This window comes from Pseudoalteromonas sp. MSK9-3, assembly GCF_003590335.1.
Taxonomy (GTDB): domain Bacteria; phylum Pseudomonadota; class Gammaproteobacteria; order Enterobacterales; family Alteromonadaceae; genus Pseudoalteromonas.
The window spans coordinates 1-57,671 of record NZ_MIET01000013.1 but is presented as its reverse complement, the minus strand read 5'-3'; the positions used below and the strand labels follow the sequence as shown (position 1 = coordinate 57,671).

The 57,671-nt window shown below is 40.9% G+C and carries 54 protein-coding genes and 1 tRNA gene (1 of these 55 running past the window's edge); 7 read left to right on the top strand and 48 right to left on the bottom strand.

Annotation, left to right across the window (positions count from 1 at the left end):
* From BGP78_RS05925 to BGP78_RS05815, 23 genes are all read right to left on the bottom strand, one after another.
* Nucleotides 1–462: the beginning of a LegC family aminotransferase gene (locus tag BGP78_RS05925; protein ID WP_119860542.1), read on the bottom strand. It extends 687 nt beyond the left edge of the window; 462 of the gene's 1,149 nt are visible here — the first part of the coding sequence; it begins with the start codon at nucleotides 460–462; its stop codon lies off the left edge, out of view.
* Nucleotides 463–470: 8 nt separating this feature from the next.
* Nucleotides 471–1,664 (bottom strand): polysaccharide biosynthesis protein, encoded by a 1,194-nt coding sequence (locus BGP78_RS05920; protein ID WP_119860541.1) that lies wholly within the window; start codon nucleotides 1,662–1,664, stop codon nucleotides 471–473.
* A gap of 27 nt (nucleotides 1,665–1,691) precedes the next feature.
* The gene (locus BGP78_RS05915) at nucleotides 1,692–3,815 is read right to left on the bottom strand and encodes a 6-hydroxymethylpterin diphosphokinase MptE-like protein (RefSeq protein ID WP_119860540.1); all 2,124 of its coding nucleotides are present in this window, start codon (nucleotides 3,813–3,815) and stop codon (nucleotides 1,692–1,694) included.
* Nucleotides 3,796–4,104, bottom strand: coding sequence for a hypothetical protein (locus BGP78_RS05910; protein ID WP_119860539.1), 309 nt, complete (start codon nucleotides 4,102–4,104; stop codon nucleotides 3,796–3,798). Before BGP78_RS05910 ends, BGP78_RS05915 begins: the two co-directional genes overlap by 20 nt.
* Nucleotides 4,094–4,522 carry a flagellar export chaperone FliS gene (gene fliS / locus BGP78_RS05905; RefSeq protein WP_010362170.1) on the bottom strand — a complete coding sequence of 143 codons (429 nt, stop codon included), beginning with the start codon at nucleotides 4,520–4,522 and terminating at the stop codon, nucleotides 4,094–4,096. The genes BGP78_RS05910 and fliS overlap by 11 nt, the downstream gene beginning before the upstream one ends.
* 9 nt (nucleotides 4,523–4,531) lie before the next feature.
* A complete protein-coding gene (fliD, locus tag BGP78_RS05900) occupies nucleotides 4,532–5,959 on the bottom strand; it encodes a flagellar filament capping protein FliD (protein ID WP_119860538.1) in 1,428 nt (475 codons plus the stop codon).
* Between the two features lie 26 nt (nucleotides 5,960–5,985).
* Nucleotides 5,986–6,387, bottom strand: coding sequence for a flagellar protein FlaG (locus BGP78_RS05895; protein WP_119860537.1), 402 nt, complete (start codon nucleotides 6,385–6,387; stop codon nucleotides 5,986–5,988).
* An 83-nt stretch (nucleotides 6,388–6,470) separates the two neighbouring features.
* Entirely contained in the window at nucleotides 6,471–7,430 is a 960-nt protein-coding gene (locus tag BGP78_RS05890) for a flagellin (RefSeq protein WP_119860536.1), read from the bottom strand.
* A gap of 158 nt (nucleotides 7,431–7,588) precedes the next feature.
* Nucleotides 7,589–8,551: a flagellin gene (locus BGP78_RS05885; protein ID WP_119860535.1), complete on the bottom strand. Its 963-nt coding sequence runs from the start codon at nucleotides 8,549–8,551 to the stop codon at nucleotides 7,589–7,591.
* 420 nt (nucleotides 8,552–8,971) lie between these two features.
* On the bottom strand, nucleotides 8,972–9,931 hold the full coding sequence (locus BGP78_RS05880) for a flagellin (RefSeq protein ID WP_119860534.1): 960 nt from the start codon (nucleotides 9,929–9,931) through the stop codon (nucleotides 8,972–8,974).
* Nucleotides 9,932–10,251: 320 nt separating this feature from the next.
* Nucleotides 10,252–11,463 (bottom strand): flagellar hook-associated protein FlgL, encoded by a 1,212-nt coding sequence (gene flgL, locus BGP78_RS05875; RefSeq protein ID WP_119860533.1) that lies wholly within the window; start codon nucleotides 11,461–11,463, stop codon nucleotides 10,252–10,254.
* Between the two features lie 2 nt (nucleotides 11,464–11,465).
* Nucleotides 11,466–13,481: a flagellar hook-associated protein FlgK gene (gene flgK, locus BGP78_RS05870; RefSeq protein WP_119860532.1), complete on the bottom strand. Its 2,016-nt coding sequence runs from the start codon at nucleotides 13,479–13,481 to the stop codon at nucleotides 11,466–11,468.
* A gap of 1 nt (nucleotide 13,482) precedes the next feature.
* Nucleotides 13,483–14,451: a flagellar assembly peptidoglycan hydrolase FlgJ gene (gene flgJ, locus BGP78_RS05865; RefSeq protein WP_119860531.1), complete on the bottom strand. Its 969-nt coding sequence runs from the start codon at nucleotides 14,449–14,451 to the stop codon at nucleotides 13,483–13,485.
* A gap of 102 nt (nucleotides 14,452–14,553) precedes the next feature.
* The gene (locus BGP78_RS05860; protein ID WP_119860530.1) at nucleotides 14,554–15,648 is read right to left on the bottom strand and encodes a flagellar basal body P-ring protein FlgI; all 1,095 of its coding nucleotides are present in this window, start codon (nucleotides 15,646–15,648) and stop codon (nucleotides 14,554–14,556) included.
* Between the two features lie 12 nt (nucleotides 15,649–15,660).
* Nucleotides 15,661–16,344: a flagellar basal body L-ring protein FlgH gene (flgH, locus tag BGP78_RS05855; protein ID WP_119860529.1), complete on the bottom strand. Its 684-nt coding sequence runs from the start codon at nucleotides 16,342–16,344 to the stop codon at nucleotides 15,661–15,663.
* A gap of 15 nt (nucleotides 16,345–16,359) precedes the next feature.
* Nucleotides 16,360–17,148, bottom strand: a complete 789-nt coding sequence (gene flgG, locus BGP78_RS05850; RefSeq protein WP_119860528.1) for a flagellar basal-body rod protein FlgG — start codon at nucleotides 17,146–17,148, stop codon at nucleotides 16,360–16,362.
* Between the two features lie 18 nt (nucleotides 17,149–17,166).
* On the bottom strand, nucleotides 17,167–17,931 hold the full coding sequence (locus BGP78_RS05845) for a flagellar basal body rod protein FlgF (RefSeq protein WP_010362182.1): 765 nt from the start codon (nucleotides 17,929–17,931) through the stop codon (nucleotides 17,167–17,169).
* A 160-nt stretch (nucleotides 17,932–18,091) separates the two neighbouring features.
* On the bottom strand, nucleotides 18,092–19,459 hold the full coding sequence (gene flgE / locus BGP78_RS05840) for a flagellar hook protein FlgE (RefSeq protein WP_119860527.1): 1,368 nt from the start codon (nucleotides 19,457–19,459) through the stop codon (nucleotides 18,092–18,094).
* Between the two features lie 43 nt (nucleotides 19,460–19,502).
* Nucleotides 19,503–20,177, bottom strand: a complete 675-nt coding sequence (locus BGP78_RS05835; protein ID WP_119860526.1) for a flagellar hook assembly protein FlgD — start codon at nucleotides 20,175–20,177, stop codon at nucleotides 19,503–19,505.
* Nucleotides 20,178–20,192: 15 nt separating this feature from the next.
* Complete coding sequence (gene flgC, locus BGP78_RS05830) at nucleotides 20,193–20,627, bottom strand: flagellar basal body rod protein FlgC (RefSeq protein ID WP_119860525.1); 435 nt, start codon at nucleotides 20,625–20,627, stop codon at nucleotides 20,193–20,195.
* A 2-nt stretch (nucleotides 20,628–20,629) separates the two neighbouring features.
* Nucleotides 20,630–21,040: a flagellar basal body rod protein FlgB gene (gene flgB, locus BGP78_RS05825; protein ID WP_119860524.1), complete on the bottom strand. Its 411-nt coding sequence runs from the start codon at nucleotides 21,038–21,040 to the stop codon at nucleotides 20,630–20,632.
* 83 nt (nucleotides 21,041–21,123) lie between these two features.
* Nucleotides 21,124–21,957 (bottom strand): protein-glutamate O-methyltransferase CheR, encoded by an 834-nt coding sequence (locus tag BGP78_RS05820; protein WP_010362187.1) that lies wholly within the window; start codon nucleotides 21,955–21,957, stop codon nucleotides 21,124–21,126.
* Nucleotides 21,958–21,974: 17 nt separating this feature from the next.
* A complete protein-coding gene (locus BGP78_RS05815; protein ID WP_119860523.1) occupies nucleotides 21,975–22,907 on the bottom strand; it encodes a chemotaxis protein CheV in 933 nt (310 codons plus the stop codon).
* Between the two features lie 140 nt (nucleotides 22,908–23,047).
* Between BGP78_RS05815 and flgA the strand changes: the two genes are divergently transcribed.
* The 3 genes from flgA to flgN all read left to right on the top strand — a co-directional run bounded on the left by flgA (nucleotide 23,048) and on the right by flgN (nucleotide 24,573).
* Nucleotides 23,048–23,755 carry a flagellar basal body P-ring formation chaperone FlgA gene (gene flgA, locus BGP78_RS05810; RefSeq protein ID WP_119860522.1) on the top strand — a complete coding sequence of 236 codons (708 nt, stop codon included), beginning with the start codon at nucleotides 23,048–23,050 and terminating at the stop codon, nucleotides 23,753–23,755.
* Between the two features lie 73 nt (nucleotides 23,756–23,828).
* Nucleotides 23,829–24,152 (top strand): flagellar biosynthesis anti-sigma factor FlgM, encoded by a 324-nt coding sequence (flgM, locus tag BGP78_RS05805; RefSeq protein ID WP_119860554.1) that lies wholly within the window; start codon nucleotides 23,829–23,831, stop codon nucleotides 24,150–24,152.
* Complete coding sequence (gene flgN / locus BGP78_RS05800) at nucleotides 24,145–24,573, top strand: flagellar export chaperone FlgN (protein ID WP_119860521.1); 429 nt, start codon at nucleotides 24,145–24,147, stop codon at nucleotides 24,571–24,573. Before flgM ends, flgN begins: the two co-directional genes overlap by 8 nt.
* 62 nt (nucleotides 24,574–24,635) lie before the next feature.
* On the opposite strand, the gene BGP78_RS05795 is transcribed toward flgN, so the two are convergent.
* Nucleotides 24,636–25,034: an LPP20 family lipoprotein gene (locus BGP78_RS05795; protein ID WP_119860553.1), complete on the bottom strand. Its 399-nt coding sequence runs from the start codon at nucleotides 25,032–25,034 to the stop codon at nucleotides 24,636–24,638.
* Nucleotides 25,035–25,230: 196 nt separating this feature from the next.
* Here BGP78_RS05795 and BGP78_RS05790 point away from each other — a divergent pair, with 196 nt between their 5' ends.
* Together BGP78_RS05790 and BGP78_RS05785 are read left to right on the top strand one after the other, a co-directional pair.
* Nucleotides 25,231–26,421, top strand: a complete 1,191-nt coding sequence (locus BGP78_RS05790; protein WP_119860520.1) for a flagellar assembly protein T N-terminal domain-containing protein — start codon at nucleotides 25,231–25,233, stop codon at nucleotides 26,419–26,421.
* A gap of 118 nt (nucleotides 26,422–26,539) precedes the next feature.
* Nucleotides 26,540–27,271 (top strand): glutathione peroxidase, encoded by a 732-nt coding sequence (locus BGP78_RS05785; protein WP_119860519.1) that lies wholly within the window; start codon nucleotides 26,540–26,542, stop codon nucleotides 27,269–27,271.
* Nucleotides 27,272–27,277: 6 nt separating this feature from the next.
* Here BGP78_RS05785 and BGP78_RS05780 read toward each other — a convergent pair.
* The 18 genes from BGP78_RS05780 to rppH all read right to left on the bottom strand — a co-directional run bounded on the left by BGP78_RS05780 (nucleotide 27,278) and on the right by rppH (nucleotide 44,826).
* Nucleotides 27,278–27,352 (bottom strand) — tRNA-Arg (locus tag BGP78_RS05780).
* 104 nt (nucleotides 27,353–27,456) lie between these two features.
* Nucleotides 27,457–27,942, bottom strand: coding sequence for a hypothetical protein (locus BGP78_RS05775; protein WP_119860518.1), 486 nt, complete (start codon nucleotides 27,940–27,942; stop codon nucleotides 27,457–27,459).
* Nucleotides 27,917–30,058, bottom strand: a complete 2,142-nt coding sequence (locus BGP78_RS05770) for a TonB-dependent siderophore receptor (RefSeq protein WP_182912230.1) — start codon at nucleotides 30,056–30,058, stop codon at nucleotides 27,917–27,919. The genes BGP78_RS05775 and BGP78_RS05770 overlap by 26 nt, the downstream gene beginning before the upstream one ends.
* A 95-nt stretch (nucleotides 30,059–30,153) precedes the next feature.
* A complete protein-coding gene (locus tag BGP78_RS05765) occupies nucleotides 30,154–30,795 on the bottom strand; it encodes a FlgO family outer membrane protein (RefSeq protein WP_119860516.1) in 642 nt (213 codons plus the stop codon).
* A gap of 10 nt (nucleotides 30,796–30,805) precedes the next feature.
* Entirely contained in the window at nucleotides 30,806–31,477 is a 672-nt protein-coding gene (locus BGP78_RS05760) for a FlgO family outer membrane protein (protein ID WP_119860515.1), read from the bottom strand.
* An 11-nt stretch (nucleotides 31,478–31,488) separates the two neighbouring features.
* Nucleotides 31,489–32,085 carry a FlgO family outer membrane protein gene (locus BGP78_RS05755; RefSeq protein WP_010362198.1) on the bottom strand — a complete coding sequence of 199 codons (597 nt, stop codon included), beginning with the start codon at nucleotides 32,083–32,085 and terminating at the stop codon, nucleotides 31,489–31,491.
* A 59-nt stretch (nucleotides 32,086–32,144) separates the two neighbouring features.
* Entirely contained in the window at nucleotides 32,145–32,909 is a 765-nt protein-coding gene (locus BGP78_RS05750) for an SPOR domain-containing protein (RefSeq protein WP_182912229.1), read from the bottom strand.
* A gap of 15 nt (nucleotides 32,910–32,924) precedes the next feature.
* A complete protein-coding gene (locus BGP78_RS05745; RefSeq protein ID WP_119860513.1) occupies nucleotides 32,925–35,858 on the bottom strand; it encodes a hypothetical protein in 2,934 nt (977 codons plus the stop codon).
* A 30-nt stretch (nucleotides 35,859–35,888) separates the two neighbouring features.
* Nucleotides 35,889–36,686: a molecular chaperone gene (locus BGP78_RS05740; RefSeq protein ID WP_119860512.1), complete on the bottom strand. Its 798-nt coding sequence runs from the start codon at nucleotides 36,684–36,686 to the stop codon at nucleotides 35,889–35,891.
* A gap of 10 nt (nucleotides 36,687–36,696) precedes the next feature.
* Nucleotides 36,697–37,143: a DUF4402 domain-containing protein gene (locus tag BGP78_RS05735; protein ID WP_119860511.1), complete on the bottom strand. Its 447-nt coding sequence runs from the start codon at nucleotides 37,141–37,143 to the stop codon at nucleotides 36,697–36,699.
* 36 nt (nucleotides 37,144–37,179) lie between these two features.
* Nucleotides 37,180–37,779: a DUF4402 domain-containing protein gene (locus BGP78_RS05730; RefSeq protein WP_119860510.1), complete on the bottom strand. Its 600-nt coding sequence runs from the start codon at nucleotides 37,777–37,779 to the stop codon at nucleotides 37,180–37,182.
* A 161-nt stretch (nucleotides 37,780–37,940) separates the two neighbouring features.
* Nucleotides 37,941–38,525 carry a hypothetical protein gene (locus BGP78_RS05725; protein WP_119860509.1) on the bottom strand — a complete coding sequence of 195 codons (585 nt, stop codon included), beginning with the start codon at nucleotides 38,523–38,525 and terminating at the stop codon, nucleotides 37,941–37,943.
* A 57-nt stretch (nucleotides 38,526–38,582) separates the two neighbouring features.
* Nucleotides 38,583–39,461: a UTP--glucose-1-phosphate uridylyltransferase GalU gene (gene galU, locus BGP78_RS05720; RefSeq protein WP_119860508.1), complete on the bottom strand. Its 879-nt coding sequence runs from the start codon at nucleotides 39,459–39,461 to the stop codon at nucleotides 38,583–38,585.
* Between the two features lie 8 nt (nucleotides 39,462–39,469).
* Complete coding sequence (locus tag BGP78_RS05715; RefSeq protein ID WP_119860507.1) at nucleotides 39,470–40,303, bottom strand: thymidylate synthase; 834 nt, start codon at nucleotides 40,301–40,303, stop codon at nucleotides 39,470–39,472.
* Between the two features lie 12 nt (nucleotides 40,304–40,315).
* Entirely contained in the window at nucleotides 40,316–41,122 is an 807-nt protein-coding gene (lgt, locus tag BGP78_RS05710; RefSeq protein WP_119860506.1) for a prolipoprotein diacylglyceryl transferase, read from the bottom strand.
* Between the two features lie 9 nt (nucleotides 41,123–41,131).
* Complete coding sequence (locus tag BGP78_RS05705) at nucleotides 41,132–41,941, bottom strand: sulfite exporter TauE/SafE family protein (RefSeq protein ID WP_119860505.1); 810 nt, start codon at nucleotides 41,939–41,941, stop codon at nucleotides 41,132–41,134.
* A gap of 69 nt (nucleotides 41,942–42,010) precedes the next feature.
* The gene (gene ptsP, locus BGP78_RS05700; RefSeq protein WP_119860504.1) at nucleotides 42,011–44,281 is read right to left on the bottom strand and encodes a phosphoenolpyruvate--protein phosphotransferase; all 2,271 of its coding nucleotides are present in this window, start codon (nucleotides 44,279–44,281) and stop codon (nucleotides 42,011–42,013) included.
* A 20-nt stretch (nucleotides 44,282–44,301) separates the two neighbouring features.
* A complete protein-coding gene (rppH, locus tag BGP78_RS05695; protein ID WP_119860503.1) occupies nucleotides 44,302–44,826 on the bottom strand; it encodes an RNA pyrophosphohydrolase in 525 nt (174 codons plus the stop codon).
* 1,067 nt (nucleotides 44,827–45,893) lie between these two features.
* Here rppH and mutH point away from each other — a divergent pair.
* On the top strand, nucleotides 45,894–46,568 hold the full coding sequence (gene mutH, locus BGP78_RS05690) for a DNA mismatch repair endonuclease MutH (protein ID WP_119860552.1): 675 nt from the start codon (nucleotides 45,894–45,896) through the stop codon (nucleotides 46,566–46,568).
* 86 nt (nucleotides 46,569–46,654) lie between these two features.
* Here the strand turns inward: mutH and eno are convergent, their stop codons facing one another.
* From eno to rlmD, 5 genes are all read right to left on the bottom strand, one after another.
* Nucleotides 46,655–47,947 (bottom strand): phosphopyruvate hydratase, encoded by a 1,293-nt coding sequence (gene eno / locus BGP78_RS05685; RefSeq protein ID WP_119860502.1) that lies wholly within the window; start codon nucleotides 47,945–47,947, stop codon nucleotides 46,655–46,657.
* Nucleotides 47,948–48,106: 159 nt separating this feature from the next.
* Nucleotides 48,107–49,741 (bottom strand): CTP synthase, encoded by a 1,635-nt coding sequence (locus BGP78_RS05680; protein WP_119860501.1) that lies wholly within the window; start codon nucleotides 49,739–49,741, stop codon nucleotides 48,107–48,109.
* A 116-nt stretch (nucleotides 49,742–49,857) separates the two neighbouring features.
* On the bottom strand, nucleotides 49,858–50,661 hold the full coding sequence (mazG, locus tag BGP78_RS05675) for a nucleoside triphosphate pyrophosphohydrolase (protein ID WP_119860500.1): 804 nt from the start codon (nucleotides 50,659–50,661) through the stop codon (nucleotides 49,858–49,860).
* A 21-nt stretch (nucleotides 50,662–50,682) separates the two neighbouring features.
* Complete coding sequence (gene relA / locus BGP78_RS05670; RefSeq protein WP_119860499.1) at nucleotides 50,683–52,839, bottom strand: GTP diphosphokinase; 2,157 nt, start codon at nucleotides 52,837–52,839, stop codon at nucleotides 50,683–50,685.
* Between the two features lie 5 nt (nucleotides 52,840–52,844).
* The gene (rlmD, locus tag BGP78_RS05665) at nucleotides 52,845–54,158 is read right to left on the bottom strand and encodes a 23S rRNA (uracil(1939)-C(5))-methyltransferase RlmD (protein WP_119860498.1); all 1,314 of its coding nucleotides are present in this window, start codon (nucleotides 54,156–54,158) and stop codon (nucleotides 52,845–52,847) included.
* Nucleotides 54,159–54,240: 82 nt separating this feature from the next.
* Between rlmD and barA the strand changes: the two genes are divergently transcribed.
* Nucleotides 54,241–57,018, top strand: coding sequence for a two-component sensor histidine kinase BarA (gene barA, locus BGP78_RS05660; RefSeq protein ID WP_119860497.1), 2,778 nt, complete (start codon nucleotides 54,241–54,243; stop codon nucleotides 57,016–57,018).
* An 84-nt stretch (nucleotides 57,019–57,102) separates the two neighbouring features.
* Here barA and BGP78_RS05655 read toward each other — a convergent pair.
* The coding region (locus tag BGP78_RS05655; protein ID WP_119860496.1) for an IS3 family transposase at nucleotides 57,103–57,671 on the bottom strand (569 nt) is incomplete at its 5' end.

Here is a 57,671-nt window from a genome sequence, read left to right as displayed (position 1 = left end):
GATCTTTTTCTTCTCGATTTTATGAATGCATTCTCCATCTTCGTTTACAAAAGCATATTCAAGTAAGAAATTTTCTAGAGAAACAGGGCATAAACTTAGCGATTGCAACGAAACATCAACAAAAATTGGGGTTGCGCCAATGTAACTAAGGGCATTACAAGTCGCCACAAATGTAAGAGACTGAGTAATTACAAACTGGTCTCGCTTCACACCTGCAACCAGTAATGCAACATGAAGTGCTGATGTTCCAGAGTTAGTCGTTACGGCATAGTTCGATTGAGTAAAAGTACAGATCTCGCTTTCAAATTGAGTTACATTAGCGCCTACAGTCGATACATATGTACTATCGAGGCAATCTATAAGCATTTGGCTTTCAGTTGAACTAAAGTTTGGTTCATGCAGAGGGATAAATTCTTTCGTGTCAAAGTAACCTTGGATGAACTGGCTTATCTTATTGAGCACAATGACTCCTACATTTTATTATCCAATGAATTATACTTTTCTATGTGGGTAAAGTTCGGGAGTATAGGGGCTATAGCATTTTCAATCGCTGACTTTGACCAAACACCTGAACGCTGTAGACGTTTAATTTCATCAATTATGCTTATTATCTCGGCTTTATTGTCAACATTTTTGCTAGGCTTGATTATTCCTATCTCCTTGAAAGCACTCAAGTCAAGCGTATCATGCCCAGAAAAAAACTCTTCCTCAGGCTTTTCACCACTAGTATCACTTTGGGAGAAGTAACATGGCCATAAGCCCGAGGCGATCAATTTTCTGGCTTCACTGCGAGCCTCACCTTCTGAGTCACACCTATATGGAGTAAAGCCATGTGACTGTATCACTGTTTCAGCTACATCAACAAAGCTTTGCAACACTATTTCTGAATTACTTTTTGGAAAATAAATATCTTTATTCTCTCCAAGTAAGCAAGATATTAAGCATAATAACCCCGCTTCCTCCTGCGTAATAAAATACCTTAATATATCTGTTGGTGCAGTTATAACCTGACGCTTTTCAATTCTTGTCTGAAAACTTTCTAATAAAGAGCCATTCGAAAAAGCAACATTAGCAAAACGAGCTGTTGAAATATCTAGCTCTGTACTATATCCATATAATACTTTTTCCATTAATAGCTTTGAAGCACCCATAAAATTAGCTGGGTTAGTCGCTTTATCTGTAGAAACGGAAAAATACTTTTTCACTCCAGAAGAGACAGCTTGTTGTAGCGTTTTTTCTGTAGCTAGAACATTTGTCTCCAACATCCTCATTAAAGTAAATTGGTCCCTTTCACTTCGGACATGTTTCAATGCTGACAGATTTAATACGTAATCATACTGTCCATTTTGAGAATAAAACGCATCATATGTACTAGAGCATATATCGAGTGAAAAAGTCTTGAATTCACCAGAAATATACCCAAGTTCACAACGTAAATCCCTAACCAGTTCGGCTAAGCCATTTTCATTAATATCGACTGCATGTAAGCATAACGGGCTTCGCCTGAATATTTCTTTTGTCACCGCTTGACCTATTGAACCACCAGCACCTATCACTAAAAAACGAGCATTAGAAACTAATGTATTCAATATATCATTATGTTGTGAAACATCCTCATGAAACAGCGGACGGGTTCTACCTATCATTTTTAAAACATCAAGCATGTTATTTAATTCAACTTTAATTTATTTCTAAATTTGACTTGGATTTAAATAATCACAGAATTTTCGGTAATTAGAACCAAAATCAGCCTGTATACTATTAATATAATTAATCCAAAGGTTATTGAGCTGCTCATAACGTTGCAAGGTAAAATCATCGTCCTCATAGCTGTATAACAGCGTAATAATCGGGCAGTGGAAATATAATAACGACCCTTTTAAAATATGAAATAGATGACTCGCGACGGTGCCTCTCAATGAATATATATATTGCTCTTGCCTTTTTAAATTAGACGCAGCTTCAGCTCGGCTATTTACGCTTTCATGACATATGCTCTTTAAATGTTCACATACGTCATTGAAAATACCCACCCCAACAAACTCATCATTGATATTTAAAGATAAAGGACAATAAAAGTCTCTTTTAATTGACTCTACAACAGTGTCTATCTCGATTGTCGAGGGGATTGGTAATAACTCCTGTGCACTTACCGGAACTGCACCTTTAAGCTTGGCTCCATTACCCACATTGTAGAAAGTAATATTCGGATAGGTTGAGATTAAGCTTTCAATTTGTCTATGTGATAATTTATATAAATCATTAGTATAAACAAAGCCAGTTAAATTACCCTCTAAAGTATTTTCTGTTACTCCTGGGCTGTGGTAACCAGGTTCGTCTGGTGAGTTTCTATAGAAACTAAATTTACTATGGTGTTTTCCAGAAACACAGTTACCGTTGTCTACCCCAAACAAATAAATATGTTTAAAGCCTAAATAACTAAATATACTACATGCCGTGTTAGAAACGAGTGGATTGCTGAACGAAGGTAATGGTAGCGTTATTTGCTGATTTTGAAATGCTAAGATTCTCAGTAAATCAGTGCCAGATTCATTTCCCTTCAAAGCTAATCCCGACCACTTATAGAGCTTTGTTGTATCAGGGTATACCACATTCACACTGAGTAAGTTTGTTTTTAAGTACTCTTCTTTAGGTAACACATCTTCGACAATTTTATAGTTTGACAAAGGCCTTTCAACGAGCACATGAAAATCACTTTTAATACCTAATTTAACTAATGATGCTAAAGCTGAACCAGCTGCAACTATAATTGCTTTTCCTTGCTGTTGTTTGATGAAATCACTTGCTTCATCCAAAGAAGGACCATTACCTATGATAAAAACAGGCACATCTTGAAATTTGAAATTTTTTTTGTCTACGTCTTTTAAAAAGCTAACTTGACTTTCAGCGTGATGAATAGAGTGAGCTAGTCCAGTTATTGCATCATTATAAAACCCATGTCCAGTTTGAAATTTAAAGTAATCTTCAAACCAAATTTTTACGATGTCATTTAAACTAGAGTTCGGAATGTGCTGATAACAAAAAGAACGCACAAGCGCTTGAGAACCTATAGATTCAGTAATAACCTCGAGATCAGCAATAAGGGTACTTTCAGAAACACCTAAGAGAAAGTATAAGTTACTACCTTCTTCATCAATACGCTCAATAATACTCGCCCAGTCAGTACAAAATAAACTAGCAAAAAACACTTCAAAGTCAGGCTCAATCAAGAATGTATAATCAAATTGGCATCGTTCCATAAGCATTGTTACATGATAGCCAAGGCCTAACCCAAAAATCATCGCTGTAGGGAACGTATCAGGCAGACTTTTTAACTTGGGTTGCTTTGCCTCTTTATTCTCACGCATTATTGCGCCAAGGTCTACCATGTAATTGGTATGGATCCTATCGTCACTTTTCCTTTTTGGATAACTACTATAATCAGTAACTGTGAAATATGCGTTATTAATATGCTCCGTAACTTGCTTTTGAGCTTGTTCAATAGGGTCATCTCCGTATAAAGGTATTGTCATACCCTTTGGTACAAAGTTCCCATGACCGCTTTGTGTCACATGTAGGCAAAAATCATCTCGTAACTCGAACTCTTCAATCGCTTTGCCTAGGTCAGGATAATATTTATTTATACATACGATATTATGTTCAAAACGAGCGTTCGCTTCCTCTGAAAAAGCAGCTTCTCTTTTTTGATGCGCGATTGTGTGAGATATGCTTTCATCTAACTGATTAATTTGGGTTTGTAACGGCTGATTGTGTTTGTTTTTATTCATATAGAGATCACAGGTTTCTGTAGACATCAAGCTTCTTTTTATTACCGACATGCTTCACTAATTTATTATAAGTTAGTTTTTGCTCTGTCTCTACGCAGCTTATTAAATTTGAATAGCGTGTATAAATTTCATTTAATCTATCCACCTCATCTTGATTCAACGTGAAGTCTGGGGATTCAAAAACTGACCGTAATGTTCGTTCAATAAGTTGACAGGTATCTACAATATTCGTTATTTCTTTGGGCTCAGGACTATTATTAAGCACCTCACTGACTTCATCAATAAGGTTGCCTATTTGCTGGATTTTATCCAGCATTGGCATCACTACCATTATCCCCAAGTGTCTTCTCGCGGATCGAGTATGGGATAGCGTCCCAAGCTGATTTAATCTCCTTCAAAAGCATCGATACTTCCTCAACAATTGACGAGTCATTTTTTAAACTTGCATCTAATAATCTATCAATCATGTACGAATACAGTGAATACAAGTTCTCAGTAACCTCTCCACCAACTTCAAAATCAAGACAACCCCTTAAAGCTTCGATAATAGCTGAAGCTTTTGAAATATGTTCAGCTTTTGCCTCTAGGTTTTTCTTATCAATTGCCACCTTTGCAAACACCATTTTTTCAATTGCGCCAGACATCAGCATTTGAATAATTTCATACCTATCAGCACCCGCAACGCGAGTCTTCAAAGCTTCTTTTTGATAATTTTTTACTTTTGCATTATACATTATAACACCTTAATTATTTGACTTGGTAAAGCCTGGTAAATTAGCAAGTTGCGCGCCTAAATAAGACTGAGTTTGCTGCATATTAGCAAGTAAGACATCTAATCCAGAATATTTTTGCCTAAGCCCAGCTTCAAAAGACTCCATTCGAAACTCATGGTTTTCAACATCGTCTTCTAGCTCACTCAACTGACCATTCAAAGAAGTTTCCCTTTGTTTGATAAGACCCGATGAGTCTATATAGTTACCCAACAAAGTTTCTAAATCTTTCGCAACCCCATTATCCCCTGCAAATGCCTTGCCAATATCATCAAAATTCTCATCCATTGCCTCATCTAAACTTCTTACCAATGATGATTTTTCTAAATATCCATCTTTCTTAACACCCAAGCCTATATCAAAAATAGAGCCAAAAGGACCGGCGTCAGTTAACGTTTTACCCAGTGTATTGATAAGTTGGTCACTTAAACTCCTCATAGATGAATCACCATTGAGTGGTTTACCTATCCTAGTTTGAAAACCTATATTTCCAATTAAGTTGTTATAATTTGTTACTAACTCGTCAATCAGCGTGGAGACTGATTCTTTATCATAATCAATATTTAATTTTGCTGTTTCTGGAGAACCGGCATCATCATCCTCACTGACTTTTAATGCCTTGATTGTCATATCTTGAACTGCATCTTTAAAAGTATTCGTAGCGCTATTTACCGTTAAACCATCCACTGTAATTATTGCATCTTGAGCCACGTCATCTGCAGCGATTGTCATGCCCCCACTGGGGTTCGTTGATGCATCATAGGTCTCAATAGCATCTAGCTCAGCTGTATCGCTGGTAATAACTAAATCATTACCTGTACCACTCACACTCGAGGTAAGTACAAGCTTCGACCCTATAGCGGGATCACCCGTATTAACAATGTTAGCTGTAACCCCAAAGTTGTTGTCTGCAGAATTAATCGCATCTCTCAATTCTGCAAGTGTTGCACCTGCACTAAGTGTTAAATCAAACGTATTGTCAGTTCCTGCACCAAAGGTTAATGTCCCTCCCGACGCTGTAACTACGTCATCGACAGACGAAAATGCGTTATCCGCACTGACTGCTCGACTCCCTTGAGCTAATTGTGTTACTGCGATATCGAAGCTGCCCACTGAAATATCGGATGTGGGTGTTACGCTAATTAAATCACCGCTAGTCGGCTGCGTAATCGTTGCCGCCCTTTTACCAAAATTATCTGGGTCAGCTAACTTTTCAATCGTATCATTCAATTGTGAGATAGCCGACTTAACTTCACCTATTGCAGATAGCTCTACTTTAAGTGACTCTTCTTTTTTTGCAAATGCCGCAACTTTCGGACCACTTTCAGCGTTAACTGACGCTGTAATGATACTTTCTAAGTCTAGGCCTGAGCCGATACCGGCAGAAGTTATAAGTGGCATGTTGTATCTCCAAAATTCATTGTGCTCTATGCGATACTGTCGAGTAAAACACCTTTGCTTGTTAATTTATCGGCCAGTTCATCCAAAGCCTTAGCAACTTCACGAAATTCTTCTGAAGGAATCTCTCGAATCACTTCATCATTTCCTTTATCAACCACCCGAATAAACGGTGGGTCACCATTTTCATCAAACTCAAATGACAAGTTTGTCGTTACTGGAATAACCTTATCTAGCTTCTCTAAGTTCTTCTTTACATCATCAATCAAAAATTGACTATCCACTGGCGTATCTAGCGATTGTTCTTCTTTATCACTCGATGCCTTGCTACTTTCTTCTATTTGTCGCTTTATACCGTTAGAAAGTTGTTCCGTTATGACACTTCCAGTCAAAACATTGGCGATAACATTTGAAGGGTCAATATCTTTCATAATAGATCTCCTTAAACACTACTTAATTATAGTATACGCCAAGTCCAGAAGCGTAGCATCTGAAATTGGCGTAATACAACAGATTAGCCCAATAACGATAAGGCTACCTGAGGTCTTTGATTTGCTTGACTTAAAATCGAACTACTAGCCTGTTGTAAGATCTGCATTTTCGTTAAGTTTGCAGTTTCTTGAGCAAAGTCTGTATCGCTAATACGAGATCGCGCAGCTGTCAGGTTTTCTGCTACATTTGCTTGGTTACGTATAGTTGATTGGAATCGGTTTTGAATTGCACCTAACTCAGCACGTTTTTTATCTACCACTGCTATCATAGAATCCATACCAGCCAACACAGCTTGTGCGTTTGCCTGAGATGATACACTGATAGAACCTGCTTGGAATGTACCTGAGAACGTATAGCTATTCGCGACGCCTGACACTGAGCTCACGCCATCAGCCAGCGTTTGTAAAGATTTACCACCGATGCCCTGAGCAATACCAGCAATGCCTGACAAGGTAAACCCACCATTGGCAGAAACATCATTGGCTGTACCGTCAACATTTTTCATACTAAATGCAATAGTTTGTACTGCGTCAGCACCTACTTGGAAGTTAGCATCATAAGAACCATCTAGTAAGTTTTGACCACCGAAAGTAGTATCTTGTGCTACTCGGTTGACTTCTGATGACAATGACTGGATTTCTTCTTGGATCGCAAGCCTATCTTCATCGGTATTTGAACCATTTGAAGCTTGTTGCGCTAGTGTCCGGATACGCTGAAACATTTGTGTTGTTTCATCCAAAGCACCTTCTGCTGTTTGCGCCAAAGAAATACCATCGTTCGCATTTCGTATCCCTTGGTTCAAACCATTTATTTGACCAGTTAGACGGTTAGATACTTGCATACCTGCCGCGTCATCTCTAGCACTGTTAATACGCATACCGGAAGATAACCGTTTAAACGATGTATCCAACGAGTCTGCTGAATTACTCAATTGTCTTTGTGCGTTCAAAGAACTCACATTAGTGTTTACATATAAAGCCATAATAGCCTCCGCTTCATCTTAGATAAGGTAACTAGCGGGATACCCCTACCCTGCTAGATACCGAATTAGAGTCCTAGATTTATAGTTCTCTAATTCTGCTATCGGCGTATGAAGCGAAAGCTTTAGCTAAATTTGTAAATATATTAAAATTTTATTTATTACCCTTGTAATAAGCTTAATGCAGCCTGCGGTCTTTGATTAGCTTGACCCAATATTGTCTGGCTAGCTTGTTGTAAAATTTGGTTTTTTGTAAGCATAGCTGTTTCCAGCGCAAAATCTGCATCTTTAATCCGCGATTTTGCAGATGCTAAATTTTCTGAGATATTTGCCTGGTTTCTAATCGTTGATTGGAATCGGTTTTGAACCGCACCTAATTCGGCTCGCTTTTTATCAACCACGGCTATCATTGCATCCATGCCAGCAAAAACAGCTTGCGCATTTGCTTGTGAAGACACACTGATCGTGCCAGCCTGAAATGTCCCAGAAAAAGTATATGCGTTAGCAACGCCTGATATTGCACTCACACCACTGGCCAATGTTTGTAGGTTTGATCCACCCACTGCAGCAGCTATTCCTGCAATTCCTGACAATGTAAATCCATTGTTCGCCTGAAGACTATTTGCTGTTCCACCAACATCTTGCATACTAAAGCCAATAGTTTGAACAGCATCAGCACCTACTTGAAAGTTCGCAGCATAAGTACCATCCAGCAAATTCTGACCACCAAATGTAGTATCACTTGCAACTCGATTCACCTCACTTGCAAGCTGCTGGATCTCTTCTTGAATTGCCAGTCTATCTTCATCTGTATTCGAACCATTAGCGGCTTGTTGCGATAATGTACGAATTCGCTGGAACATAGATGTCATTTCATCCATTGCCCCCTCAGCGGTTTGCGCCAAAGAAATGCCATCATTGGCATTACGATTACCTTGTCCTAAACCTAGTATTTGCGACTGAAGACGGTCTGTAATTTGCAGGCCAGCGGCATCATCAGCGGCACTGTTAATACGTAAACCCGATGATAAACGTTTAAATGAAGTATCTAATTCATTACCTGAATTGGTTAATTGACGCTGGGCATTTAATGCACTGACGTTAGTATTTACAAATAAAGCCATAACTCATTCTCTCTATTTCAAGTCAAAGCTGAATTACCTCAGCTTTAATTTACTAAATACAAGATGGCAATTTTTATCGTCAAAGCTATTTGCCGAAGGGGCAAAAAACTGCCATTTGCATGGTATTTAACTTACTTAGAATGAGTAATGCAAAAGGTAGGCCAAATAATAATAGTTCATTTATTATTTGTACATTTCATGAAAAAAGGGGCTAACAGCCCCTTTTTGAAGTTTGAGAGTGAGTGTCAATAAATTAGCATAAACATTGGCATAGTTCATGCTTATAAATACTTGTTCATTGAATTGATGAACAGTTTGGATTAAAGCTCCTCCGCTTTGCTATCCAATCCGGTGTCCGTGTTAATACCCCATCAAACACGGACACCCACTTCCTAAAATCATAATAACTTAATTTAAACCTTATCCTAATAAACTTAGCGCTGCTTGTGGACGTTGATTTGCTTGGCTTAAGATCGTTTGGCTTGCCTGTTGTAAAATTTGCATTTTAGTTAAGCTTGCAGTTTCCTGAGCGAAATCGGTGTCTTTAATCCGTGATTTTGCAGCCGATAAGTTTTCTGAAATATTAGCTTGGTTACGAATAGTTGATTGGAAACGATTCTGAACTGCACCCAACTCAGCACGCTTTTTGTCTACTACCGCAATCATTGCGTCCATACCCGCTAATACCGCTTGTGCATTCGCTTGTGAAGAAACACTAATCGAACCAGCTTGGAAAGTACCTGAGAATGTATAAGTATTAGCAGCACCAGATACGGCACTTACACCGTCAGCAAGCGTTTGTAAAGATTTTCCACCAATACCTTGAGCGATACCTGCGATACCTGATAGTGTAAACCCGCCATTAGCCTGCAAGTCGTTCGCAGTACCATCAACATTCTTCATACTAAAACCGATGGTCTGTACTGCATCTGACCCGACTTGGAAACTCGCTTCATAAGAACCATCTAGCAAGTTTTGACCACCAAATGTGGTATCTTGTGCAACTCGGTTTACCTCTGCAGATAAAGACTGAATCTCTTCCTGAATTGCTAATCTGTCTTCATCTGTATTTGAACCATTTGAAGCCTGTTGTGCAAGCGTTCTCACACGTTGAAACATCGATGTTACTTCATCCATTGCACCTTCAGCAGTTTGAGCAAGTGAAATACCGTCGTTTGCATTTCGGTTACCTTGGTTCAAACCATTAATCTGAGAGGTTAAACGGTCTGAAATTTGTAGACCGGCCGCATCGTCAGCTGCGCTGTTAATACGAAAGCCTGAAGATAAACGCTTGAATGATACATCAAGTGAATTACCTGAGTTGTTTAACTGTCTTTGTGCGTTCAATGAACTTACGTTAGTATTTACATAAAGTGCCATGATATTTCTCCCGATGTAAACTTTGTGTTTACTCTCAAACTTATAACTTTAAGCCTTCGATGTTTTTTATCTCTCCAGCTTGGTTACTTAAGTTATCGGAAGAGCCTAAAAATCCTTTAACGTTTTTTTTAAAAAAAATTTAAGTGACTAATTAATCTAGGGAAAAAGGCAATATAATCATTTAAGAAGAATATAATAATTAAGAGCTAAAGCTGGCTCACATTAAAATAAACATTAATATTTTCAGGCTGTTAGAGGGGATTCCTCACAGAAAAAGGGCTTTAAGAACATCCTGCTTAAGCCCTAACTCAGTAAGTGTTTTATCGAATATATTCTAATAAAGATAAGTTCGTTAAACGGCCAAACGTTGCCTGTGAAGCTTGTAATGCCGTTTCATGCTTGGTCAATTCAGTTATAGCTTCAGCCATATCCAATTCAACCAAGGTCGCTTTCGCTGCTTTATTGTTAATATCCAAATCAGCATTTGCGTCGACAATACGTTGCGCTGTATTAGACCGGCCACCCAAACCAGATTGGGTTTGAGATACCAAGTTTTTAGCATTTGTCAGGCCAACTAATGAATCTGCTAACACTTGCTCATAATCATCTTGACTTATAGACGGGTCAGTTAAAGCGGCCTCCAATTTATGCAAAGTGTTTAACACATTCTCTTTTTCTGGCTTTGCTAGGTCAAAAGTCAAACTGGCAGCACCGTTTGCTCTAACTTCCATCCCGTCAATGTTTGCGACCCCGTCAGAATACGTACCTGACTTAAGTGCCACCCCACCTTGTAAAACATCATAGGTAGTTGCCGATGTAAAGTTGACAGTTATTGTATTCGCATTTGCTGGCGCAGAAGGACTGGCGTCATATTGCGCTTTATGGAAGTTATCAAATTGACCTTGCTCCTTTACATATACACTTGATGTTGCAGGAGTCAGACTTGCCCTATCAACGTCCAAGCGCTTTGCTACATTTTCAAAAACATCAAAGCCATTATCACTTGATTTAATTTCAACCCCTTCGGCCACCTTTATCTTGTGCTGGCCTTGGTCACCATTATATTTATATTCATTACTGGTACTATCAAAAGAATAGGTCTGTGTATTATCTTGATAACCCGAAAAAATATAACGCCCATCTTCTGTTTTGGCATTCATCAAATCAAGTACGGTTTCTTTAATTGCTGAAATCTCTTCAGCAATACCCGCTCGATCTATATCTGCTAGCGCTCCGCTACCGGCACTAATGGTTAAAACATGAGATCGCGTAATTGACTCTTTAATATTCGTTAACACGCTTTCTTGCGTTTTCAAACGACTATCAAGCATGGTTAAGCTTTTAGAATATTGTTCATTTGTTTGAATTCTATCAGAATAGAGCAAAGCACGTGCTGTCGCAGAGGGATCATCTGATGCCGTTAATACCCGTTTTTGAGTATTCACTTGCTGCTGTGCCTTATTTACTTCTTGCTGATTGTTCAAGATAGAGTTCAAGTTTGTCTTGTGCATTAAGTTATTTGATAGGCGCATAATTACCTCGTTGCACTTAATAATGTATCAAAAATCGTTCTAGCCGTTGTAATAATTTGTGCAGATGCTGAATAAGACTGCTGAAAGCGTAATAAATTTGCCGCTTCTTCGTCTAAATTCACACCCGACATAGACTCAAACCATGCTTCTGACTGAGCGGCTAATGCCTCAAAAGCAGTGCCATTAGTCTTTGCTTGATTAGCCACCACTCCAACATCGGTGACGAGCCCCGCGTATGCCTCATTGAATGTTTGTAAATTATCAGCGGTAGTCGTGGTTATTACATTTTCACGAACTAGCTCACTAGACTGTAATTTACTTAATTCTAATCCATTACGGTTATCGTCAAATCCCCCAGAATTAAACTCAAGCTTAAACTTATCACCGGGTTGGGGCGTCCCTTCTATATTAAAATCATATCCATAGGTATCAAATGGAGCCCCTGCTAGAGATAGCATATTCTCTGTTGGTGATGCAGCAACAAATGTCACGCTGTTTACACCATCACTAATTGTGTATTCATTAGCATTTACAGTCTTTTCTATCGTCATATCACCATTTGTCAAACTCGGCGTTGGAGCTGCTGTAAAGTTACTCCCAGCGCCCGTATTAGAGACAATACCCACAGAAATATTTGCAGTGCTGATATTGTCTGCATCAGTTGTTGTTCGTATCGGCGAAGCCAGCGCCAAATGTTCAGGTCTGTCAGTGGCCAATTCGATATTACCTGCTGCAGTGGCATTTAACTTTACCAAAAAGCTATCATCTTGAGATGCAGTGCCTGTAATTGATATTTCTAAGCCAAATGTATCTGGATCAGTAAAAACGATATTACTGGGGCCAGGTAAAGCAATAGTACCTGCTGAAGGTGTGCCAATTTCATTACCTTTACTATCAACTGGAACTACCGTGACTGCAGTGCCTGCTCCCATCGTTACTTTAAAGTCAGTAGCCGGTATTTCACTGCCTTTTCCTGCTTCGAGTGTTGCTGTTACTACTGCTGAGCTACCAGCGTTATTCGTACTATATGGAAAACCTGTCACAGAGGGGATCGTGAACAAATCCCCTCCTAAATTACCATCTAAGTCCATGCCTTTTTTGTTTTGCTCATTAAATGCATCAGCCAATGCAATACCAATTTGCCCTAATTGATTTTGAGCTGGGTGTAATATTTCATCCCTAAACGCTAACAACCCACCGATTTTACCTTTTAACGTGCTAGAGTTAACGTCTAAAGCAACAGCTTGACCATCTCGGACATCTAATTTCAACTCTCTTACATTAGGATCAGGGTCTCCTGCCAACGAAAACGCATTAAATGTTCCGTTTTCCATTACAAGCGCTTGACCTGAGCCAAGGAATACTAACTTCTCACCATTGGGACCATCTAATGTCTCTAAATCCACCAGCTCAGCAAGGTCACTAATTGCTTGGTCACGCTCATTAAGTACGGAGCTAGAGGCCTTTGTGCCTGTTGGGGTGTTTAACGACGTTACTTGACCATTTAAATCACTGATCTTTTGTATTAAATTATTCGCTTCATCGGCAAATAAATCGAGTTGCTGATTAACAATATTACCTTGGTCAAACACAATGCCTGATAAGCGGTCCATCTGCTCAGTTAAGTTTTCAGCATCTGTTAAAAATAAACTGCGCGTAACCCTAGATGAAGGCTGGTTCATCGCTTCTTGTAAGTTGTTAAACAGTGAATTAATACTTTTATTCAAACTATTTGAATCTTCAGCAAATAAGGTATCTACACGAGAAGCCTCAGTGACAAATTGCTCATAATAGGTTTTATTCGAAATATCCCTATTAAGTTGCTTTTGCGCAAACTCATTTATCAAGCGTACCGTTTCGCCACGACCAACCTGATTGCCCACCATAGTTGTATGCTCCGTGCGTTCACGGACATACCCTTTGGTATTAAGGTTTGAAATATTTTTACCTGTGGTTTGCAATAGCTCACTGCTGGCTCTGATCCCACTGGTACCAATATTCATTAAATTGAACGACATCTTAATTTACTCCTTGGCGAACCAACGACGTGAGTATTTCTTTCAAATCACTTCGTTGAAGTACATTCTTTATTTTTTGTGCGTACTGTGGGTCGGTTGCATAACCAGCGTCTTGTAATGCATCTAAAAATTGCTCTGGTTGCGCTACTTTTTGTAGTGCTTCTTGATAACGAGGGTTACCCTGTAAAAAGTTGACATAATCATTCATGCTGTCTTTTATTGTGTCGTATGCACGAAAGTTTGCCTGTTTTTTTACTGGCATGCCTTCTTCAAATTCTAAAGTCATTTTTTTGGCACTTTCACCCTGCCATGCTTTACTTGATTTAATATTGAAAAGGTTATTGCTGCTTGAACCATCGGCTTTAACGATAATATGTTTACCCCACCCCGTTTCTAGTGCTGCCTGTGCAACCATAACGGCTGGGTTTAGCCCTATTTTTTGTGCTGCGGTCTTAGCATGTTCCCACATCGATGAAACAAACGATTCAGGATCTTTAAAGGTATTTTTCTGACTTTCAATGGCTTCAGGCTTGGTCACCGCAACATTAGCTGCTATGTCATTTAATTGCCCGGTAGCACGTTTATCACTTTCAATATTGGCTCCGGTTCGAATTATCGACGCAGGCGTATAACCCGTCGCATTGGGAGATAACTGCTGAACAATTAAGTCTGCAAGTCCCAAGCTACCTTTACTAGATAAGTCCATAGAAAGCTGTTGATCATGCATTTCTTCAAAAAACTTCACACCACTTGAATTGAAAGGGCTATTTTTATCTTCCATCGCTTCATTCGCTTTACGCATGCTTTTCATCAACATCTGCGTAAAAATTGATTCAAACTGTTGCGCGGCTTTTTTTAGCGCTGCATCAGAGGCATTTGGATCGCCACCGCTTTTCAACGCATCTTTTCTCAAGCTATTTAAATCGCTTAAATCAAAAAAGTTTTGTTTGTCTAACGGGTTTGTATTCATCGGCTTACTGACACTTAACTTATAATACTAATAATTAAGCAATATTCGAGCCAAAAAAAACCCTAACGAATTAGGGCTAACTTACTGATTAATAAAAACACTCTAAATGACGACTAATTGACCATTGATTGCACCCGCTTCTTTCAGCGCTTCTAATATCGCCATCAAGTCACCCGGCGCAGCACCCACTTCATTGATAGCGCGGACTAAATCATCAAGGCTAATGCCTGGGTCAAATACAAATGCACGAGAGTCATCGGTGTCTACATCGATAATACTTTGACGGGTTACAACCGTTTCACCTTCAGCTAAAGGCTCTGGCTGATTAACATTTTGTTGTTCTGCTATTGTAACGGTTAGACCACCATGTGTAATTGCCGCTGGTTGAAGCTTCACATTTTTACCTATTACTATGGTGCCAGTACGTGAATTCACGATTATTTTTGCACTGGTATCTGCGGGAGTAAACTCAAGGTTTTCTAATGTAGACAAATAAGACACGCGCTGTGATGGATCTCGTGGCGCAATCACTCTCACCGATGCGGCATCCATTGGCTTCGCACTATTAGGGCCAACTAAATTATTAATGGTATCTGCTAAGCGTTTTGCCGTTGTGAAATCTGGGCTATTTAAATTAAAAGTAATGAAGTCACCTTGGGTAAAAGGACTTTTTACTTCACGCTCAACAGTCCCACCATTTGGTACGCGGCCGACGGTCGGCGTATTGATCACCACCCGGCTACCATCTAACCCTTCAGCACCAAGGCCACCTACAATCATACTACCTTGTGCAATTGCATACACATTGCCATCAACCCCTTTTAGAAAAGTTTGCAGTAATGTCCCACCTCTTAAACTTCCTGCACTTCCTATCGAAGAAACAGTCACATCAATCGTTTGACCGGGCTTGGTAAAAGGCGGTAGGTCCGCGTGCACAGCCACTGCCGCAACATTCTTTATTTTCGGTTTTAACGACGCAGGTAAAGTGATCCCAAAACCACTTAGCATCGCTTTAAAACTTTGCTCTGTAAATCGGCTTGATTCACCTGTGCCAGGTAAGCCAACAACTAAGCCATAACCTACCAATTGGTTTGAGCGAACGCCCTGCACCATACTGATATCTTTAATTCGTTCAGCTTTAGCTAATGGAACAAAACCAACTAAGGCAACACTTAACAAGAGGTGAAATAATTTCATAATTTTCAAACCCTAAAATGGGAGCAAAGTACTCATAAAGAATGATGTTAACCATCCAGGGCTTTGTGCTTCTTGCCCTTGACCTTTGCCTGAATACTGAATACGTGCATTAGCAATGCGGTTAGACTCCACCGTGTTATCCGCTGCAACATCAGCCGCACGAACTAAGCCTTCAAGACGAATAAACTCTTCACCCGTGTTTAAAGTTAACCACTTTTCACCTCGGATCACTAAGTTACCATTAGGTAGAACCCGCATCACATTTACGGAAATATTGCCAAATAAACTATTTGACTGGTTCGCTTTACTATCGCCTTTGAAAGATGAGTCTGCTCCCATTCCGAATTGAATGTTGTCACCGCCAATATTCACAGGCGTGCCATTAAAGCCTAATACAGGGTCAAGACTTACGTCAGTTTCTTTATCTGTTTCACTGTTAGCTGCTTTTGATGCTTGTGTTGACTCACGCAGCACCACCGTAATAATGTCACCGGTACGTAATGCTTTTTTATCTGCATATAAATCATTAGCCCGATTAGGGTTAAATAACGACCCAGTTGACACTACCTGTTCTAAATCTTCTTCAGGATACATAGGCGCATAGTAGGGGTCATCTTGCACCACGGTACTATTTTGTGTTGATACGCATCCAGATAGCGTAACCACTGTTACTACAGCCATACATAAAGTACGCATACAACCTCCTAAAGCTTATAACTGTTGATTGATGTAGCTCAGCATCTCATCAACTGAAGAGATCACTTTTGAGTTCATTTCATAAACACGTTGGGTTTCAATTAGATTAACCAGCTCTTCTGTCACGTTGACGTTAGAGGTTTCTAGTGCTCCCTGTACAATAGAGCCTAAACCATCAGCCCCAGGGTTACCTTGCACAGGTGCACCACTAACAGCCGTTTCTGTGTACAAGTTTTGGCCCATGGGCTCTAAACCCGATGGATTAATAAAATCACTGATCACCAGTTGACCAATAACCGTGTTTTGCGCTTGACCTCCAACTCGCACCGACACTTCGCCATCTTGAGAGATGGTGATCGATTTTGCGTCATCAGGTACGTTCATTTCAGGTTGAACAGGGAAACCTGCTCCAGAGGTCACAACTCGGCCATTCTCGTCAGTTGTAAATTGACCATTGCGGCTATATCCAATGGTGCCATCTGGCATTTGAATTTCAAAAAAGCCAGGCCCTTGGATCATCCAATCTAAAGAGTTCTCAGTACTTAGCATATTACCTTGAGAAAAGTTCTTTTGGTTGGCAACCACTTTTGCGCCGGCGCCTAACATTAAACCAGAAGGTAGTTCAGTATCTTGTGACGAACGGCCCCCAGGTTGGTTAATATTTTGATAGAGCAAGTCTTCAAAAATTGCCCGACTTTTCTTGTAACCCACCGTACTAGCATTCGCGAGGTTATTCGAAATTACCGATATATCAGTTTGCTGGGCATCTAGGCCGGTTTTACTGATCCATAACGCTGGATTCATAACATATACCTCACTTCGTTAGACTATACGCAGCAGCGATACATGACGTTCGTCAATTTCTTCTGCTGTTTTCATTAGTTTCATTTGCATTTCAAACTGGCGTTGGTGGTTGATCATATCAACCATTTCATGCACTGGATTGACGTTTGACATTTCAAGCGTGCCACTCATTACTTTTGCAGTCGGCGACACATCACAAAAGCCACATAAACCGTCATCAAGACTACCTTCTTTTGGCCTAAACAAACCATCGTTGCCTTTTTCAAGTTTACTGTTGTCTGCTTCAATGATTTTTAAGCGGTCTACCACCTCTAAGAAATTGGCTGGCGCACCTTGAGGCCGCACTTGAATTGACCCATCATCACTAAATGTGACCTTCTCTACCGGTATGGGTAGAATAATCGGGCCTCCTTCGCCAACAACTTGTCGCCCATGGCTAGTGACTAATGCACCGTCAGCTGTAATGTTTAAAGTACCGACCTTGGTATAAGCCTCGTTGCCACTTTTGTCCATAACGCTTATCCAAGACTTGTCTGACACCGCAATGTCTAAATCTCGGCCGGTTTCAACAATCGCGCCACTGGTCATATTGGTACCTGGTCGCTCTTGCATAGCAAAAACGCGGGTCGGTAACCCTTCACCAAATGCCTGCATAGACCGTGCTTGTGCAAAGTCGGACTTAAATCCGGTCGTATTTGCATTGGCTAAATTGTTAGCTTTAATAGCAACACCACGCAGGTTTTGTTTCGCACCAGACATAGCGATATAGAGCATTTTATCCATTGCATTGACCTAAAAATTCATAATATGTATAGCAATGCAATTAAAGTGCCAACTAAAAATTGACAGGTTATTCCAATAACCCTAGGACTTTTTAGGTGAGGAAATGTGAAGAGTGACAAAAAAGGCCGCAATGGCGGCCTCATGTATAACTGTAATCGGATTATCGAATTTGTAGGATTGCTTGCTGCAAGGTTGAATTCACTTCTAGCGCTCTTGAGTTGGCCTGAAAGTTCCGCTGAGCACTGATCAAATCAACGAGTTCATTCGTTAAGTTGACATTAGATTGCTCTAAAGCTGATGAATTAATCGACCCTAATGTACCAGAAGCTGGTTCACCTGCAATCGGCTCACCTGATGTTAAGCTCTTCTTCCATGAAGTGTTTCCAACCTGTTGTAAGCCCTGCGAGTTTGAAAAACGTACCATCGCAACTTGGCCTAAATAAGTAGAGTCGCCATTACTATAAGACGCCACTATTTTACCATCAGTACCAATATCAACACCAGCTAAGCGACCTACCGTAGCCCCATCTTGTTCAAGTGCTTTCACCTCGAAACGACTCGCATATTGTGTTGGTAACTTATTGGTCGTATTCGCTTCATCTCGCCAGTTCATGGTCAATGCAGCAGGGAATGTTGCCCCGTTACTTAACAATGTAGATAGACCCGTTCCCGCACCACTTGGTAGTGTTAATGGATCAAATGTACCACCAGGTGTTACAGCTACTGGCGCACCAGCGGCACCAGCGGCCGAGTATGGTATCGTCGCACTCGGTACACCCGTTGCATCAAAAGTGAACCCGGCAATTGGAAATGGGCCACCAGCCGTACCATCAGAGGTAAATGGTTGATTATCAAGCGTACCGTAAACTTCCCATTCGTTTGCCGTCGCTGTTTTTCTGAAATACAGCTGAGTCGTATGTGGTTGGCCCAGTGAGTCATATACAGTAGTTGACGTTGAACTATTAAATGATGCGCTTGCATTTGGATCAAACGCAATAGTCGGTTGAACTGCCGTTGAATCTAGGTTGAATGATGAATATACATTGGTTGTCGCACGAGGCGCACCAGAAGCATCAGGGATCTGCATCGCAGAAGCCGTACTTAAGCTCACAGAGGTTGTTGACCCAGTACTTGCGTCTACAGGAAACCCTTGTAGGAAATTACCTTGCGCATCTGAAATAAAGTTATCTTTATTTAATTTAAATGCCCCTGCGCGAGTGTAACTGTAGTCTTGTGAACCCAGCTCAGAACTCATCGCGAAGTAGCCTTCACCTGTGATCGCTAAATCTAGCGAGTTAGATGTAAACTGCAATGACCCTTGGTGAAATTGCTGTGCAACCATGGTCGTTTGTGCACCATCGCCATTTTTAGTCTTACCAGAACTAAACACTGAAGAGGCATATACATCAGCAAATTCTGCTCGAGACTCTTTAAAACCAGTTGTGTTTACATTGGCGATATTATTTGCGGTGGTATCTAAATCTTTTTGAGCCGCCGCTAAACCCGTTAATGCAATATTAAAACTCATACTCTCACCTCTTGTACGTAAGGCCTATTCTATAAACTTTGAATTAAGCGATTTCAGCGACGTCAGTAAGCCTTACTGCACCCGCCTTTGTGTTAATAATTATGCCATTGGCACCATTGACGTTGACACTATCTATATTTTTGAATGTGGCCGTAGGTAATGTTGAAAACTCGCCATTAATATTTGCTTCGGCTTTTATTTCATATTCACCCTGAGGCATTACTTCACCTTCATCATTCTTACCGTCCCATTCAAAACGAATGGCACCTGCATCCTGTTTACTCATATCAATAGAGCGAACTAACTGGTTAGACTCATCATAGATATTTACAACTAACTTATCGACGGGCTCTGTTGCGATGATAGAGGCTCGCGCCGTTCCACTCGTTCCTAGCTCTAATGAATCAGATTCGAGTAGTGCCTTTTTTCCGACAAGGGTTGATGCTTGCAACGCCGAGTTAGAAGTCATTGATGCCGATAACGATTCAAACTTAGTATTTAAGTTTGAAATACCTTCAGCCATTGTAAAACTCGTCATTTGCGCAATCATCTGATCATTATCAGCGGGCTTACTTGGATCTTGATAAGACAGCTGCTGCGTTAATAGCTTAAAAAAGTCTTCTTGCTTTAACGTATCATCTTTCTCGGCAGTTTTAGGTTTCTCTGACCACCGCAACGAATCAACATGACTGGACGTTTGACTTACTTCGCTATTCATCGGCTAGCACTCCCGTTAACGCTGACCAAGTAACAAAGTTTTGCTAAGCATTTGTTTTGCCGCATCTGCTACTTGAACATTGGTTTGGTACGAACGTGAAGCGGAAATCATATTGGCCATTTCCTCTACAACGTTTACATTTGGTTTATAGATATACCCGTCTTTATCTGCACTAGGGTGATTAGGGCTATATTCCACTTGCAGTGGTTTATCGCTTTCCACAATACCCAATACTTTCACTCCAACAGATGACGCCGCAGCGTTAGAACTTTGTAAGTCATTCGCTTTATTCAACTCAGCTGCAAACACCGGATGCCGTGCTCGATACACTTTATCTTGACTTGAGCTAATGCTATTTGCGTTCGAAATATTACTCGCGGTTGTATTCAGGCGAATATTCTGCGCGCTCATACCTGAACCCGCGATGTCAAATACATTGTATAAACTCATAATTATGCTCCTTGACCGCCGAGGGCTTTTTTCAACCCTTTAAACTTACCCGTGAGAAACTGCAAACTTGCTTGGTACTCTAATGCATTCTGTACATACAAGTTCCGTTCCACTTGTATATCTACCGAGTTACCATCACCTGTATCTGCTTGATTTGGATTACGAAATAGCTCAACACCGTTATTTAAACGTGTGCCGCCAGAGATATGCTTTTCATTGGTGCGCAGCATCGTATTGCCGCTTTGCTGGTTAGACTTTGCCGCTTTAAATGCCCGAGCAAAATCAATGTCTTTTGCTTTATAACCGGGGGTATCCGCATTGGCAATGTTACTTGCTAACATTTCCGCACGTTGCGAACGGATAGCTATTGTCTGAGGGTGAACACCTAAGGCTTTATCAAAACTAATCGCCATAACGTAACTCCAAAAATTTGACTATATGGAGTTTTCTGCAATTCTTAGGCCAAAATAGAAAAGGCGGTGAGCACCGCCTCAAGTTATTGTTTTTTCTGGTATATAATACCTGGATTACACCTTATCATATCAAATTCATCGCTGAGACCAGCCATCGATTCTGATGCACCAAGGAACAAGTACCCCTTTGGATTGAGTGCTTGTGCAAACTGCGAAATAATTTTTGCTTTGACTTCTGGTGAAAAGTAAATCAATACATTTCGACAAAATATAACATCAAATTTGCCCATTAATGCATATGAATCCAGCAGGTTTAAATGCCTAAAGTTCACCATTTTTTTAACTGGGTCGACAACCTGTGCCATCCCATTGCCACTATCTTTGAAAAATTTCTGTCTGCGCTCAGCAGATAGCCCTCTGGCCAGCGCTAATGCGTCATATTCTGCATTCTTACACATGTCGAGCATCGTGTTTGATATATCAGTGCCTATAACCTGCACCCCCATTTTCAGGGCGCCTGGGCTCTTCTGCTGATATTCACTGGCAGACATGCCAATAGAGTATGGCTCTTGGCCTGAAGAACTGGCCGCAGACCAAATCTTCACTGCACGACGTAGCTCCCCAAATTCAGGGAAGATTTTTGTCTTTAATAACTCAAATGGATACGAGTCCCTAAACCACAAAGTCTCATTTGTTGTCATTGCATCAACAACCGCGGCGCGCAATTGCCGCTCATGAGGACTAAGTGTTTTTGCAACCAACTCTGATAACGACTCAACACTGAACCGAGCCATTAATGGTGCTAAACGACTTTTTACTAAATACAGTTTATTATCCCCAAGCACTATACCACATTGCTGCTCTAGGAACGTCCTAAACTGATCGTACTCGTTTTGTTGAAGGTTCTTGTTTTCCAAAGTATTACCGCCATTCATTAATCACAGTGAACCCATTTTTTTACAGCTGTTGCCAATTCATCTGGGTTAAATTTTGCGATAAAATCATCAGCACCAACTTTTTCTATCATGGCCTGATTAAATACACCGCTTAAAGAAGTATGTAAGATAACATGTAAAGGTGCCAATTTAGGATCTGCTTTTATTTCAGCAGTGAGTGTATACCCATCCATCTCTGGCATTTCAACATCTGAAATTAACAGACCTACCCTTTCCGTGATGTCATTTTGGCAATCATCTTTAGCAATTTCACGCAAACGAATGAGCGCTTCTTTACCATTTTTGGCCAATTCAGTTTGCACACCTAATGGTTCAAGTGCGCGTTTGACTTGATTTCTCGCCACTGCCGAGTCATCAGCAATAAATACAATTCGTTCACCCAAATCTTTCTGCATTTCACCATCAGACACAATGTCTTGGCTAACTTCCGTATTCACTGGGCAAATTTCATTTAAGATTTTTTCAACATCGAGTATTTCAACAAGCTCTTTTTCAATTTCTGTCACAGCCGTTAAATATGAATACCTGCCAGCTCCTGACGGCGGCGGCATGATTTTTTCCCAATTCATATTAACGATACGCTCTACTGCACCAACCAAAAATCCTTGCACTGAACGGTTATATTCCGCAATGATAATAAAGCAGTTGGTAATATCTTCAATCGGTGGCCCACCCACAGCCAACGACATATCGATAACAGAAATAGTTTGCCCACGAATGTGTGCAACTCCTCTTACATACGAATTAGACTTCGGCATATTCGTAAGTGGCGGACATTGTAGTACTTCTCGTACTTTAAATACGTTTATGCCAAAACGTTGACGCCCCTTCAATCTGAACAGTAATAACTCTAGGCGGTTTTGCCCTACCAACTGAGTTCGTTGGTTGACCGAGTCTAAAATACCAGCCATTTCAATCTCCTACATATAAAACTGCTTGCCGGAACGATATTTGCTTACACTACTAAGGATAAGATTTACCTTGAAGAGGTGTCACAATTAACGCAAAATCTTTATACCTTGTTTCCCATGATAAGCATAGTCGAAACATCATGAGTTTGTTAAAAAAAACCAAAACCTACGGGTTTTTTTGCTCAATGGCTTATATTCTAGCCAGTTGTCATGTCTATGCAAAGGACTATAGCACTAAAGAACTAGAGCAATTAGCACAAAACTTTATTGCATCACAAACAACAACCAAGCCTGATGTGAAAACTGAAATTAAATCGCTAACGCTCGATAAACGTATTGCGACTAAATTTTGTGCCCAACCCGTCAACCTAACGACAGCTGCAACCCCGCCCTTTAATCGCCAGGTCACTGTACAAATTCGCTGCGAACAAGCGCCGCTTTGGACACAGTATGTGCATGTAAGAATCAATGAAATGCACCCAGTGATTGTCAGTACGCAATTGGTCTCTAAAGGCGAGTTACTGACGCAGAGCCATTTAAAGATAGAGTATCGTGCAAAGCAATTTGTGAGAGCAGCCTACATTAATGACTTGTCTTTACTTGTTGGGAGTAAAAGTAAACGTAATTTACGTGAAGGGATGCCCGTTGGTACCCATCAAGTTTGTATGGTCTGCAAAGGCGATAAAGTCACTATATTTGCTAAAACACGCTCTTTGACAATAAAAACCTCGGGTATTGCGCTCCAAGATGGTAATTTAGGTGAACAAATTCGTGTTAAAAATCAAAAGTCTGGAAAAACAGTCTCGGCTCGTGTAAAAGATGTTGAATCTGTAGAGGTTAATATCTAAAAAATTTGCTAAAGTTAAAGGTGAATAGGTCGATAACCTAAACACGGTGTTTAATAACCAAGGGTCGAAAGTTATGGTTAATAATATTAAAGGTCAGGCACAGCCAAACAGTGTGCTAAATAATGTTAAGCAACAAAAAGCAGAATTGCAAAAGAATGATGCTCAAAATGCAGCTACTAACGCGAAATCGCCACAAAAAGCCGCGACTGACTCAGTCAGCTTAACACCACAAGCACAGCAGTTGAAAAGCATGCAAGAAAAAGCACAAGACGCGCCGGCATTTGACAGTAAAAAAGTCGAAGAGCTGAAAAAAGCAATTAGCGAAGGCAAGTATCAGATTGATGCTCAAAAGCTAGCCAAGAATATTGCCGCATTTGAGTTTGACGTTTATGGCTGATCAAGTCACCTTGTGCGTACATAAATTAGAAATTCAGCTCTCCAATCTTACAGCTCTGACCCAGTTGCTAGATGGAGAGCTGGACATTTTGGCATCTAAAAAAGGTGAAGGCCTTAAAGATGCAGCTCGCGAGAAATTAACTCTGCTAAACGCAATTCAAAAATTAGATAAAGAATTAGCAACCTTTTCCTCAGAAACATTTCAACAAGATGCCGTTAAAAAGTTAACATCGAGCATAAAAACACTCTTGCTCGAATGTAAAACTAAGAACGATGTGAATGCAAAAGCAGCTCATCAAGCACAACTCAGTGTCAGGCAGTTAAAAGAGATCTTAATTGGTAGCCCGAGTTCTATCACGTATGGTCAAGATGGCAGCGTTGTTGCGGGAAATAGTGAGTTAGTAAAAGATATCAAGGCATAAGTGCTAGCGCTTTGATATCTTTATGGTGTTTATATAGTGCATTAGAGGGATAACACAGCCCTTTAATAATAGGTGACTCTTTTTACCTTTCGCGGCTTAACCTGCGTGATATATAAATCATGAACGCGTTTCATATCTAATTCAAGTTCGGTGGTATATGTATCCCCTACTGCATAAGACTTTACCACACGTGCCCCTCTAATTAGCCCTTTGACTTGACTCTTTAATCCATCATTTTGTGCAATCGCGCCCTTGACCGTCATGTCTGCTGACAGACTTTGACCATATACTTGTTCAGCAAGCTCTCGATAAGCTTCAAGCTTAGATACTTTTAAAGCCATCAGCATTTTTTGTGATTCACTCTCACCCGGTTGAGCGCTGAGTGGGGCATATCCAATCGCTTTTATAACAGGGTAACTGTCAGGCTCTACGAAACTATATTCGATATGCTTATCAAACATTGAGCTACACCCGGCTAACCAAAATATAATCACAATGAGCACAATAAATTTTGAGTTTATAATCGAATATGACGACGGTGCTTTCATTATCACTTACCTATTAAACTAAAGTAAGTTTATTGATGCACATTCCTTGCCAACAAATATGGCATAGCTATTGCTGTAGTCACATTGATAGTTTTGTTGGGAAGCAATTATGAAGCAGTTACTTTTAATTTTGACACTTTTCTTGTACAGCGCAGCAGTGAAAGCTGAATGGTATGAAGTCACCGGTTATGCAAACATATTAGACAGCAACGTTGCCGACGCTAGAAAAGCAGCAGTTAAAGATGCTATTACACAGGCGTTAATCTTTTCAGGTGCGACAGTCAGCAGTGTACAAACCGTTGCTGATGGCTTGTTAAGCCAAGATCAATTGAAAATAAAAGCTCATGCTGAAATACAGCAAGCAACGCTGATTAGTGAAGAACAAAATAACAACGACTACATGGTCACGCTTCATTTAGACATTTACTCAACTAAAGAGCAATGCACACAGCAACAGTTCCATAAACAAGTGACCGTCACACAAAGTCAGCTTATCCAACCCCATCAAGCACGCTTAGGTCAAATATTTGACATAGCAAAAGCGAGTTCACAAAGACTGTATAATACGCTCAGTGGACGCGCTACGGCCATAAAAGCCATACCCTATATAAATAGCGCAATTAATGTGAGGCCTTTTTTCTCTCAAAGGTTCGACTATGATCCTGCCTTAATTGACACCTTGAGTAACAACAGCAACAGTCAGTATGTGTTGTTTAGCCAAATTACAGACATAGCACAAGGTAAACAGCTCAACAGTGATTACGCTTTTTGGCAAGATGATCAGTACTTGCGCAGCTTCAAAGTAGACTTTGCGCTGTATGATGCATTAACGCGAGATCAAGTATGGCAAAACCACTACGCAGTGCAAGGTGTATGGCCATTCGAGAAAACCACGCTGATAGATGTGTACAGTGATCAATTTTGGCAGTCTAATTACGGTAGCCAAATACAAGGGGTATTTAATAACGTCTCACAGGACCTAAATACCGCCATAGGTTGTATGCCAACAAAGGGGAAAATTTTACATATTGATGGCGACAGGCTCGCAATTAACTTAGGAAAAGCACATGGCATAAAAGCAGGTCAAACTTTAGCCATAATGCAAAAAAACAACTTTACAACTCAACAAGGCATGATGTTAAGTAACCATAGGCAAACAATTGACCAGCTTAAGGTTATTCAAGTAAACGAGCAAACTGCTATCACCACCAATTTACATATTCGACCACTGAGTAACATTCAACTCAATGACATTGTTCAAGTCATTATTAAAGAAGATGACGCTTTTGCCCTTAATTAGTCTAAACTGATGGTGTCAGCCACTTATTAAAAAAACAGATTGCTTTAATCTAAGCAATTAATTTTACTGAAGGCGAATGACCCATCATAATAGCGGCATCAAATTAAAGGAGCGCACTATGCTAAGCAATATCGAAGGTAAAACTATTCCACAAGTTACTTTTTCCACCCGTAATAATGAACAATGGGAAAAAGTATCTACCGATGAAATTTTTAAAGGTAAAACGGTAATTGTTTTTGCATTACCAGGGGCTTTTACACCAACTTGTTCATCGACTCACTTACCTCGTTACAATGAACTAGCAAGCACCTTTGCTAAAAATGGCGTAGATGAAATAGTGTGTTTATCAGTGAATGATACGTTTGTAATGAATGCATGGGCGCAACACCAAGAAGCCGATAATATCCGTTTATTACCTGATGGAAACGGTGAATTTACCGATGGAATGGGCATGCTCGTTGATAAAAACGACCTAGGCTTTGGCAAGCGTAGCTGGCGTTATTCAATGTTAGTAAAAGACGGGGTGATCGAAAAAATGTTCATTGAACCAGATGTCGCAGGTGACCCATTTGAAGTGTCTGATGCTGATACCATGCTAGATTACATCAATCCGGATCAAGTTAAACCGCAAGCTATTAGCCTATTTTCTAAAGCTGGCTGTCCATTCTGTGAAAAAGCAAAACGCCTATTGTCTGAGCAAGGTTTTAGCTATGAAGAAATAATGATTGGACAAGACATAACATCAACAAGTTTAAAAGCAATGAGCGGACGCGAGACTGTACCTCAAGTATTTATTGGTGGTGAACATATTGGTGGTTCAGATGACCTTGAACGGTATTTGGCACAATAACATATATGGCGTCCCCGGCAAGAATCGAACTTGCATCTAAAACTTAGGAGGTTCTTGTTTTATCCATTAAACTACGGGGACCCCTTAAGCAATTTTAGTATAACAATTTATAACTGTATTTGAAGCGCTTACAATCATATTTACCCAATTAAATCAGTTATAAATACAACAATTGGGGTAACGCGTTATGCGCATATCCCCTCTTGTTGAAATGTAACCATGAGTGATGCTTTATCAACATACCCCACCAAATTAGCCACAACCTGCCAATCAGCACCCACCACGATGATGCGAGGAACATGGTTATTTTCTAGCCCCGCCTGCAACGGCTTGGGCGCTATAATCGCTGGAAATTCATTAGACATCCGTCGCAGTGCGCGTTTATAGCCGCTGTCATTTCCATTTATTCCGACCATAACAGGGTTTATACCCCGACAAACAATACTTAACTCTTTCAATACTCGATGCTGTTTCTTGCACCATGAACATTCTGGGGTAAAAAAGCTCAGAGTCATTGCCGAGCGGTGTAATGCTTGCAACGAACTATAAGTTTGGCTATCTAGCCTTTTTAAAGGCAACTCTACAAAGCCATAACTCAAACCCGAACTTAAAGTTAACCCTATCCATACAACCAAGCGTACGAGCTTAAAATGCCCAATCAAACCCCGCATATATGAGCCTCCCTCGCAGCGGCGCATAAATATACGTTACGTCGTACCCGCCTTCATCATCAAATAGCAATGGTGAACTTCCCTCACTCCCTTGATTATAATCAAACAAGTTATTCACTCCGACGTATAATCCCAAAGATGTACTTAGCTTATAATTGTATTTCGCATCCAAGGTGGAAAAAGCAGATACAGACGTCGGCTTTTGTTGCATCGCAAACCGATCTTTATACCCTGAATACTGATAATCTGAAAGATCTCTACTCGGTATATAGACCAAAGAAGCATCAACTGTATGTGATCCATGTTGCCAATTAATTGATACTGTCGCTCGCTGCTCTATCGGCGCAATGGCAAACGACGTTTTAAATACATCATTATAGTGATATGCCTCGCCAGTGACTGTGATATTCAGGTCGCTGTTAAGTTGATAAGACGCTGAGAAGTCTACCGCGAGCACTCGAGCAGTTTCCTTAAGCTGGCTTAATACAGGCACCCCTAACGTATTATGCTCTAACGTAGCCAAATCTTTGACTAAAGTGTGCGCCATCGATAAAGTGCTTACCCACAGCGCATTTTCAAAATTCAGAGAATAGTTGATGCTCGTTGATCGCTCTGGTTCCGATACATTCAATAAATATCCTTTTTCCGCATCTAAAATCCCATGATCACTTTCAAAGAATGATAAAGGTGCTCGATACCCCTGACCAAAAGACAGCCTAGAGGTTAGTTCATCAGTGTGAAAAAAACGGCTATCAATACGCGGTGATAATAGGATTTTATCTATTTCAACACCCGGTTTTTTTAGGTCAACAAAATCGGCTTTAATGCTATCAAGCCTCGCCGCCGCAGATATTTCCAGTGCAGGTGTTACCATCCAAGAGTCCTGTATATAAATACCCTGTACAAGGTAATCAAAACTATCTGATACATAATTTTCTACATCGGCTAAAGCATCTGAATACGATCGCATTCTTTCTTTACGATAGTCCACGCCAAAAGTAATAAGGTGCGACGCATTTAAGTCAAAATTAAACCGCGCATCCGCGTAATACATCGTGTCTGTCGCATCATAATCTATACCTTCATAAAATGAGACTTGTTTATGATTAACATGAGCCAGACTAAACGTGCCATTTAAACGCGTATTAAAGTCGTGCAGTATTGACGCAAGCACCTCATTGCGCTGGGTTTTAACCCATTCTGCCGTTTGCCAGGGCTGACCAATATAACGATTCGCTACGTGACCGTTTTCAAATAAATTATCTGAGGTACCTAACTTTTCACTCGCAATCGCGTCTTCAATAGATGCCGTAATATCACCCAACATAGGCCCGCCAAACACTTCCGATTTAGTGTGATTAAGCCTTAGCCTCATATTGGTGTCGCGATCATAATCGTATGAAAAAAGTGTGGTCAGCGATGTATTGTCTAAATAGGGGTTTTCACTCACCCCATTTTTGTCACCATCAAACTGCTCTCGTTCATCGACCTGAAGGATCACACTGGCGCTCATATTTTTCTGTTGAGGTACTAGCGAGCCCATTAAAGCGGCTTTTTTGTAGCCCATATTCCCCATTGAGACATCAAGATCTCCACCACTTTTTGTCGGTACTTGTGTTACTAGATTAATGGTGCCACCAATTGCTTCTGGTGCAGTCAGGGATGCGCCAGCGCCCCTTGCTATTTCAATTTGACCAACACCAGACATAGCGACAGCATCCATCCCATAAAAACCAGATAACATTGTGTGTAGTGGGATCCCATCAACCAACACATTTGTATGCTCACCTTTTAAGCCATTTATCATGACACGCTTGGCGCCACACATTGAACATTCATTAGACACGCGAATACCAATAGAATTTGATATAGCGTCACTTAAGTTAGCCGCTTGATTCGCTTTGATCTGCTGTTGTGAGATTAATTCAGTTTTTACTGTACTGTCTTTCAACAGCCCTTGTTGATAGAGCCGTTTTCTCACTCCGACAACTTCAATCACCTCTGTATTTTCAGTCACAGATATTAGGTTAATGGGTAAGTCAACGGGTTTAGCAAACGTAGCACTTGGCAGACACAGTAGAATACAAAATAAAAAATAAGATGGGTTAACAAACAAAATTTACACCAGAAAACAATTTAATGATATTGATTATCATTAAGGTTAAAGCTGATGTAAACCTCTTTTTATAAAACTAAGTACAGAAAGCGTTGTTAAGACCCAATTGAAGCACCGCTAAGAACATAGCTTGGCACCAATTTAGTACTACTTGCGATAACACGTTTTGAATCAATATCAATCACCCGAGCATTGACTTCAACACCATTCGCTCGATACAGCAAAGTCCCCGACAATACATGACTCGCAACCCTTTCGCCTGACAGTTGCTTTATATCTCTTGAAAAAACAAAGTCTCCAAAATGCGTTACCGTGACTTGATCGGTGGTTTTAAAATCAACCACGCCATAGCCAAACTTTTGTAATTGATGAATAAAGGTTTCCGATAATTGATTACCCAGTTGCGTACTTTTTTGCAAAGTTTTATCTAAATTAACAAAAGACACCACAGCAATATTAATAGCTTGATCAGATACCATGGTATCTACAAGGTCAAGTGCCATTTGCTCAACGTAGCTTTCTAATTTCACGTGATGACTATGTGGGGTATAGACTTGATTAACAGTCAACTGTTCGTGTTCTTCATGTTGATTGGCCTGCATTATCATCTTTTCGATCACGGTCTGCGACTCAGCAGGTTTTGCAGGGCTTTTTACTGCATACCAATCTGTGGTACTGCATCCAGTCACTAACATCACGATGCAGCATGCCAAATACGTTTTTCTGTTACGATTCATCATAGTTACCTCATCGACCTGCTTTTTTCATCATAATGCCATCAGTGCGATAACTGCTACCCAGTGCGTCAACGACTGTCTGAGGGATGAACCCTTGTGCAGACCCAACAACCGCTTTACTCATCAGTCCAATGATCCGAGCATTCACCAGTACACCACCTTGATGGTTTACCAAAGTTCCGGCCAAAACATATTGAAAGTTTTGCTCTTCATTGAGTTCTAAGTAGTCACGGCTGAAAACAAAATCGCCTTGTGGCGTGACCCGCATATAATCTGTAGTTTTAAAGTCAATCACCGCTACGCCAAAATGATGAAGCTCATGCATAAAGCTCTCTGACAACTGATTACCCAGTAGTGAAGCGTCATCATATTCATCATCTAAAAATATAAAACTCGATACTGCCAGTGGTGTTTTCTGATTTACATATTGCAGGTTTTCTGCCATATCTTGCATCATTCCACGCACGTAGTGATTGATATTTTTACGACTTACCGATGCCATTTGAGAGGCGGTATTTGGCACCGCTTGTTTAGACTGAAATAACTCTGCATTTGCCATAGGTTCTGCCACAGAACGTGCATCATTCGCGATAGTCTGCTCTGCCTGCATACCCATTTTTTCAGTAAACATAGAACACCCGGCACTACACAGTAATGTTATCGAGATCAAAAAGTGTTTCATGATAAATCCTCTTAATATTCTGTTCGGTAAATCAGGCCATCACGTTGCTGCACTTTTTCATCCGTCCACATCGTGTTGATTGGGATTTCAGTAGTGGCAGCAGAGACGATCCGCCCATCCTGCATATTGATGAGCCTTGCATTAACAATATAGGCGTGTTGCTGTTGTGTGAGCGTTCCAGTCACAACAAAGTCAATATTTTGGCGTAGTCTTAAGGTATTAACATCTCGGCTTAAGATGCTTTCTGCGTTATCTAATAACGTGATATGTCCATCCAAGCGATGTTCAATCGTATGATAACCAAGCTGAGTAAACTGGGTGAGTAAGCTTTCTTGTATTTGTTGACTTAAGCCAACCGCTTGCTGATCTGCCAAGCCCGAATTAAGCGCTTGTGCATCAAAAAAGCTCGTAATGGCAATACGCGCATTATTTTTTCGCATACCCGTAATATTACTTAATTGTACACTTAAGCTGCTGACATATTCATGCACCGTATAAGGCGCCATTGTTTTAGCCGGCGCCATATAGGCCACATGCTTTGGCGCTGGCTCTTCTACAAGCTGGCAGCCAGTCAAAAGTACACTTAGTATCAATAATAAATATTGCATTGTCAGTATTCCAATAAAGTTTGGGTAAACAATGCAAAAACCATACCTGAAATTAGTCTCTACAGCAGTCCTTTATTTCCCTGCTCAGTATAGTAACTCACTATGCAACTCACCTGTTTTAATTTCAGACGGTCACATTGTGCTTGGGCTGCAACTTTATCACTGAACGCCCCTAGCTTAAGACGATAGTATTGTTGCTCTCTTATATTTTTAACTTCAACATTCACAGCTAACCTTTCTGTCTCAGGCGCTTTTTTCACCACAGCGTCTAATGATTTTTGCACTCTTTCTTGTTCCGTTACTGCAGCAACTTGCAACGCATAAAGTGCTGAGGCCCTATTTGTATCAACCGATTGCGTTGCAGGAAATATAGGTTGAGCAAGGTCTTTTTTAGTACCTGTACTTACAATAGGCTTTCCTGCTGGCATTTTTTGCTCTGACATGAGTGCTATAATCGAATTGTCATCTTTAACATTCCCTAACACAGGTTGTGGTTCAGGTTTATCGTCGAGTGGCGTCAGTGTTTCGATGAATTTCTCATGTCGAGGAGTAGAAGCCACTACCGGCTTTTCACTATACGTTTCCTCTTTAACCAAAACATCTAACTGCCCTATTAACATTCTCAGGTCACCTTCCACGGATAATAAGCGCTGTATCCCTTCTTTTGACTCATGCCACTGCTCTGACACCTCAATCAGCTCCAGATACTCCTTTTTTGTTAGCTCTACTATTTCAGGTTTCTTCGTTGATGTACTTTTACAGCCTGTAATGCTCAAGACCAGTAAACATATATACAAAAACTGAATAAAAAACTTGTAATACATCATAATTCCTTTTAATTAGTGGCGGATCAGTGTGCTATCCAGTTCACACGCAAGCCCTTTCTCTCTGACTCTGTCACATATATCATACAAGGTCTTGGTCGTACTTATCGAAAAGCCGGCGGCCAAAATATACTTTTTCTCCAATTCATCATAGATATAAAATGGCTTAATAACCCTTGCGTTAATTAATTTCTCCTTCGTCAACATTAAATATATTTTTAATGTATTTAAAGAACTAAATTTTCCTAAGCTGGCTGTATACCCTTGTATTTTCTTCAGTTCTGCTAAAGTAAAATCAACACCTGCAACAACTTCACCATGAACAGGCAACTCAACCGTTACTTGTTCATTGACTTTCAAACTCTTACTATTCACTTGCGCCGATTCTAGCTGAGCTTGATAAGTACCCGGCCGAAGATTAGTGAATAAATAATAACCGTCATACGCGGCTTCAGTCTCCGCTACTTTCACGCCTTGTTCGTCAACAAGCTTGACCTTTGCATATGGCAAAACGTTGCCGTTTTCAATATAAATACTTCCTTCCACCTCACTGGCATTCACTAATGGAAAGTCCAGATATTCAACATACCCAGAGCGCGGAGTGATAGATAGCCCATCGCCAGCGGGTACCATAAACGGATCGTCAATGCTGTCGGTATCAATCAAAATATCGGTGCGCCTATTTGCAACCATACTTGATAACAACGCAATGCCACGTTCATCAGAAGAAGCGAATCGATGAGCTTGCACAGCATTAATTTTTACACCCTCTACAGGCAATTCATTTGCGTCAAATACCCCGTTATCATTTTCATCTAAGAACACACGTATCATTGCGGTACCATGACCTGTAAGTCCCCTTCTAGACATAAAGTACGGTGACCCAAACTTGCTTGCACCTAAACTCATTCTCCCTGATAGTCCAAATTGCCAATCATTATTACTGTCAAATGTCATGAAACTATTAAGACTTAGTTTATCTGACTGCCAATTGAGGGATAAGCGACCCTCAGTGTTGTCATCATCCACAGTATTTTTAATCCCAGCCTGCAGCTGCCATTGCTCAGATAAAGTAGTATTGAGTTCAAGATTATAATCTCTAACTTTGCGCTCAGGCTGAATTTGATACCCCATAGATAATCTGCCAAATACACGTCCATACCTACTCTGCACTCTGGCAATGCCGGTACTCACCTTATCTTTGTGTTCGTTCGACATCCAAGTTATTTGATTGCCTAAACCGAATACGCCATTTACATAGTTCAATGACTGAGATAGGCGCTGTCGAGACCCTTCCCCTTCCCTGTAGTGAAACAAGCTGCTCTGATGACTCATTCGCCCATAACTGTTATTAAACAGTTCACCAGTAAATTCCAGCCCAAGTTTTTTCTGAATATACGTATCCGAACTATTGAGGTCATTCAATACCGGTTTTGAATGATAACTCATAAGCGCCCTCACTGACTGTTGTGCAATTTTACTTCTTAGAGAGGCAGAAACACTTTTGTCTTTATTACTTGAAGATTGTGCATCAACAGTAATAAGTGCACGGTTGGCTAAGCTCATATTTGACCCCACAGCAATATTGTGTACAGTTTGTCCTCGCTCATTATCTATGATTGAACCTGCACCAAAAATACTCACCTGATCACTCAGACCTGTTTCAAAGCGCCCAGCTACCTGCCAACCATTATCTGACGCCTTATACTTATTACTATCTATGACTCTGTGACCTTGCTGGGTAATTGATACATCATAAAAGCGTTGATTACTAGTCAATGTATTTCCATCGATAATATATTGCTCCGTGCGCCGCTCTACTTGGCCTTGAGGTCCATACAAAATGATTTCAAATTCATTGTGGCCATATAAAAGCGGAATATTATCGAATAAATATTGACCTTGTGTATGATCGATTAATTGTTCTATGAGCACGCCATTGTGATAGAGTTCGACGTCCCAGCCAGATTGAACTGCACCTGAAATAATGGTGACATTGACATCTTTTACATGTCCAATAGCATAATTGCTTACTCTCGCTCCACGCGCATATGTATACTGCCCACCAGAACCTACCTTTGTTGGTAGTACATCCCCCATCTCTAATTTAGTCGCACCAAGCTGACCAAGCAGGCCACCTTCGGTATCTTCACGTGACAAATGAATTCGGGATTGATTAAAAAAGCTCCCCTCTTTACCTGAGATAAAGTATTCGCTTCGAAAAAAAGCAAGGTCTTGTGCGCCAAGGACAGAGTAGGACAAAGCATCTTTTGAATTACGTTTTGTATATCCAAATTGCACATCTGCCAACGGTGAAGACAGGCTTTGGTAAGGGCTCGGCTTCCAAGGCATGATTGATTCTTGCGACACGCTCGCTTGTCCCGTTAGCCTGTTTAAACGGTCTAACTTTGCTTCTATAGGCAAGATATATTTAGACTCTACATACATTTCTTGCACGCTGTAATCAATTTTTATTGCTAACGAAAACCAAGTTTCAAGCACCGAAAACGACACGAATATATCGCCATTATCAATATATAAATCAGACTGCTTTAATTTGATCTCCTGAGAATTACTTTGGCCATTCAATAATTCAAAATCAAACGTGAAAGTCTTATTAGGATCTGCAAACCAACCTGAGGCTCGCATTGATGTGACGTCAATGGCGAACCCCAAACTTTCAAACAAGCTCACGATCTCCAGCCAAGCGCCTTCTTGACTTTTAACCGCCACAACCTCCCCTAAGTAATTATTTCCTTTAATGAAGGTTGAAAAAAACAGCATTTCGCCTTCGGGGATCCCTAACCCCTGCTCTTCTCGTGCAGCAGCAGTGTTAATAGCACGGGTTTTCGCCTGCACTATCTTGCTGTCGAGTTGTCGTAAAACATCCAAAATGCGAGTGAGGCGCGCATTATCAGCACTCAGCGCATAACTACTAACAAAAATCATACTCACTAGAAAGCAACGAATTAAGCGCATTTAGAGTGACAGAAGTGAGTCTACGCTGATGGTTTTTTCAGCAAACAAGACTTTTTTATATTCTTCTTTACCCATATATTTAATCGTAATATCGCCAGGCTCTGTCACTCGAAAGCCATCTAAGAATTTAAGTGTGGTACTTAACGAAGTTAACTCTGGATAAATACTATAACCCGCGACTAAACCTATACGCTGAGGTTTTGAACTATTTTTACTATTAAAATAAACCGCAACATCACCAAAGGCACTAAAATCGCCAGTGTGATTAAAGTTGAGGCTGACTTTATCTTTCATAACTTTAACGTCAGATATAGACACTTTAGGTAAATCAGAACCATATTTTAAGATTACAGGAATAGAGTAACTTAAAACCATATTTAGATTTATCCCAAGCTCTTTTTCCGCAGCAGGGCTTTGATTTGGCAAAGCTTGGAATAATAGGTGCGAGCGATATTCCTGAGATTTTAACCCTTTAGGCTTTCTGACTGCCAACTTTACAACCTGCTTTTCACCCGCTTTTAATGTCACTTGACTCGGGCTCATGCGCATCATAGGACTAAGCGAAGTGGGTAGTAACCCATCATGATTTATATACCCTCCTTCTGACTTCGCAAGCTTTTCAGTCCAAATCAAACGATATGTTTTAGTTTCATTGGAAGTGTTGATTATATACACTTTAGTTGTTCGGTCTCGCTCAGCTAAACTAACCCGTGTTGGTGTGATCATTAAGTTAGCAAGTGCATCAACACAGAAAAATAAGCTTGTAAATATAATAAATAAATTTGAAAAATAACGCATAGAGATAAGCTTAATAAGAAAGGGTAACTTCAATTAATCCTGAATACGCACCATCGTTATACGACATGGTATTACCCGAAGTGCTTATTTGTGCACCAACAGATAATAAAACAGCCCCAACTTCATCGGTAAATACTGAGTTACGATATAGTAAAGTATCTATCGTAAAGTAATTACCTGTATACGGGCTGGTTAACCTTGTAGCAGCTGCATTATCGCTAAAAAACACTTGTTTTCTAGCTGGCAGGTTTTCAAACAACAGTTTAGCAGGGTTACCGGTTTGTATTATATGTAGTGAATCACTACGAGATGTATTATTAGCAGATAATACCAATGTATGTGGCTTAGAGTTATCGGGGATCACAATGATGCCAAAATTAAGGGGATCAATTTCTATCCCCTTAGAGTATGGAATACAAAGTAACATCAGCAATAAGAACCATGCTGTACACTTCATCGAGATATACCATTTAACCCGTGAAAAGCGTCAACCTTAGTAGGCTACTTCTACAGAAAATGTGCCCTCGTAAGCGCCATCAATGTAATCACTGGTTGGTGTAGATCCATCAGTTGATAATGTGGCACCTAATGTAAACGTAGCCTTGCCATCGCCATCTACCTGTATTTTATTAGCGACGACTAAAGAGCCCGCATCAGCCCCTTCTACAACGAAGTACTCATATGTGCCCAGTTTGAACGCAGCTGCGCCAGGAGGCGCTGAATCTTTTGCTGTAATATCTGTTTCTGTTGGGTCTGTAATTGTTAATTCAGTAAATGCGGCAACGCCTTCAATGGTAAACTTAGCGGGTGCGCCTTCTTCTAAAATAGCGATCACGGCATCTGCTGTATTTGCCACAACGGCTGAAGCGTTCGGATTTGCTGGCATCACTAATGTTGCCTGAGTTGTCCCAGTGGTATCAGCACTTGCTCTGATCTTACCAAAGCTCAATTGATCAACAACATTTAACTCAAATGTATTTTTAACTTCTACTGAGGCTGTAAATGATGCAGTTTTACTAATAGCTGAGAAAGAAGACAGTGATAGCAGGGCTGGCACCGCAACTACTGCAATTTTTTTGATTGATAAATTCATAATATATCCTTATTTCCATTATATATTTAAATTGGCTGTATTTATTAGCCTTCCATTTATCGTCTATTTATAGCATAACTTTAAACTAATTTAATTATTTTCAGAATATTCCGCATAAAATAATAATATAGTACTAAAAGTCTGAGTTAAAAGCATACAACTCAGAGGGCTAAGTCAGTTGTGATCACCTCACAGCGTTGTGAGAATTGTTTTAATAATAAACACAACTTATCAGCTTCTTGCATTGAGCTTAACTGTTCTCCCACCAATATATGCCGTTCACTCTGGTTTAGATTAATTTTCTTTATATGAGTATTAATTGCCGAAGCTAGCTCAGGGAATTGTATATTAAATTTTTTTAATGCTGCATCGGCACGTAAAGCGTTAAAGTACGTTCCTAGCTTTACACTGACTTCTGTTGTTTCACCCGAGGTATGATTTTCAGCCCTATGTTCAATCTGCTTAATATCACCTCTTAGAGATTCAGGTAATTCCGTAACATTCACCTGTTTAGAGACCACCTCCAATAATATTTTCAAATCTTCTTCTAACGCAGCTAAGCGTTCTAAGCTCTCTTTCTTACTGTTCCATTGTGTTAAAAAAGGCTCAACCTCGCTTCGAGTGATAAATTCACTGGTATCAGTAGGCTGTTGGGGAGGCCGGTGTACGGGGCTACTGCAACCAACTACTGTAACAAGAACAATGCATAGGCTTAAACATGCTCGCAACTTTTTTAAATTCAACATATCCTTTGCACTCTTTATTGTTTAAAGGGCAGCTATACACCACCCTTAAACCCACTTCTATAGTATCGTTTTAATATGCGCCTTTAAATCACCCGCAAACTCAGTCCGTCGTAACGCATATTCAATATTGGCTTGTAAGTAACCTAATTTACTACCGCAATCATGGCTTCGCCCTTTAATAGCGTAAGCCTGAACAGCATCGTCATTCATCAACATTGCAATGGCGTCTGTTAATTGAATTTCATCACCAGCGCCGAGTGGGGTTTTAGCCAGCAATGGCCAGATTTTTTCACTCAAAACATAACGACCTACAACAGCAAGGTTAGACGGCGCTTGGTCAACGTCTGGTTTTTCAACCAATACATTAAGGTCGCAACTTGCTCCAGCATCAAGGGTAACGTCACCAATATCAGCAATACCAAATTTGTTAACCTCTTCGTGCGCCACAGGCTCAACCATTATCTGGCTTTTCCCTGTTTCTTGATAACGCACTAGCATTTCCGCGAGGTTATCGGTGGCTAAATCACTGGCTGCATCATCAATTAGTACGTCTGGGAGCATAACCACAAAAGGGGCATCGCCTATAATTGGGGCTGCGCAATTAATAGCGTGGCCAAGGCCTTTGGCTTCACCTTGTCTTACCTGAATAATTGTCACATCTTTTGGACAAATCGACTGTATCTCTGCAAGTAACTGCCTTTTTACTCGCTTTTCAAGCGTGGCCTCGAGTTCAAAGCTAGTATCAAAATGGTTTTCGATAGAATTTTTACTTGAGTGCGTGACCAATACAATTTCTTTAATACCTGCAGCCACGGCTTCACTGACCACATACTGAATAAGCGGTCGGTCAACAATGGGTAGCATTTCTTTTGGAATTGCTTTAGTCGCAGGTAACATGCGGGTTCCTAGCCCCGCAACAGGTATAACGGCTTTCATTTTATCTCCTAAATAGCCACTGGCGCTTTAATATGGGGGTGAGCCTGATAATCAACTAGCTCAAAATCATCATATTTAAAGCCAAAAATGTCCTTTATTTCTGGGTTTATTTTCATCGTAGGTTTTGCAAAAGGCACACGAGATAATTGCTCATCCACCTGTTCCATATGATTAGAGTACAAATGCGCATCACCAAATGTATGAATAAAATCCCCAGGCTCTAACTCACAGACTTGTGCAATCATCATTGTAAGTAAAGCATAACTGGCAATATTAAACGGCACGCCTAAGAAAATATCCGCGCTGCGTTGATACAATTGACAAGAGAGCTTGCCATCCAGGACGTAAAACTGAAATAAAGTATGGCATGGCGGCAATGCCTGCTTGCCTTGCTGCGCATTTTCTTTCGGCGTGTATTGCGTATCAGGTAACAGCGCAGGGTTCCAGGCACTTACAATTAAGCGGCGAGAATCAGGGTTCGTTTTTATTTGTTCAATCAATTCTTGAATTTGGTCCACAACTTCACCGTTTGGACCAGTCCATGAACGCCACTGTTTGCCATACACTGGCCCCAGCTCTCCCTCTTCGGTAGCCCAGCCATCCCAAATACTTACGCCATTGTCTTTCAAATACGCAATATTGGTTTCACCTTTCAAAAACCACAGTAATTCGTGGATAATTGAACGTAAGTGGCATTTTTTCGTTGTTACAAGTGGAAACCCTTCTTGTAAATCAAAACGCATTTGATAACCAAATACACTCACGGTGCCAGTACCCGTTCTATCTTCTTTTTTCGTGCCTTGCTCTTTAACATGGCGCATAAGTTCTAAATATTGTTTCATCTTTTATCTAACTTAGTTTGAGACCTGAGAGTGAGTTGTTGATTTGCTTTTATATGCCCATACCATTAATCCGGCACCTGCGATAACCATAGGTAATGACAGTATTTGTCCCTGAGAAATCACACCTGCATATAAACCAATATGTGCATCCGGCTCACGGAAATATTCAATACAGAACCGAAACGCCCCATAACCCAATAAAAATAGTCCAGCAATACTGCCCGCAGGCCTTGGTTTTTTAGCAAACCAGATCAGTATAATAAATAACACGAGCCCTTCAAAAAAGGCTTCATAAAGCTGAGACGGGTGCCTAGGTAAAGGACCACCGGTTGGGAATACAAACGCCCACGATACGTCTGTTGTTCTTCCCCAAAGTTCACCATTAATAAAGTTACCAATGCGCCCTGCCAACAAGCCAACAGGAACCAGTGGTACAACAAAATCACCGACTGACAAAATAGATTTTTTCGTACGAATAGCAAAAATAATAATCGCAGCAATAACACCTAATGCACCGCCATGAAACGACATGCCACCTTGATCTATTCGGAACAAATATAAGGGGTTATCTATAAAGTGACCGAACTGATAAAACAGTACGTAACCTACTCGACCACCTAATATGACACCTAACATGCCATAAAATAACATGTCACTCACCTGCTCTTTTGTCCAGCCAGAATCTGGCTTTTCAGCTTGACGATTGGCCAACCACATAGCGAATGTAAAACCTATTAGGTACATAACGCCATACCAGCGTACACTTAATGGACCAATAGAGAATATAATTGGATCAATTTCAGGAAACTGCATAGCCATAACTGTCCTTTAATGGATTATCATATTCGCGGCAATACCAAGTAATAATGCAGCAAATATTTTTTTAATAGTAGAAATAGGTAAAAACTGTGTGGCTTTTGCACCAAGTGGTGCCATAAACCATGATGTCAGTACAATACCAAACAGCGCTGGCAAATAGACAAAACCAGCAAATCCTTCAGTCCAAGTATTATGAATACTACCAGAAGTCACGTACCCCAATGAACCAAAGAGCGCAATAACAATACCGCATACAGAGGCACAACCAATTGCTTTTTTCATATCAACAGAAAAGTAAGTCAAGAAAGGGACCAATAATGCGCCGCCCCCAATACCTATCATTGCCGATAACCCTCCCATCATAGCGGTTAAACTGGCTAAAACAAGATGATTAGGCAAGGCTCGGATCTTTTGCTGTGTTTTTGTACTGCTGTATACCATTTTCAGGGCAATTAACACCAAGCTCACAGAGAAAATCCACCTCACTACAGGCTCAGGCAATAACCCAGCACAAAACCCACTTATTAATGCACCAACGGCGACTCCCCCCATTACCCAAGGAGCAACCCCCCAGGGGACATTGTGATTTTTATGGTGTGCTAATGCGGATGCTGTGGATGTGAATAAAATAGAAGCAAGTGAGGTTGCGATGGCAACTATCAACACCAAAGAGGCGTCTACCACTTGAAAGTGAAGTAAAATGCCACTCAAGACTGGTACAATGATAAGTCCACCACCAATACCTAATAACCCAGCTAAAAAACCAACGCCACAGCCTAAAAAGGCACAATAAGCTATCAATAACATGGTGTCGGACATCTTTTTATCTCTTGTTATTATTCGCGGCTATATTAACGTATTCTTGTATATTAGACACCATCGACGTAATTATTTTGAATGATATAACAGCTCGCTGAAGCCATGCTTGATCATGAAGCTACGTAATAACCTATGCACTTGCTTTACAGACGATTGCGCTAAACATTCACTCAGCAGGATTTCCATATCTTTCACTCTTAAACGCCTCAGTACCCATTTCACTTTATTTAATGACAAAATATTCATACTTAAGCGACGATATCCCATCGCCATCAGTAAAATAGCCCCCTCGGGCTCTCCCCCTAACTCACCACACAAGCTAAAGGGAAGTTCAACATCTTGGCACGTATTTGCTATCTGGTTAAGTACGCGTAAAACACTCGGGTGGTAGGGATCAAATAATTCTGCAACTTGTGTGTTATTACGATCTACCGCTAATAAATACTGTGTTAAATCGTTACTACCTACAGAACAAAAATCAACCTTTATAGCCCAATCCTGTAATAAAAAGACACTTGACGGTACCTCTAGCATCACCCCCACTTCAGGTTTATCAACTAATAAAAATGGGTCTGCCCACTCTTCTTGTAATTCAAAATACGCTTGTTCGATGAGCTGTAGTGCTTCATCAATCTCGTCGGTATGACTCACCATAGGCAGCATGATTCGTAAATTACCTAATCCGACGTTTGCTTTGATCATGGCCTTGATTTGATCTAAAAATATTTCAGGGTGGTCCAGAGATACTCGAATACCACGCCAACCCAAAAATGGATTTTCTTCTTGAATATCAAAATACTCTAAAACTTTGTCACCGCCAATATCGAGCGTTCTCATTACTACGGGATCAGGGTGGTATCGGCTAAGCACTTCTCTGTACCACTTTTCTTGCTCACTTTGTGTTGGAAATTGGCCTTTTTGCATAAACCACGACTCAGTTCTATACAAGCCCACACCATCACAATAATGTGCCGTCATTTGTTCTGTCGATAAGTCCAAGCCCGCGTTAAGTAACAAGCTCATTTGCTCGCCATCGAGCGTAACAGGCTCTAATGCATGCTCAGCTTCAAATTTATCATGTAACGCACTATCTTGACGTCTAAGCTGTTCATATTCTTTGCGCAAACTTGCTGAAGGTGAGATATATAAACGACCTGAATAGGCATCTAAAATCATATCTTTGCCATCAAGTTGTAACAAAGGGATATCTTCAATTCCCCAAATAGCGGGTACACCCATTGCACGAGTCAAAATAGAGGCATGAGAATTTGCAGCCCCTTGTACACTCACAACACCTTTTAACCGCTCTTTTGGTATATCCGCTAGCATCGAAGGCGCTAATGTATGTGTAACAAGGACGGTATTTTCAGGGTAAACCTTAATTGCGTGCTCTGTCGCCATCAGGTGGTGTAACACTCTTAAACCAATATCTTTTACATCTACAGCCCGTTCTTTAATATAGGGATCATGCATTTCGTTAAACTGTGATACCAAAGACTCTATCACATGTTTTAGTGCACTTTTTGCACACCACCCGTCAGATAGCTGCCGTTCAACTTGTAAGCCTAAACTACGCGCATCTAGCAGCTGCTGATATACATCAAACACAGCCAAAGCCTCTTTTGGAATATGTTCACTGAGTGTATTAGCCAGTATATGAAACTCTTGCCTTGTCGCAGCCACAGCTTGCAAGAACAGCTCTCGTTGCAATGGTGTATCTGTGACCTTTTGGGAGTCTACACTTGAAAAGTCTAACTTAGGCAGCACTACAAACGCTTCACCGATTGCAATACCTGGCGTGCTAGATACACCTTTTAGCACGGAAGTTTGGTGTGAGGAAGCTTCATGGGTAAGTAAAGACTGTATTTCAGCGTGTGCAAGCTGAGACGCTAATTGAGCTGATAACGTAATAAGAAAGGATTCTTCATCGTGACTAAATACCCTCGCAACGCGCTGCTGCACAACAATAACACCGAGTACTTTTCGCTGGTGCACCACAGGCACTGACAGAAATGCGTTAAACCCTTCTTCATTGACCTCAGGCGCATGTTTAAACCGTGGATGGGACTGTGCATGAGCAATATTTATTGGCTCTTCTCGTTGTGCAACGAGCCCAACTAACCCTTCAGTAAAGCCGACGCTAAAATGGCCTATGGCTTCAGGGTTCAAGCCATCGCTGGCCATGAGTATAAAGTGATCTTGACTATAGTCTGCGAAATATATTGAACAGCACTCTGTGTTCATAGCCTCCTTGACCATAAACACAAAACGAGTGAGCGCTTCATTTAAAGTAGGCTGTTGTGCAACCGATTCTACAATACTTCGTAATGTCGCTAACACAGTGCCTCACTTACTATTTACTATTTACGATTGCGCCACGGCTGTTCCCGATGCCCTTGCTCTCTTTTGTGAAAAGGCATCGCAAAGGGTGCAAATTCTTTCATCACTCTACGATACACATCTCTTTTGAAAGACACAACTTGCCTCACTGGATACCAGTAACTTACCCATCTCCAGTCATCAAACTCGGGATGATGCGTGTGTAGTAAATCAACATCCTCGTCTTTGCATCTAAGCTTTAACAAAAACCACTTTTGTTTTTGACCTATACATACAGGGCTAGAGTCTCGTCGGATCAACCGTTTTGGTAGCTTATACCTTAACCAATGTTTTGAACTGGCGACAATTTCAACGTCTTCAGGCTTTAACCCGACTTCTTCATTGAGCTCTCTATACATTGTTTGTTCAGGGGTCTCACCTTCATCAACACCGCCTTGGGGAAACTGCCAAGAGTGTTGTCCATATCTACGTGCCCAAAACACCTGTCCTTGATTGTTACAGATAACAATTCCGACATTGGCACGAAAGCCTTCGGCATCAATCACCTTAGTGCCTCTTTTATAAGTCGATTTTTAATGATTGTTCCACAACTTATGCCACACAGCAAATATTATTCACGGTTTCCCTCAAGTTATCCACAGCTTGATAGGTTAAATCAGTAAACAAGTGTGATTTACAAACAAATCCACAATTCAAGTTGAAATAACCGAGCTTTTCCACAGTTTCTGTGGATAATTGTGTTCATATAGTTGTATTTATCCAAAATATCACACAGTAACTAATACAGGCAGGTTTACTTAACAGCCTCATTTCATTTAGTATCAACAACTTAAGAACAAACACTGTATAAATATACGGTTTTTATTTAAACAAAAAACAATAAGTACAAAAAACAACCACCAATAAAGCATAACCATTCTTTATACCTTCACGAAAAATGAGCAGCCCTGAGGCTAACTACTTTTATGCGTTGCTAAATCACGTTAGGTAATTGGTTCTCTTGTGTATGATAGGTTTTGATAACGCACATTACTCACATACTCCCTAATATCACTCGCGAGTCTTGCGTTTTATTTGAGGTTACCTTAACGACGAGTAACCCCGTATATGTTTTAGTGATAGAGGCAAATTTGTATATGGCCCCATTACCCTGTTTTATTGAAATCAGAAACTGACCAAAATGTTATTGATAATTGTGCTCACCGCTCACAACCACAACAGACACTTCCTGCGCTCGCTCGTCGACTAAAAATTGAGTTGATCTTTTCTATAACCGACTTAACACTGAATCCGTTGTGGCTGTTATAAGCCGTTAATAAAGTGAAAGAGTGAAAGACTATACAGCACTTAATCCTTTATATTTGATGAACAAACACGGTGTTTCTCCGTGTTCTTGATGCAATTCAATTAAATCACATTAATGCTTTGCTTATAGTGACGCAATCATTTAATTATTGCGTCGCAAAGTTCCCCACAGTAACGCCTAAGCCCTACCATGACAGTATTTCTTATACAAAACCTACTCACGTCATACGATTAACCACTCATGCAATTGCAATATTTAGGTTACAATAATTCTCATCATCATTTTGTTCATTACTTAGGTAAAGTCGTGCGAAAACCAAACCCGCCAGAAACGATAAATGAGCTCATGCAACGCGTAAACGATATCGCAGGGGTAACGCTAGGCGAGCTCGCTGCGCGATATCAATTTAAGACACCTGAGCACTTGCTAAAGGAAAAGGGCTGGCCGGGGCAGTTATTAGAATATGTACTTGGTGCAAGTGCAGGGTCCAAACCCGTTCCTGACTTCGAACTATTGGGCGTTGAGTTAAAATCCTTACCTATTGGGTACAATGGTAAGCCTCTTGAAACAACCTATGTTACAACAGTCCCACTGACAGGGCTTACAGGCGTAACATTTCATGATAGCAGCGTTAAAAAAAAGCTAGCCCATGTGCTTTGGCTTCCCATTTTAGCCGAAAGAGAATTGCAGCCTGTTGATCGAGTCATTGGGTCAGGCTTTTTATGGCAGCCTAATGCACACCAAACAGCTCAATTGCAAAGAGATTGGGAAGAACAGATTGAATTAATCGCGCTTGGTGAAATTGAGCAGATATCGGGCCACCTTGGCGAAGTAATGCAGATCAGACCAAAAGCAGCAAATAGTAAAGCCCTCACAGATGTCATCGGTCCCAACGGTAGAATTACCAAAACGCTACCTAGAGGGTTTTATTTAAAAACAAAGTTTACTCAACAGATTTTATTCGAGCACTTTCAAGGGTAGCTGACTACTTTTAATGATGCATTGCGTATAGTGGCACACAAAAAAGCCGCTGTAAAAAGCGGCTTTTCAAAAAGAAGGCGTATTATTTATTGACCTTTGATTTCGCTACGGCCTTTGTAAGTTGCTTTTTCACCTAATGCTTCTTCGATGCGAAGTAGCTGGTTATATTTAGCAACACGGTCTGAACGACACAGTGAACCTGTTTTAATTTGACCAGCCGCAGTACCGACAGCAAGATCGGCAATGGTTGCATCTTCTGTTTCACCAGAACGGTGAGAAATTACAGCTGTAAAGCCTGCATCTTGCGCCATCTTAATCGCGTCAAGTGTTTCTGATAGTGTACCAATTTGGTTAAACTTAATTAAAATCGAGTTACCAATTTTCTCTTCAATACCACGCGTTAAAATTTTCGTATTCGTTACGAATAAATCATCACCTACCAATTGTACTTTGTCGCCAATCTTATCAGTTAAGATTTTCCAACCAGCCCAGTCACTTTCGTCTAGGCCATCTTCAATAGAGATAATTGGGTAACGTGCAGCTAAATCAGCTAAGAAACCAGCAAAGCCTTCTGAATCGAATACTTTACCTTCACCTTTTAGATCATATTTGCCATCTACATAGAACTCTGAAGCCGCACAATCTAATGCGAGTGTGACATCTTTATTCATTTCATAGCCAGCAGCATTCACCGCTTCAGTGATCACTTCTAGCGCTTCTTCATTTGATTTTAAGTTTGGCGCAAAACCACCTTCATCACCCACTGCCGTATTTAAACCACGCGCACTCAATACCTTTTTAAGGCTATGGAATATCTCAGCACCAATGCGTAATGCTTCACGGAAGCTTGACGCGCCAACTGGCTGTACCATGAACTCTTGAATATCAACGTTATTATCCGCGTGCTCACCGCCATTGATGATATTCATCATAGGTACTGGCATTGAGTACTGACCAGATGTACCATTAATATCAGCAATGTGCTCGTATAATGCCACGCCTTTTTCTTGCGCTGCCGCTTTCGCCGTAGCCAAAGACACCGCTAAGATTGCATTTGCACCAAACTTTTCTTTGTTTTCTGTGCCATCTAAGTCAATCATGACTTGGTCAACATCACGTTGAGCTAACGCATCTTTGCCTTCTAATGCTTGTGCTAAGTCAGCATTGATGAAATTAACCGCTGTTAATACACCTTTACCTAAATAGCGTGATTTATCACCATCTCGTAACTCAAGTGCTTCTCTGGTGCCAGTTGATGCGCCAGATGGTGCACATGCGCGCCCCCATGCACCTGTGTCTAGGTGAACATCAGCTTCAACTGTTGGGTTACCGCGTGAGTCCATAACTTCACGGCCAATCACTTTTACGATTTTTGACATCTTGATTCCTCTTATTCCCAAAATGGTGAGTTTATTGTTAAGTGCTTACTATCCTGTTATTACTAAATAAGCATTGCATTAAATACTGGTGTTGATTCACTGCGATACCTACTTTTTACCTAATAAAAAAGCCGTGCGATTGCACGGCTTTTTTTAAAATTATGATTCAGCTTTTTGGAAGCTATGTGCAGCTGAAACAAAGCCTTCAAATAATGGGTGTCCATCTCGCGGCGTCGAGGTGAACTCCGGGTGGAACTGTGCGGCAACAAACCAAGGGTGATCTTTATTTTCAATGATCTCCACCAGCTTCTTGTCCTCTGACAAGCCAGTAAACTGCAAACCAGCTTGCTCAAGGCGCTCAACGTAGTGATTGTTCACTTCATAACGGTGACGGTGACGCTCAAATATTTCGTTGCTACCATACGCTTCAAATACTTTAGAGTTATCTTTCACATGACACTTCTGAGAACCAAGGCGCATAGTGCCGCCTAAATCAGACGCTTCATCGCGTACTTCTACATTACCTTCTGCATCTAACCATTCAGTAATTAAACCAACCACTGGATGAGGTGATTCAGCGTCAAACTCTGTCGAGTTTGCACCTTCAAGGCCAGCTACATTTCGTGCGTACTCAATCAACGCAACTTGCATACCCAGACAAATGCCCAAGTATGGCACTTTGTTTTCACGTGCATACTTTGCAGCAAGTATTTTACCTTCAACACCACGGCTACCAAAACCACCCGGTACCAAGATAGCATCAAGGTGCTCTAAAAGCTCAACCCCTTTGCTTTCTAAGTTCTGAGAGTCAACATACTCAATATTCACAGTGACACGGTTTTTCAATCCAGCATGCTTTAAAGCTTCATTCACTGATTTATATGCGTCAGGTAATTCGATGTACTTACCAACCATACCAATCGTTACTTCGCCCGTTGGGTTTGACTCTTGATAAAGTACTTGTTCCCACTCAACAAGATCAGCCTCAGGCACATCTAAGTGGAAACGACGACACACTAGGTTGTCTAAATCTTGAGATTTAAGCAACGCAGGGATCTTATAAATGCTATCAACGTCTTGCAAAGAAATAACCGCTTTCTCTTCAACGTTTGTGAACAATGCAATCTTAGCACGCTCATTAGCTGGTAACTTACAGTTTGAACGACAAACCAGAATATCAGGTTGAATACCGATTGAACGTAGTTCTTTTACTGAATGCTGAGTTGGCTTAGTTTTTACTTCGCCGGCAGCACCAAGGAATGGCACAAGTGTTAAGTGCATAAATAACACACTCTCACGGCCCAGTTCTGTACCTAACTGGCGAATCGCTTCTAAGAATGGTTGCGACTCAATATCACCAACCGTACCACCAATCTCAACGATTGCGATATCATGACCTTCAGCACCTTCTAATACACGGCGTTTAATGTCATTAGTAATATGTGGGATCACTTGGATTGTTGCACCTAAGTAACCACCTTTACGCTCTTTGCGTAATACATCTTCAAATACACGGCCTTGTGTGAAGTTGTTACGGCTGGTCATTTTGGTGCGAATAAAGCGCTCATAGTGACCTAAATCTAAGTCAGTTTCAGCACCATCTTCAGTTACGAATACCTCACCATGTTGAATCGGGCTCATCGTGCCAGGGTCAACATTGATATAAGGATCCAGCTTAAGAATAGTTACATTCAAGCCACGTGCTTCTAAAATAGCGGCTAATGATGCAGCTGCAATACCTTTACCCAAGGAGGAAACAACTCCGCCCGTTACGAAGATAAATTTTGTACTCATGCGAACCCTAGAATATCAGGAAAAATGGAATTTAAATAAGAATCAAGACGGGGCGATAGTGTAGCAAAGTTACCCACATCAATCCAGCTAAATTGCCAACAGGTCATTAAATAATTCTATCTCGCCTGCTTTTTATGTTGTTTCTTTACTTGCTCCCACGCAGCATCCATTTGTTTTAAATCGGCTTGCTGTAAACTCACACCTTGATTTCGTAACACTTCATCCACATCAGCAAAACGCATAACAAATTTATCACTGGCTTGGCGCAGAGCTTGCTCTGGGTCGTGCTTTGCATGGCGGGCGACATTAACCGTCGCAAATAATAGATCTCCGATTTCCTCCGCACTATGCTCTGAATGAGGGTCACATGCTAACGCCTCACTGACTTCTTCCACTTCTTCCACAACCTTATCAAGTGCTCCATGATAATCAGGCCAGTCAAAGCCAAGGGCCGATGCACGTTTCTGTACTTTTTGAGCGCGTGATAACGCAGGTAGCATGCGGGGGATGTCAGACCATAAAAGCGTATTCGAGGTTGATTTTTCTGCGCGTTCATCCGCTTTAATCGCTTGCCATTGCTTCTCTAATACCGCCTCAGGAAGCACGGCCTGTTCAGAAAAAACATGAGGGTGTCGTCGCTGCAATTTGTCATTAAGCGTAGAAACCACATCATTAAAGTCGAACAACCCTTGTTCTTGGGCAAGCTCTGCATAAAATACCACTTGGAATAATAAATCACCAAGTTCGTCTTTTAGGCCCGCCAAATCTTTATTCTCAATCGCACTGGCTACTTCATAAGCTTCTTCAATGGTATGCGGGACGATTGAATCAAACGTCTGTGCTTTGTCCCAGCTGCACCCGGTTTCTGGGTCTCGTAGTGCAGTCATCGTTTTTAGCAATGCAGATAATTTATCGCTCATATCTTCCTCATTAGCTCCAACTTAGTGCTGACGCTTAGCATCAAATACGCCATCGATTTGATGTAGCTTTGTCAACAATCGATTCATTGCCGACAAGTCAGACACCTCTATTTTCATCTCAAAAATAGCCACATCACGTGCATCGTCGGTCTGTACATTCATATTCAATACATTGGCTTTTTCATTTGCTAAAACCGAACTAATATCACGGATCAGCCCTTGTCTATCATTGGCTTCAATACGCACCGTAATGGTATACGCACCTTGAATATCAGATGACCAACTTACCGCTATTTCTCGTTCTGGGTGCTGCTTACAAATATGAGAGAATGAATCACAGTCACTGCGGTGCACCGCGATGCCTCTCCCTTGGGTGATATAACCTACAATATCATCGCCAGGTACCGGCTGACAGCATTTAGCCACGTGACTCATCAAGCTGCCCACGCCATCAACAACAATGCCATTTTTATCACCCCGATGCTTACGAGGTGACGAGATTTTTACGGTTGCTTCTTCTTCTGGTTTATCAATTATAAAGTTCAAGAACTGATTTATGCGCACATCACCGGCACCAATTGCAACCATCAAGTCATCAAGTACTTTAAAGTTAAATCGTGCGATGGCCGGTTCCAAATGTTTATAGGTCAAATCAAGCTTGTGTAATTGCACATCTAAAATTTCTTTGCCAGCGACTAAGTTTTTGTCTCTGTCTTGTTGCTTAAACCAGTGATGAATTTTGCTACGTGCACGTGAAGAGTGGATATAACCCAACGACGGATTTAACCAGTCCCGACTCGGAGATGCATTCTTTTGAGTTAATATTTCGACCTGATCACCCGTTACCAATTTATGCGTGAACGGCACAATTTTGCCAAATACTTTAGCACCAATACATCGGTGTCCAACGTTAGAGTGAATGTAGTATGCAAAATCTAACGGGGTCGCACCCAACGGAAGATCGAATATGTCGCCCTTTGGTGTAAACACATAAACTCGGTCTTCTACAACTTGGTTTTTCAGCTCGTCTGCGAGGTCACTGCCATCAACCACTTCCTCCTGCCATTGCAGGAGTTTTCTCAGCCAGCTAATTTTTTGTTCGTACCCAGAGCCTCGTCCAGGCAACGCGCCTTCTTTATACATCCAATGTGCTGCAACTCCGAGTTCTGCATCTTGGTGCATTTCTTCAGTGCGGATTTGAATCTCAATGGTTTTACCCTGCGGGCCAAACACAACGGTATGAATAGATTGATAGCCATTTTGTTTTGGCGTCGCCACATAATCATCAAACTCTTTCGGCAAGTGTCGCCAATTGGTATGCACAATCCCTAAAGCGGCATAACAATCTTGCAGCTCATCTACCACCACCCGCATGGCACGAATATCAAACAATTGGTCGAACTCGTAACTCTTTTGCGACATCTTTTTATAAATACTAAAAATATGCTTCGGGCGACCATATACTTGCGCTTTTACACCCGCTTCAGCCAATTTAGTGGTGACTGACTGCACCATGTTTTCCATATAGGCTTCGCGGTCTAACCGCTTATCCGCTAATTGTTTGGCTATGGTTTTATATGTCTGCGGGTGTAAATAACGAAACGATAGATCTTCTAGTTCCCACTTGAGCTGGCCTATGCCTAATCGATTTGCCAACGGAGCAAATATATTTGCCGTTGCTTTAGCAGCAATGACACGCTCTTCTTCATCAGCGTTTTTAACTGCGCGTAAATGACAAATTTGTTCTGCTAATTTGATCACCACAGCTCGAACATCTTCAACCATGGCTAGCAGCATTCGGCGAACATTATCAATTTGCACATTTCCCTTGCCTTGATGCGCAAGCGTGCTGATCGTCGCCATTTGTTCAACGCCCGTTAATAGTAACGACACGTTGTCACCCAGCTCTTGCTGTATCTTTTCTTGCTCAATCTGTTGATTCAAAAAATAAGGAGTCAAATACGCTGTCGCCAATGACTCTGCATCAAAGTTTAACTCAGCCAGAATTTCGACCATTTCAATGGCATTATTTAGCATTGTCGCATCAAGTTCAGCTGGGCATAAATCATGTGCACGTTTTAAATATGCCAATTTATCTGACGATAAATCAAGTTGCGCCAGCCGTGTCGAAAAATCATCCGACTGCTGCTGTTGATGTGATTGGCGAGTTGCGACCATCTTCTCTATCTCCTTTGGAACAACACCATTGTTTCTATATGCCCTGTATGCGGAAACATATTCATCAGCCCTATCTTAACCAGTGAAAAGCCAGCATCTAATAATAACTTACTATCTCGCGCCAAAGTAACAGGGTCGCATGACACGTAAAGCACTTTGTTAAATTGTGCCAAAGGCATTTGCTTTAGTATCTCGAATGCACCGGTGCGTGAAGGGTCTAAGACCAATACCTTAGCCTGAGTGTTAAACCAGTTAGCTTGAGTCATATCTTGCGTTAGATCAAAACAATGAAATTCAGCATTTTCTATTTGATTAGTGTGCGCATTTTGTATTGCCATTGCAACAGAAGAAGCCGAACCTTCTACACCAATTACACTAGTTGCTTGTTTTGCGAACAATAGTGAAAAGTTTCCTATGCCACAAAATAAATCAAGAACAATGTCACCTTCAGATAAGGTCAACCAATCCGATGCTTGTGCCAACATAGCTGCATTGACAGGGGCATTAACTTGAACAAAGTTGTCCAGTGTAAATTCAAAACGCACATCCCCAACACGGTAATGCGGTAACACAGCAAGTTCGGAGTGCCCTGCCCCGTCATCCCAGATTAAGTGCCACCCAAGTGCTTTACTCTGTTCAGCCAAATAACTTTTGTCACTGTCAGAAATAGCTTTGGTATGGCGAAGTAATACAAATTGACCATTATCTGCGTCACACAGCTGAATATGTGTAATCGAACGAAACCCTGAACGACTGTTCAAAAGTTGCCGCAACTGTATAAACACATCATGAAAATGGCTCGACAACACCTGACACTCAACAATTTCCACTATTTTTTTGCTTCTGAAGCCTCTGAAACCAAGCTTCAATGACTGCGCAGTTTTATCATAAAAACTGGCGATACGCGCACTTCTGCGGTAATGAGTCGAGTCACTTTCAATGGCTGCTTGCCAATTTAATGCTGTTTGCTGTGTAAATTTTGAAAATAGCTTATCAACAGCCTGCTGTTTATGTTGCAACTGCGCAGATAAAGCCAAATGTTGCATCTGGCAGCCACCACACACATCGTTATGCTGACAAAATGGTATTACCCGCTCGTCACTAGGCGTAATCACTTTCAGCATTTTTGCTTCAAAAAACTTCGCTTTGTTGTGGGTAATTTGTGCCTTGATTTGTTCATTGGCGAGTGCACCGTCAACAAAGCACACCTTCCCTTGATAACTAGCGACACCACGACCTTGATGATCGAGTGAATGTATTTTGACCTCAATGGCTTGTTTATCAACCACCCTTTTTTTAGCACGAAAGATCTGTGCCATAACATTGCCCCTTAAACGTTGCTAATCAGCGCTGAAATAGATAATCTAAAGCCAAAATAATTACAGCGGTTAACTGCCACCTATGACCAAACTTAGCCTGCGTGACAGCATACTTGTACTTACTTTGATCCCAACGGTACTGATCGGCTTAATCTTAGGAGGCTATTTTACAGTAAATCGTTATGTTGAGCTTGAACAAATTCTCAATCAACAAGGCAGCAGCATATCCGAACCCCTTGCCATCGCCACTGAACACACCATCATTTCGCAAGACCGCGTAAACTTACACCGCATTTTAAGCACTGCACATAATAAACATGCACCATTGGTAAAAAGTATTTCGGTCTTTGATAGAGATAATCAGTTATTGCTAACCAGCAACTTTCATGAAAAATTTAATAAATTACATTACTTTGGCGATATCAGTCAGCTACATAAAACAGCAATGGTCAAACTGGCTGATACTTTTGTTTTCTATACGCCAATCAAACATTTTACAGAACAATCTAGTGAGTGGCATGAAGCACACCCAGAGACATTGGCTATTTTGGCTGTCGAAATAAGCCAAGATCAGGCCTTAATATCACAACAACAAGCACTGATCCTAAGTAGCAGTATCATATTAATCGCCATATTACTGAGCGCCTTGCTCTCTTTGCGCGTGAGTAGAATGTTCACCATGCCTTTATCAAGCTTGCTACTAGCGACAGACAAGCTAGTAGAAGGTAAACGCGACATTGGCATACAACATACCATGCAAGGTGAATTTGAATTACTGCGACAAGGCCTAAATACAATCAATAGTAAGATGACTGGCCAGCGTGATGAAATGCAAAAACATATTGATCAGGCAACCAGTGATTACAGAGAAACACTTGAGCAATACGAAACCCAGAATATTCAGTTAAATATTGCAAAAAAAGAGGCACAAGATGCTAACCGAGTTAAATCGGATTTCTTAGCCAAAATGAGTCATGAGCTACGTACGCCGCTAAATGGCGTCATTGGGTTCACGCGCCAGCTATATAAAACCCCCTTAAACAAACATCAGAAAGACTATTTAGATACCATTGAACTTTCTGCAAATAGTCTCTTAACAATCATTAGTGACATATTAGATTTTTCTAAGTTAGAAGCAGGTGCAATGGAACTGGAAAATATTCAGTTTCAACTCAGAGACGCTGTCAACGAAGTCATGACATTGCTAGCACCCAGTGCCCACGATAAACAACTCGAGTTATCGATTTCAATCAATCGCCAAGTACCGGATAATTTAGTAGGGGACCCCACAAGACTTAAACAAGTGCTTATCAATTTGATCAGTAATGCGATTAAATTCACTGAGCAAGGGTCTGTTAAAGTCGATATCAGCCATCGCCTGCTTAACGATACCCATGCATCTTTATTGGTCTCCGTGAGTGATACAGGCGTGGGGATTGCCATGGACAAGCAAGATGCATTGTTTACCCCTTTCGCTCAAGCAGACTCAAGTATCACCCGCAAATTTGGCGGAACGGGCTTAGGTTTGATCATAACCAAACATATTGTAGAAGCAATGAAAGGTCGCATAACGCTCAACTCAGCGTCAGGCAGTGGCACGTGTTTTACATTTAACTCCGTTTTTGAGTTACCTAATCGTTTATATAATGATGATTTACCTTGTGGTTCGCTGCACAATAAGCGTGTTCTATACTTTGAACCACAAGAGCATACCCACTATGCTGTCGTTGCACAGCTACATGAATGGGATATGCAAGTAACCGCCTGTCAAACTGAAGACGATTTCCTTGCAGCATTAACTCAAGACTTCAACTTTGATGTGTGTTTAATAGGTAATATGGCAAGCGTTGAGCAAATGCAAACTGTAAAAAGCTATATTAGCAAGGCAAGAGAGTCAGCCGATTATTTATATCTGATGCTCAATACTATTTCGCACAACATGCGTGAGTCACTCATAGGCAGTGGCGCTGATGCTTGTTTAAGTAAACCACTCAATCACAGAAAGTTATGTGAGATCCTTGCAGCACCCTACCGCCTTGATCACCCAAGTATTGGCGTGGAAGAAAACAGAGAACAAATACTGCCATTAAAAGCCTTAATTGCCGATGACAATGATGCCAACCTTAAATTGCTTTCAACCTTATTATCAGAACAAATCGAGTCGATTGACACGGCACACAATGGCGCTCAAGCGGTTGGGCTATGTAAAACGCACAAATATGATTTGATCTTCATGGATATTCAAATGCCCATAATGGACGGGATCACGGCATGTAAAACCATTAGAGAGGCCTCTTTAAATGAAGACACGCCCATCATAGCAGTGACAGCACATGCACTCGCAGGTGAAAAGAATCAACTACTCAAAGATGGCTTTAGTGGTTACCTTACCAAACCTATTGATGAAGACATGCTTAAGCAGACTATTTGCGATCACGGAGAAACCTCTCCAATTATCGCTCCGCGTACAAAAGCGGCTAAACAACTCAGTGATGCGCCATTTAAAAGCAACTTACTCGATTGGCCTTTGGCATTACAACATGCGGGAGGGAAACCTGATTTAGCCATTGAGATGTTGAATATGCTATTAAACAGTTTGGATGAAACAATAGATAACATTCAAAAAGCACAACAAAAACAGGATACTGAACTGCTGTTGAGTGTAATACACAAGTTTCACGGAGCCTGTTGCTATACAGGTGTCCCCAAACTCAAAAAGCTTGCAGAGGCATTAGAGACCGCGCTAAAAAAACAATCCCCTCTCGCGGATATAGAGCCTGAATTATTCGAACTTATTGATGAACTGCAAAATCTAAAGTATGACTCACAAGAAAATACATCAATCACTTTACCTAGCTAGCCCCATATAAATATCTAGCTAAGGATAGGAGCGCAAGCTCCTATCCACTCAAGTTCCTCTATTGCAAGGGTCTGTTTGTTGTGGTCAACTAATTCCGGACAGTGAATTAAGTTTTTCTTCTGCTACTGCAGGGGCTTTCATATCATTATGACTATGCGGCCTGCTCCAGTTGTAATAGTTCATCAAATAAAAGCTAATATCTTGCTCTGCTTCCTTAAATGAGTTGTAGCCCGTACTTGGAACCCATTCTGTTTTGAGGCTTCTGAATACGCGCTCCATCGGGGAATTATCCCAACAATTATCTCTGCGGCTCATGCTTTGTGTTATTTGATAACGCCATAACCTTTGCCTGAATTTTGTTGAACTATACTGACTGCCTTGATCCGAATGGAACATAACCCCTCTAGGTTTGCCTCTTTGTTCATATGCTCTATCTAATGCTTTGATAGTTAGGGCTGTATCTGGCTTTTCTGACATGACCCAGCCAATAGCCCGCCTTGCATATAAATCAATTACTACTGCTAAATATGACCACTTCTGACCAGTCCAAATATACGTAATATCTCCACACCATACTTGATTTGGGCTATGCACATCGAACTCTCGATTTAACTGGTTTGGTATATCAGGCCGTTCATTCACCGCCACTTTAT

What these genes read in the sequence shown, in the direction of transcription:
- BGP78_RS05920 (WP_119860541.1), bottom strand. Translation starts at nt 1,664, where the DNA reads ATGCTTGATGTTTTAAAAATGATAGGTAGAACCCGTCCGCTGTTTCAT.
- BGP78_RS05915 (WP_119860540.1), bottom strand. Translation starts at nt 3,815, where the DNA reads ATGTCTACAGAAACCTGTGATCTCTATATGAATAAAAACAAACACAAT.
- BGP78_RS05910 (WP_119860539.1), bottom strand. Translation starts at nt 4,104, where the DNA reads ATGCTGGATAAAATCCAGCAAATAGGCAACCTTATTGATGAAGTCAGT.
- fliS (WP_010362170.1), bottom strand. Translation starts at nt 4,522, where the DNA reads ATGTATAATGCAAAAGTAAAAAATTATCAAAAAGAAGCTTTGAAGACT.
- fliD (WP_119860538.1), bottom strand. Translation starts at nt 5,959, where the DNA reads ATGCCACTTATAACTTCTGCCGGTATCGGCTCAGGCCTAGACTTAGAA.
- BGP78_RS05895 (WP_119860537.1), bottom strand. Translation starts at nt 6,387, where the DNA reads ATGAAAGATATTGACCCTTCAAATGTTATCGCCAATGTTTTGACTGGA.
- BGP78_RS05890 (WP_119860536.1), bottom strand. Translation starts at nt 7,430, where the DNA reads ATGGCTTTATATGTAAACACTAATGTGAGTTCTTTGAACGCACAAAGA.
- BGP78_RS05885 (WP_119860535.1), bottom strand. Translation starts at nt 8,551, where the DNA reads ATGGCTTTATTTGTAAATACTAACGTCAGTGCATTAAATGCCCAGCGT.
- BGP78_RS05880 (WP_119860534.1), bottom strand. Translation starts at nt 9,931, where the DNA reads ATGGCACTTTATGTAAATACTAACGTAAGTTCATTGAACGCACAAAGA.
- flgL (WP_119860533.1), bottom strand. Translation starts at nt 11,463, where the DNA reads ATGCGCCTATCAAATAACTTAATGCACAAGACAAACTTGAACTCTATC.
- flgK (WP_119860532.1), bottom strand. Translation starts at nt 13,481, where the DNA reads ATGTCGTTCAATTTAATGAATATTGGTACCAGTGGGATCAGAGCCAGC.
- flgJ (WP_119860531.1), bottom strand. Translation starts at nt 14,451, where the DNA reads ATGAATACAAACCCGTTAGACAAACAAAACTTTTTTGATTTAAGCGAT.
- BGP78_RS05860 (WP_119860530.1), bottom strand. Translation starts at nt 15,648, where the DNA reads ATGAAATTATTTCACCTCTTGTTAAGTGTTGCCTTAGTTGGTTTTGTT.
- flgH (WP_119860529.1), bottom strand. Translation starts at nt 16,344, where the DNA reads ATGCGTACTTTATGTATGGCTGTAGTAACAGTGGTTACGCTATCTGGA.
- flgG (WP_119860528.1), bottom strand. Translation starts at nt 17,148, where the DNA reads ATGAATCCAGCGTTATGGATCAGTAAAACCGGCCTAGATGCCCAGCAA.
- BGP78_RS05845 (WP_010362182.1), bottom strand. Translation starts at nt 17,931, where the DNA reads ATGGATAAAATGCTCTATATCGCTATGTCTGGTGCGAAACAAAACCTG.
- flgE (WP_119860527.1), bottom strand. Translation starts at nt 19,459, where the DNA reads ATGAGTTTTAATATTGCATTAACGGGTTTAGCGGCGGCTCAAAAAGAT.
- BGP78_RS05835 (WP_119860526.1), bottom strand. Translation starts at nt 20,177, where the DNA reads ATGAATAGCGAAGTAAGTCAAACGTCCAGTCATGTTGATTCGTTGCGG.
- flgC (WP_119860525.1), bottom strand. Translation starts at nt 20,627, where the DNA reads ATGAGTTTATACAATGTATTTGACATCGCGGGTTCAGGTATGAGCGCG.
- flgB (WP_119860524.1), bottom strand. Translation starts at nt 21,040, where the DNA reads ATGGCGATTAGTTTTGATAAAGCCTTAGGTGTTCACCCTCAGACAATA.
- BGP78_RS05815 (WP_119860523.1), bottom strand. Translation starts at nt 22,907, where the DNA reads ATGGCTGGTATTTTAGACTCGGTCAACCAACGAACTCAGTTGGTAGGG.
- flgA (WP_119860522.1), top strand. Translation starts at nt 23,048, where the DNA reads ATGAGTTTGTTAAAAAAAACCAAAACCTACGGGTTTTTTTGCTCAATG.
- flgM (WP_119860554.1), top strand. Translation starts at nt 23,829, where the DNA reads ATGGTTAATAATATTAAAGGTCAGGCACAGCCAAACAGTGTGCTAAAT.
- flgN (WP_119860521.1), top strand. Translation starts at nt 24,145, where the DNA reads ATGGCTGATCAAGTCACCTTGTGCGTACATAAATTAGAAATTCAGCTC.
- BGP78_RS05795 (WP_119860553.1), bottom strand. Translation starts at nt 25,034, where the DNA reads ATGTTTGATAAGCATATCGAATATAGTTTCGTAGAGCCTGACAGTTAC.
- BGP78_RS05790 (WP_119860520.1), top strand. Translation starts at nt 25,231, where the DNA reads ATGAAGCAGTTACTTTTAATTTTGACACTTTTCTTGTACAGCGCAGCA.
- BGP78_RS05785 (WP_119860519.1), top strand. Translation starts at nt 26,540, where the DNA reads ATGCTAAGCAATATCGAAGGTAAAACTATTCCACAAGTTACTTTTTCC.
- BGP78_RS05775 (WP_119860518.1), bottom strand. Translation starts at nt 27,942, where the DNA reads ATGCGGGGTTTGATTGGGCATTTTAAGCTCGTACGCTTGGTTGTATGG.
- BGP78_RS05765 (WP_119860516.1), bottom strand. Translation starts at nt 30,795, where the DNA reads ATGAATCGTAACAGAAAAACGTATTTGGCATGCTGCATCGTGATGTTA.
- BGP78_RS05760 (WP_119860515.1), bottom strand. Translation starts at nt 31,477, where the DNA reads ATGAAACACTTTTTGATCTCGATAACATTACTGTGTAGTGCCGGGTGT.
- BGP78_RS05755 (WP_010362198.1), bottom strand. Translation starts at nt 32,085, where the DNA reads ATGCAATATTTATTATTGATACTAAGTGTACTTTTGACTGGCTGCCAG.
- BGP78_RS05750 (WP_182912229.1), bottom strand. Translation starts at nt 32,909, where the DNA reads ATGTATTACAAGTTTTTTATTCAGTTTTTGTATATATGTTTACTGGTC.
- BGP78_RS05745 (WP_119860513.1), bottom strand. Translation starts at nt 35,858, where the DNA reads ATGATTTTTGTTAGTAGTTATGCGCTGAGTGCTGATAATGCGCGCCTC.
- BGP78_RS05740 (WP_119860512.1), bottom strand. Translation starts at nt 36,686, where the DNA reads ATGCGTTATTTTTCAAATTTATTTATTATATTTACAAGCTTATTTTTC.
- BGP78_RS05735 (WP_119860511.1), bottom strand. Translation starts at nt 37,143, where the DNA reads ATGAAGTGTACAGCATGGTTCTTATTGCTGATGTTACTTTGTATTCCA.
- BGP78_RS05730 (WP_119860510.1), bottom strand. Translation starts at nt 37,779, where the DNA reads ATGAATTTATCAATCAAAAAAATTGCAGTAGTTGCGGTGCCAGCCCTG.
- BGP78_RS05725 (WP_119860509.1), bottom strand. Translation starts at nt 38,525, where the DNA reads ATGTTGAATTTAAAAAAGTTGCGAGCATGTTTAAGCCTATGCATTGTT.
- galU (WP_119860508.1), bottom strand. Translation starts at nt 39,461, where the DNA reads ATGAAAGCCGTTATACCTGTTGCGGGGCTAGGAACCCGCATGTTACCT.
- BGP78_RS05715 (WP_119860507.1), bottom strand. Translation starts at nt 40,303, where the DNA reads ATGAAACAATATTTAGAACTTATGCGCCATGTTAAAGAGCAAGGCACG.
- lgt (WP_119860506.1), bottom strand. Translation starts at nt 41,122, where the DNA reads ATGGCTATGCAGTTTCCTGAAATTGATCCAATTATATTCTCTATTGGT.
- BGP78_RS05705 (WP_119860505.1), bottom strand. Translation starts at nt 41,941, where the DNA reads ATGTCCGACACCATGTTATTGATAGCTTATTGTGCCTTTTTAGGCTGT.
- eno (WP_119860502.1), bottom strand. Translation starts at nt 47,947, where the DNA reads ATGTCAAAAATCGTAAAAGTGATTGGCCGTGAAGTTATGGACTCACGC.
- BGP78_RS05680 (WP_119860501.1), bottom strand. Translation starts at nt 49,741, where the DNA reads ATGAGTACAAAATTTATCTTCGTAACGGGCGGAGTTGTTTCCTCCTTG.
- mazG (WP_119860500.1), bottom strand. Translation starts at nt 50,661, where the DNA reads ATGAGCGATAAATTATCTGCATTGCTAAAAACGATGACTGCACTACGA.
- relA (WP_119860499.1), bottom strand. Translation starts at nt 52,839, where the DNA reads ATGGTCGCAACTCGCCAATCACATCAACAGCAGCAGTCGGATGATTTT.
- rlmD (WP_119860498.1), bottom strand. Translation starts at nt 54,158, where the DNA reads ATGGCACAGATCTTTCGTGCTAAAAAAAGGGTGGTTGATAAACAAGCC.
- barA (WP_119860497.1), top strand. Translation starts at nt 54,241, where the DNA reads ATGACCAAACTTAGCCTGCGTGACAGCATACTTGTACTTACTTTGATC.